We start from the raw sequence: 57,671 nt of genomic DNA on the forward strand, positions 1-57,671 counted from the left end.
ACGGCACAGAATCTGTTTTACCGGCGTTGGGAAGCAGGTATTCCGGTTAGCCCGGCTTGCAACGCCAATTGTCTGGGTTGCATTTCGCTCCAGCCAGCTGAGTGTTGCCCGGCCCCGCAAAGCCGGATAACCTTTGCACCTACGGCAGCAGAAGTTGCTGCTATTGGAGTATATCACCTAACTCAGGCACCGGAGCCCATCATCAGCTTTGGGCAAGGCTGTGAGGGTGAACCCTCGCTGGCTGCTGAGACCATTGCTGCCAGCATTAAAAAAATACGTGAGTCCACAGTCCGCGGACAAATCAATATTAACACTAACGCCGGGTTTACGCAGGGCATCAAAACCATTGTGGATGCCGGGTTGAATAGTATGAGGGTAAGCATTATCAGTGCTGTGCCAGCCACCTACCAAGCTTATTACCAAGCTAAGTACAGTCTGGAGGATGTTAAACATTCCATTGCTTATGCCAAACGGCATGGGGTGTATGTTTCATTAAATATGTTGCTATTTCCCGGGCTCAATGACCGGACCGAGGAACAGGCTGCCTGGCTTGAATTCTTAAGCGAAGCAGGAGTAGATATGATTCAGCTTAGGAACCTTAACTTTGATCCTGACGCTTTTTTGGCGGCTATGCCCCCAGGCGGCCAGTCCGGTGGCGTAAAGAAGTTTCTCAAAGCTATTACTGGCAAGTTCCCAGCGATTAAACTGGGTAGTTTTACCGAAAAGGTATAACTCAAATACTTGAGGACTGACAGTGGTTTTCCAAAGGCAGTATCACCCTTGTCTTCCAGTCTGGATTGACCGGAAAATTAGACGATAGGTCAAAATAATCCGCCTACATTCCGGTCATTGGAATATCGGCGGATTTTTTTGACCTAGGTCATTCTTACCACAAGATTTCTTTTTTAAGATTAGATAAGGCCAGTATCGGCTTGCGCTTTTGGCCAAAGGCTTGGTGCAAGCCGTATTTTCTTTCATAGTTACGAAATCATACGTTTGTAAATGAATTGGGTATCAATATCCCCGCTGCAGAAATAGGGATCTTTTAGTACATCCAGATGGAAATCAATGATAGTTTTGATACCATCAATGCGGAATTCGCTCAAAGCGCATTGCATAACCTTGATGGCTTCACCGCGGGTTCGGCCGCGCACAATTACTTTGGCAATCAAGGAATCATAGTAAGGCTGTACGATCGAACCAGCACACACACCGCTATCGATACGCACCTTGGGACCACCTGGCTGATAGTAGAAAGAAATTTGTCCTGGTGAGGGTAAAAAGTTTTGGGTTGGATCTTCGGCATTAATGCGGCATTCAATCGCATGCCCGGTGAAAGTTACATCTTCTTGTTTAACATTGAGAGGTTCGCCAGAGGCAATGCGCAATTGCTTTCTTACTAGATCAATACCTGTAATCATTTCGGTGATGGCATGTTCTACCTGAATGCGCGGATTGATTTCCATGAAATAAAAATCGCCAGTATTTTTGTCCATGAGAAATTCTACTGTTCCCACATTAGTATAGTGGACACTCTTGGCAGCACGGATGGCTAAGGCACCGACTTTTTGGCGCATTTCCGGAGAAAGAGCACTTGACGGTGCTTCTTCCAAAATTTTTTGATTGCGCCGCTGCAACGAACATTCGCGTTCTCCCAGATGGATGATATGGCCATAATTATCAGCAACAATCTGCACTTCAATATGGCGGGCATCGGCAATATATTTTTCTAAATAAAAAACGGTAGTTGTAAGATCTACTTTATTTACGGCATTTAGTAGTTCAGATGCATTATTGGCAATAAACATGCTTTTGCCACCACCGCCGGATACTGGTTTCAGAATAACCGGATAGCCAATTTCTTTGGCAACACGGCAGGCATCGGTTGCATCCTGTATGGGATCGCTGCCAAGCGCCATGGGTAAGCCAGCTTGTTTCATGGCTTCGCGGGCCGCATCCTTATTACCTACTTTCTGAATGGTTTCAGCACGGGGGCCAACGAATACAAGACCGGCATTAGTTACTTTTTCAGCGAAGTCGGCGTTTTCTGATAAAAAGCCATAGCCGGGGTGGATAGCATCGGCCTGCGATACTTTTGCCGCAGTGATTATAGCCTCTGTGTTCAGATAACTTTCGGTGGCATCAGCCGGGCCAATCAAATAAGCACGATCTGCTAATTGAACATGCAGCGCGTCAGCATCTACGTCAGAATACACAGCAATTGCTTCAATTCCCAGCTCATGGCAGGCCCGGATGATACGTACCGCGATTTCGCCGCGGTTGGCAATGAGAACACGTTTAAACATCGGTATAGACCTCCATTTGCAAGTAGTAGTGGATCAAGTACCTTCGCGTAAAACCCTTGAGGCTTTGTTGACTTGATACTCACTGAATTACATTATAGAAGAATGTTGGGCTTTACACAATGGGTAAAATAATGTATACAATATAGTTTTAGTGTCAAACACAAGTTAATGGAAATAAGTTATAGTAGTTGGTAATAAAACAACCTATGATATAGGCTGCACGGAAGGAGAACTTGGATCTATTATTTGTTTTCTCTTATATAAAAAATACCTTATAGGGTACATTTTATACCCTTCCTTGGTAGATACTTGTAAATGAGGATACATAGGTTAACCAAGGAGGGGTTAGGTTGAAAAAACATGGTGAAGGTTTATCCGTTTGGCAGTTAACCATGATAGCGCTGGGAACGGTAATTGGAGGTTCCTTTTTTTTAGGGTCGGCTGTTGCTATTCGAGCTGCGGGACCGGCAGTCATACTGTCCTTTGTAATGGGTGGCGCCCTCGTATATGCCATTCTGTATGCTTTATCGGAAATGACAGTAGCTGATCCGGCGCCAGGCTCTTTTCGCACATTTGCTGAAAAGGCCTATGGCCCTGCTGCCGGTTTTGTTGTAGGGTGGGTATACTGGACAGGAATGGTGCTGGCAATGTCGAGTGAGGCAATAGCCGTGTCGGCACTATTTCAGACATGGTTACAGGGAGTTTCTGTTCCTTTGCTTGGCGCAGCTGTTATTATCGCTGTTACTATTCTCAATCTGTTTGGTGCAGATCAGTTAAGTAAGCTGGAAGGGGGCCTTGCGGCTGTAAAACTGATTGCGATTATCGGGTTTGTGGTTGTGAGCATAGCCATTGTTAGCGGATTAATGCCAGGAGCAGCGCAAGCACAGGCAGGAGGAGCATTGGCAACAGAACCAGTCTTTCCGGCAGGACTCGGGGGCGTTGCGGGGAGTATGCTGATTGTCATGTTTTCCTATGCAGGCTTTGAGGTTATTGGTCTGGCTGCTTCGGAAACAGCTAAGCCTGATAAAACAGTACCACAAGCAATTACCTACACCGTTTTGGCCTTAGTTGGTCTATATGTGACTGCCATCACAACATTATTGCTGCTTGTGCCGACTACGGCACTAACAACAGACCAAAGTCCCTTAGTGACTGCACTAACAGCCTGGAACTTGCAATGGGCTGGCAATGCAATTAGCATTGTACTGGTGACGGCCATTCTATCAACCATGCTGGCTGCTATGTTTGGCTTAGGACGAATGCTGCGATCATTGGCAGATGAAGGTCATGCACCGTCCTGGGTGAGAGATAAAGGTGATATTCCCTATCGCGGTATTATTTTTTCGGGTGCGGCAATGCTTGGCGGGCTTGGCCTGGGACTTTTCCTGCCAGCGCAGGTATATCTTTTCTTAGTTAGTTCTGGTGGGTTTGCCTTGCTTTTTTCTTATATGGTTATTCTGGCAACACATTATAAATTGAGGCAGCGACAGGGGTGTCCGCCTCAGGGAAAATGCCAGCTTCCGGGGTTTCCTGTTACCTCCTGGGTGGCCTTGATAAGTATTGGAGCTGTCATTGCCAGCATGCCGTTAATTCCCGGGCAGGGGGCAGGATTGTTCGCCGGGCTGGGGTTTGTAGCGCTATATTCACTAATTTACTTTGTCAGTAAGAAAGTTGTAACAGGGGAAACCGCTAAAAACAGTTGGACCAACCGGGGGCTGCGCGCCGCAGATATGCAGTTTGAAACTGCAGAAGAGTTAATTACTGAGACTAAATTACCCCGCGAGCAAGAGCCGGCTAGCAAAAACGGAGTTAAGCACAAGTAGTCCCAGCGTAAGCCTGAGATGATAGCCGCAAAGCAGGAATGTTCTTTTATAAAGGACATTCTTTCTTTTTGCTGCTGCCATCGTTATGAACCGATTAATTAATATAGGACTTTAGACCTATAGATGACTGATTAGTCAAAATGATAAAATTGTTAAAAGGGGGATTATTTATGTTATTAAAACGCTATACTACTATGTTGGCAGTTTCCACGGCCCTGACATTTATCATTCCGACAGGTGCTGCTGCTGCCAGTGTTACGACGTCGACAACAGCCATCCGTGTTGGTGATGCCAGTTTTTACAAGTCCGAAACTTATTCTGATAGCATGAGATTGGCCCACGCACTGTCGTCCTATTACGATCGTCCAATTCTAACGTCTGAAGTAGTTCGACTAACAGCTAATTTTGATTTTGGTTTTGGTGATATATCAATGATGTATGCTGCTGCTGACTACGCTGGTTTACCTATTGATGATATTGTTGTTCTCCGTAAGAAGCATATGGGCTGGGGTGAAATCGCTAAACTGCACGGACTTAAAGTTCAGGAACTAAAACACAGATATAATTTATTTGTCGATGAGGCGCATTTCTATAAGGTAGCTATAAATTACATAGACGAATACGACAGCTATCCTGGTAACTATTATGAGCATGATCGTGGCAACAATAGAAATCATGATGAACGTTATGAAGGCCGGGAGCCAAATAGAAATCATGATGAATATTATGAACAAGGCCGGAAGCCGGATCGCAGCAATGATGAATATTATGAGCATAAGCATGAACAAAATAGTAACAAGGATAAACAGCAGCAAGATAAAGATGATAAGAAAGATAACAAAAAAGTTCTTGAGCATAATAAAGATAAAGGCAATGGACATAAGGAGTAGTGTGCTGATTTACTAGGGCGCAATGAAGGAGTTATGGATAAAAAGAAGGAATGTTCCTCTAAAAGGGGACATTCCTTCTTTGATATTTTGATGCTATACTCAAAATGTCAGTAATCAAAAGGCTTATTTGGAGGCGAGTGGGGGATATGGTACAGTCGTGGAAGAGTTTTGCAATAGGTGCTCTTGCTATGTTGGTAATCATAATAGTTGGCTATATGTTATTTACAGGAACGGAAAAGCGCACCGCTATTCCTGAAAAAAACGTAGTAGATACCGAGGACTTTTCTAATAAAGTTACGATTACACCGCTGCCATCGTTGCGGATTGTTCGGGGAACAGAGGTACCTTTTGAAGGGAAAATAGAATTGCAGCAAGCCATTGCCGGCCAAGCTGCCCAGGACGTAGCTATTGTCAACTTCCAAGCGACCGGCGAGCATGCTGATAAATCAGTAATTATGATTGTATGGGAGAATGGTGAGGTCGAAAAAGTATATCCTGGGACAAAAAATAAAAAGTTTTCGCCAGATAGAAGAGCTGTGAAAATTTTGGTAATTGGGTACAGTATGCACGAAAGGAACATTTTTAGGGATGCTAGCCGTAAAGGCATGCTGACGTGGGAGATTCATTATGAACCAGTTAACTAAAATAGGAACAGACAGAGTAATTCCTTGAATTTATTCCGGTATTAAGTGAACAAGATGGAGGTTGAATGGAAATGCTTGATCTGATCATTAAACTTGACGTTGAACTTCGCATCAAGACGGTGCAGCGGGTTGGCGAACAAGCTGCGTTGTATGAAGATAATAGTTATGCCGGATTGATAGATCAGGAAATTGACCATGTATTGGGCGGTGCTCTAATGGCGCACGGAACGGTAGAACTTAATAATAAATTTTACCGATATCAGTGTGTCGCTGAAGCGACGGGAAAAGTGTTATATTTGAGCAGTGATGGAATACTTCTTGATTTTTATAAGCAAATTTTTGATCATATGTCCGAAGGGGTTCAGATATATGATCGTAACGGGTATTTTTTATTTGCTAATCCCGCCAGTGAGCTCTTGGAGGGATATGACAGCCGGGCCTATCAGGGAAAGCATCTGCTTGATATTTACGATGTCAATGAAGAATATAGTACAGTTTTGACAATTCTAAGGACAAGAAAGCCGGTTGCCAACCGGTGTGACCGCTTTAAGACCAAGAAGGGCACAGCATTGACAACCATTAATTTTGGCTATCCATTGTTGGTTGACAACAATCTGTATGGAGCGATTGTATTTGAAAGCGACCTGTCGGTATTAAAACGGCTGGAAAAACGCACGTTCAATCTGGAAGCCTATATTGGAAGTACAGTGCCTGACGGCCAAGCCGCGATGTACACCTTTGATGATATTGTGCACCAAGCGGACAATATGAAAGATGTGATTCATTTTGCCAAAAAAGTCTCGCTTACTGATTCAGCAATCTTAATTGTGGGAGCGACTGGAACGGGAAAAGAGCTTGTGGCGCAAGGCATACATTCATTTAGCTCCAGAAGATATAGGCCCTTTATTGATATTAATTGTAGTGCTGTGCCCGGGAATCTGTTTGAAAGCATATTTTTTGGCACGGAAAAGGGGGCTTTTACAGGCAGTGTCAGCAAGCCGGGTCTTTTTGAAACTGCCAATGGCGGGACTATTTTTCTTGACGAGGTTAATTCCATTAGTCCGGAGATCCAGGTTAAGCTTTTGCGGGTATTGCAGGAAAAACGTTTTCAACGTATTGGCGGCAGCAAATACATACAATGTGATGTGCGAATTATTTCGGCAGCAAATGAAGATCTTAACGCGCTTATGCAGCAGCAAAAAATTCGTATGGATTTCTATTACCGGATATCGACCATTAAAATTGATCTTCCTGCGTTAAAGGATCGTAACCAGGATAGCCTTTTGCTGGCGCAAAATTTTTTGTGCGAATTGTGTAAACAGTATAGTAGGGAACAGCTAACGATTGCGGAAGAGGTGCTTGCTGTGTTTCAGCAATATGATTGGCCGGGAAACGTAAGAGAGCTTCATCATGTTATTGAATACGCCTTTAACCGCGCTGCTGATGATGCAAGTATAGTAACGCTTGAGTGCCTTCCTGACTATTTACGATCGCTGGAAAGGCTAGGGTGTATAACACAGCCGGAACTGGCTGCGAAAGTATATGCAACAGAAGGCACAGGGACTTTTGATGAACATATGGAACGGTTTGAATACGAATTAATCTTTCAGACGTTGGCAGCAAACAACGGAAACATTACTCATAGCGCTCAGCAACTGGGAATGAGTAGGCAAAGCCTACAGTACAGGATGAAGAAATTACAGCTATATGGCTCTTAGTGCAAAATTTTTCTTAAATAGACGCCGAATTATTTGGCGTCTATTTTGTTTGCGATACCAAGCATTTTGAGAAAACTAAAAAGAATAGTGCAGAAAAATTTGGCGGTACATAATTGCGAAATTTGAAGCGATAGCAAATTGTTTGCTATATTAATGAAAAGTTCATGATAAGCTTACCAAAAATGATAGTAGACTTTAGTAAAATGGCAAATATTCTTCGAGCAAGCTATAGAAATAGCGGAAAAAGTGTTTTAATTCAGTATATTTAAATAAAATGTCTGCTAAATAAAGACGGTCTTGGATTTGGCACAAATCTTGCTATATATAAAAGTATAATAGAATATTCCTTCGAAGGAGGTGGGGGGAAGCTAGACATAGCAAGGGACATAAAGAAAATATATTAATTTCAAAAGGCAGGTGCTTATGTTGTTGTTGTCGACATTTGACAATGTAGTTATTGGAGTATTTACTATTTTTATTGTAGGCATTGGGGTGTATTTCTCGAGAGCGGTTAAAGATATGGAAAGTTTTTATCTGGGCAGCCGTAATCTTCCTTGGTCTTTAATTGTAGGCGCTCTAGTTGCTACCTGGTATGGTGGGGTAGGCACTATCGGCACTGTGGAATATGGCGCTATATATGGACTTTCCGTTTGGGTAATCTGGTGTGTGACGGCTCATGCTGGACGGATGCCGCTAGCCTTATGGGTTGGACCGAAAATTCATATTAGAACTGATATTACAGTGCCTGATCTTTTAGAAAGTACTTATGGGAAAGGTGTGGCTGTTCTTGGTGCCCTTCTGATGTTTATATATTGCACACAGGTGGGAAATGTGACGGCCATGGGGTTTATTGGCGAAGCCGCTTGGGGGATTAGTAATGTGACAGCTGGTGCTCTTTGTGTTGGCCTGGTTGTAATCTTGGCGGTGTTAGGTGGACTTATGGGGGTTGCGGTAACAGATATGGTGTTTTTCTGGGCCATGTGTTTTGGTTTAACCATGGTTATGCCGGGACAATGGACAGATGTTGGTGGTTGGGCGGGGCTGCAGCAAGCTCTTGCCAGTACTCCCAAAATGCTAGAACCTCTGGGTGGACTTACGCCAATGAAAGCGTTTATGTTGGTCGTATTGTCTTTTGGGGTATACGCAGATCCAACCTTTTACCAGAGATTTTCGGCAGCCGACTCTCCTAAAGCAGGCCGGCGGGCGTTATTGTCCTGTTTTGTCATCTGGATTTGTTTTGATATTGTATTAACACTGGCAGGGTTGATTGTTAAGGTTAAATATCCTGATATGGCACCTGCCGAAGGTTATATTAAGCTTGTTTTGGGAAGCCTGCCGGAAGGTGTAAGAGCGTTGTTTATTATCGGGTTAGTGGGTGGAACAGTTTCGGCTCTAGATGGATATTTTCTTTCAGGTGGGGCGACACTTGCCAATGATCTTTATGCCAGATTAAAGAAAGACAGTCTTACCCAGAAGCAATTAGTCACCGCTAGCAGGGTGGGTATTGTTATTGTTGCGGCATTGGCATTGTCGGTAGCTTTCCAATTTCCAACGGCCCAAGACGCTTTCATTTTTGTTAGCAGTCTTTGGATGGCTGCGGGGTTTGTCCCAATTGTAGGCGCACTGGTATGGCCGGGGCAGAAAACGGCCTTAGGTGGTTATCTGGGACTTATCACAGGCGCGCTGGTATTTTCATATTTCAAGTTTTTCCCACTGAAAGCCTTTGAACTGGAGCCACTGGTTGCAGCCTTGCCAGTATCATTTGTATTATGGATTATTGGCAATCAGTTTGGTAAAACTGTTCAAGAAAAATCAGAGGAGGCGGTATAATGTCTACTGCGAAAAAAAGTCTGGAGATATCCTGGTTAGGACTTGACGGCTTTTTAGTTGTACTTTATTTCATCGCTGTTGGTGTTATTTATTATGCCATTACAGCCCAAAATGATTGGATTGTCGGCCAGGCCATACCATATGGAATTATGATTACAGTGACAATCATATTTATCAATTATTTACTTATTGTTCTTAAATTTAACAAGTCACAGGACAAGAATCTCTAGAGCGGAAATGATAAATCAGCGTAATTGGGAGAGTAAAGGCTATGGATATTAAAGCTTTTTCTATTAAAATTGACAAAGAAGAAGCGACTAAACTAGCGGAGTCTCGCGGAAAATGGTTGCGAAGATTGCTTTGCGGCGGTAAGACTATTTCTGAAGTCAGATTGCATTTTGTAGAGTGCAAACTCATTACTTATGAAATTACGCATCGTCCAAGCTTTCTGGATAAATTTATATTCCGCAAATCACAGGAAAAAAAGCAGAAGATAACTATGCTGGCTGACGGAACCAACGGTTCAGTAGCGTGGGTTGATAGTATGCCGGGAATGGTGATGATGGATAACGTAGCTGAAAGCCAGGTTCAGTATGTGGAGAAAGACGATGAATATATAATCAATAAAGGACGGGGGATAGCGTTAAAGGTAGTGCACAGGCATGCTGGCGGAATTCCTGAAATTAAGATGCTTAACATCGATAGTGTGTTTAGGCCTTATTGGATTGCTTTTTTTGACGAAGTCATTGAGGGAAAGAAAGTACATTATTGCCCAGTTGCCGCCGATGGCTGTGGAATTCATAGAACAATTTAAAAAAGCAGGGAATAGTTAAACAAAAGGCTGTAGATGGGCCTTATTGATGATTAAAAGCCCATTAAAGCCTTTTGTTTGTCGCAATGTTCTGTAAGTGTTTTCCACCATTAAAGTATTGATAAAATTGAGCAATAGAACTAGCATTATGGACGGGAAAGGCAAGCTGCCTTTTCCCTTTCACTAGGAGGCAGTTGTTATGGAAGAAAAAGGGAATATCGATAATGTACCACCTGTTGTATTGGGTGGACAAGTGACAATGGAGGACTTGGTGGCAGTGGCTCGGCAGGGAGCTCAAGTGCAGTTCTCTGAGGAATACTGCGAGCGGGTGAACAAATCCCGGAGACTTGTGGAGAAATGGGTTGGTGAGAGCCGGGTGATGTATGGCATTACTACTGGCTTTGGTTCGCTATGCACGCAGGTAATTTCACCAGAGGAAACGGCGCAGCTGCAACGTAATATCGTGTTATCACACGCTACTTCTGTAGGGGAGCCCTTATCAATTGAAGAGGTACGGGCGACGTTATTTATGGTACTGCAAAATGTAGGGCAGGGCTTTTGCGGCGCCCGACTGGAAACGGTAGAACTGTATCGGCAGTTTCTTAATCGTGGTCTTACACCGTTTGCTCCCAAGGAGGGTTCGGTAGGCTATCTTAGTCCGGAAGCGCATATGGCGTTAGTTTTGATTGGTGAGGGACAAGCCTATGTGAATGGTGCGTTGCTGCCTGCTAGAGAAGCATTGCGGCAAGTGGGACTTTTGCCGACAGAACTGGCAGCCAAGGAAGGATTAACCCTGGTTTCCGGAACTACCAGTGTGACTGCGCTAGGGGCGCTTGCGCTCTACGACATGTTAAATGCGGCAAAATGTGCTGACATTATTGGCGCTATGGCACTAGAGGTGCTAAAAGGGACTACGCGCGCCTTTGATGAGCGTCTGATGAGCGTCAGGCCGCATGAAGAGCAATGCAGTACAGCCGCCAATGTAAGAAGCATATTAAACGATTCAGAGATTGCGGCACACTTTTGCAATTATCGTTTGCAGGATGCGCTGTCACTGCGCTGTATACCCCAACTCCACGGTGCTGCCAAGAAAACACTGCAGGATGCAATGAAAACCATTGAGATAGAAATGAACTCTTGCTGTGACAACCCGATTTTGTGGCCAGAGGATGACGATGGCGAGGCTATCTCCGGCTGTAACGCCGATTCTTCTTATGTAGGGATTGAGATGGACTCTGCCTGTATTGCGGCTACCGCGCTCGCTAAAATGTCAGAGCGCCGGAATAATCGCTTGGTGGATGGACAACTTTCGGGATATTCCAGTTTTCTTATTAAAAACCCTGGGCTCAATTCGGGGTTAATGATACCGCAATATACACAGGCGGGTTTATTGAATGACATGAAAATATTATCGTATCCGGCAACTGTTGATGGGATACCTACCTGCGGCAATCAGGAAGACTACGTGGCGATGGGCTATAATGCTGCAAAAAAAGCTAGGCAGGTTGCCCAGAAGCTGGAGTTTATTCTGGCCATTGAGCTGCTGTCTGTCTATCAGGCACACCAATTTATCGAAGATGACAAAGCGCCGGCGACGGCTGTCCAGACTGTTTTGAAGGAAATTGCCCGTACGGTACCTGTCATGAACGAGGATATTTACCTATATCCCCATATTAATAACCTAAGACACCTGATTCATACGCAAAAGCTAGTGGCGTTGGTTGAAGAAAAGATTGGCAGAGTGCTGTAATTTGGTTAGATAAGATTGCTTTTCTGCTACCGCTCTTGGTGTCCAACAGGATTTATTACTGTGTTTGTCGAAAAAATCTGTGATAAATGCACTGTGGCTAACGTATAGGGGTAAGAGGATTGCTGAAATGAACGAGTTATATGCGGTTTTATTGGGGAGTCCTGAAGTTTACTGGAATGGCAAACGATTGTTTTTTCCTTTTTCTAAGGCCGAAGCCTTGTTGTATTATTTATTGGTGAGGAAGCATTCGTCGCGCGAAGAATTGGCAGCTTTGCTATGGCAGGATAAGGAGGAGGTGGCAGCCAGAAAAAATCTGCGCAATACCCTCTATTTGCTGAGAAAGCTGACAGCAGAGGAATTGGTTGTAACACCCTCACGGGCGAAGGTGCTGCTAAATACTGATGCTGTCAGTATTACTACCGATATTCAGGAATTTAATGAGGTCTCTCAGGAAGAATCGCTAGTGCTATACAGGGGCGATTTCCTGGCTGGTTTTGCTTGCAAGGACGCCGATTCTTTCGAAGACTGGGTAAACAGACAGCGCGACAGTTTTAAAGCGAATATAATTGACCGGCTTACCAAGGTTATTGTCAGCCGGTTAAATAATAAGGATTATAGTGCGGCGGAACGTTATCTCAAACAGTTACTCCTCTTGGATGAGTATAATGAGAGTGCGTGCCGAACCTTGATGAAACTGTATGAACGCTCTGGAGCTTTTGCCAAAGCGATAGAGTTCTATGATTGTTTAGCAGGTAAGCTTAGCAGTGAATTGGCAATTAGTCCCCAAGGTAAGACGCAGGAAGTCTATGAACGTGTAAGGTCGAAACTGGTCAGCCGAGTGGCAGTAGTACCGGCAGAACAGTCGGCTGAAAGCTTTTTTGGTCGCGAGCGGGAACTAACCTGGCTGCGAAATAGGGTGACTGATTTCTGTGCAGAACGATCTCCCTGTGCGTGCGTTATTTTGAGCGGTGAGCAGGGTGTTGGGAAAACCATGATTGTTCAGCGAATGCAGGAGATGATGGCTGCTGAGAATGTAACAGTGTTACGGACTCAGTGCTATCAAGCGGAGCTGGATTATCCCTATAAAGCCTGGAACTCCATTATATGCCAGGTTATGGAGCTGCTTACTCAGCGTGGTGAACTATTGCCTGCTATCTGGTATCAGGTGATTGCGTATGTTTTTCCGGCAGTTCTCAATAATCCTGCGATGGCTGGCCGGAATCAGGCCGTAAGTGGTTATGCTATTCATTCCGGCATAATTGAAGAGGTTATGTGCGGCATCATAGAAAAGATTGCCGCGCAAAGAAAAGTGTTGCTATTTATGGATGATATTCAATGGCTGGATCATCAGGGACGGTCAGTACTGCGGCAGCTATTGCGGACAGCACGGCGAACTATTTTGTGCATCGCAACCTGCCGGAGTGAATATCAGGACCAGGTAGACTTGTTAGCCGGGGATTTTAGCCAGAATGATTTGGTAGAGCAGCTTACTGTTGAAAATTTCAGTAGGGCGGAAGTAATTCGGTTTTCTGAGCTAATGCTGCCGGCAGATAAAATTACGACAGGACTGCAGCAAAAACTATATGAGTATACTGAAGGCAACGCCTTGTTCTTGGTGGAAAGCTGTAAGCTGATCAAAATGGGGCAAAATGTGAACTGTTTGTCGCCGCGGCTGCGAAGTGTTTTGCAGGAACGGGTTAATGTGCTTTCCGATAATGCCAGAAAAGTGCTTGATGTCACTTCTGCCTTTTTTAGTAATGTTGGCTATAATGAGCTGCTGGCTGTATGCGGGATGAATGAATTTGAAATTGTGGAAGCTATTGAGGAGTTGCAGCACAAGCGCTTGATTCAGGAAATCAATGATTCACGCCTGGGACTACGGGCGCCGGTATATAAATACAGCCATATTCGCATTAGAAGTTATGTGTATGAGCAACTGTCATCGTCAAGGAAAACACTGATTCATAAACGGGCAGGCAGTTATTTAGAAGAACTGATGGATAAGGATTCCTTTGGGCGGGATGTGTATTCTGAAATTCTTTATCACTACTCGCAGATTAACGAAAAGAGCAAGGTGCTTGAATATACCATTAAGCTTGCGGAAAAATACTGTTGTCCGCAGTATGAATTATTTCCTGATTTGAGCAGAACATATAGTGGGTTTGTTTTTGAAAACAAATTGCAGATCATGGGCTATCTGGATAAAATTAAGGATTTGCTGGCGGCTTTAGCAGCCGAGCAAATGCCCTGGGAGCGGTTGAACCAATTTCAGGCGGCTTACCTGGAGATGTTGGGACGCTATCATATTTGGCGTGGGGATCACCACAGCGGTTTAAAAGCGATTCACCAGCTGCTACGCCTTGCAGCGAAGAAAGGCTTTGCCGATTACTTTATTAAAGGTTGTCAGCAAGTTGTGTATTGTGCCATTCAGATTCGCAGACCCAGACTTATCGAGCTTTTTGCTAATAAGCTGCTAAACACGGCAAACGAAGCCAACCTGGAAGAAAAAAAAGCTGTGATGCAGCGGTTTATGGGCATTGCTTATGCCTTACGTCAGGAAAAAGAGCTGGCAGAACAGTATTACCGCCAATCAATTTCTCAGTACAAGCGTCTGAGTGAACGGCCAGATGAGTTTAGCCTGCATATTGCCGCCGGTTATAATTATATTGGCGATTTAAGGCGTATGGCAGCTAATTTGCCCGAAGCGCTCTATTACTATGAACAGGCAATAAGGGTGGCCGGACGGGGTATTGGCAGTGCCGGGGTTGCTATTTTTCTGGTTAATGCCGGGTATACAGCCTATGATTTGCGGGAATATAGCAAGGCGGCTGCTTATTTGGAAGCGGCGCGGGCTATTGAAGGACAGCTTGGCGAGTATCAGGGTTATTGGTGCCTCAGAAGCTATTGTACATTACATTGTATTCTGGCCTTATTAGCCATTAGAGACAACTGCCTGCAACAGGGACGCCGTTATTTGGAAAAAGCGGCTGATTTTTCGGAGAAATACCACGATGCTTATCAGGCCGGGATTATTTTCAGGACAAAATTGGAGGTTCGTATCCAGATGCAGCAAGATTCCCTGATACAGGCAGCTTTTGCAGATTATATAAACTTATCCTGTGAGGAATATTATCGGCAAGGGAGCGAGCTTTTTAGTAAAATTGGAAATACAGTTGAACAAAACATGTTGGACAGTATCTATGCAGCAGCGAATAAGCAATAAGGATATGTCAAATGACCAAAACCAGGGGAGACGGTTTTGGTTTTTTGACTAATTTGCAGTAAAGAGATCTACAAATCGTGCTATTGATGGTTTTGACGTTTCGTAGACGCAAGCATGCTATAGTAATTGCAAAAGGTAATTTGGAGGGGTAATGATGTCCTTGAATAACAGCAAAGTTGCAAATGCTATGACAATTAAACTGGATAATGTGTTACCGGAAATGACAGTATTTCAAGAAGGAATCCGGCGTGCGCCCAACAGGGGGTTTCGCTTGACGCAGGCTCAGACCAAGGTGGCTTTGAAAAATGCGTTGCGTTATGTACCGGCAGAACTTCATGCCGTATTGGCACCGGAGTTTATGGAAGAGCTGCGCACCCGCGGACGGATTTACGCCTACCGGTATATGCCGAAGGGAAAAATCCAGGGCAAGTCAATTGATGACTATCAAGGCAACTGTGTAGAGGGAAAAGCATTTCAGGTTATGATTGACAACAACTTAGACCCGGCGGTTGCCCTCTACCCGTATGAGCTGGTTACCTATGGGGAAACAGGCAGTGTCTGTCAAAACTGGCTACAGTATCAGCTCATTAAAAAATACCTTGAAGTTATGACTGACCACCAGACTCTTGTTGTGGAATCCGGCCATCCGCTGGGTTTATTCCCATCACGGCCGGAAGCGCCCCGGGTCATTATCACCAATGCACTGATGATCGGGATGTTTGACAACCAGGAAGACTGGGAAATTGCCGAACAAATGGGTGTAGCCAATTATGGCCAAATGACGGCTGGCGGCTGGATGTATATTGGACCGCAGGGAATTGTTCATGGTACCTTCAATACATTGCTGAATGCCGGCCGTCAGCGGCTCGGTATACCGGCTGATGGCGATTTGAGCGGTCATTTGTTTGTTTCTTCCGGTTTAGGCGGCATGAGCGGCGCACAGCCTAAGGCCATTGAGATTGCCGGCGGAGTGGGGATTGTGGCCGAGGTAGACTATTCCCGGATTAAAACCCGCTATGACCAAGGCTGGGTCAGCAAGGTTTCGGCGAATTTGGAGGAAGTATTTGCCTGGACCGAGGAGTATTGCCTGAAAAAAGAAGCAGTTTCCATCGCCTATCATGGCAATGTGGTGGATTTGCTGGAATATGCAGTTAAAAATAATAAGCACATTCCCCTGCTTTCTGACCAGACTTCCTGTCATGTTGCCTATGATGGCGGTTATTGCCCGCAGGGTCTGAGTTTTGACGAACGGACAAAACTTCTGGCAACAGATCGGCAACAGTTCCACGAATTGGTGAATAAGAGCTTACGGCGGCATTTTGAGCTGATTAAAATATTGGCAGAGCGGGGAACTTATTTCTTTGATTACGGCAATGCTTTCTTGAAAGCGGTGTATGACGCAGGTGTTAAAGAAGTTTCCCGGAACGGATATGACGAGCGTGACGGTTTTATTTTTCCGTCTTATGTCGAGGATATCATGGGACCGGAGTTGTTCGATTATGGTTATGGCCCGTTCCGTTGGGTCTGCCTGAGCGGCAAGCCAGAGGATTTGCACAAGACAGATAAGGCGGCTATGGAATGCATTGATCCCAACCGGCGCGGACAAGACCGGGATAACTATATCTGGATTCGTGATGCCGAGAAAAACAAACTGGTTGTAGGGACACAAGCGCGGATTTTGTATCAGGATGCCGAAGGCCGTCTCAAGATTGCGCTGAAATTTAATGAGATGGTTCGCAATAAGGAAATCGGGACAGTTATGCTGGGACGCGATCATCATGATGTCAGCGGTACCGATTCACCGTTTAGAGAGACGGCTAATATTAAGGATGGCAGTAACGTTATGGCCGATATGGCGGTACAGTGTTTTGCCGGCAATGCGGCAAGGGGCATGAGCCTTATTGCCCTGCACAACGGTGGTGGTGTTGGTATTGGTAAATCGATCAATGGCGGTTTTGGCATGGTGCTTGACGGCAGTGAACGGGTTGATAGCATTTTGCGTCAGGCGATGCTGTGGGATGTTATTGGCGGTGTGGCCCGCCGGGCCTGGGCCAGAAATGAGCATTCAATGGAAACCATTGTGGAATTTAACCAACAGTACGCCGGTAAGGGGCACGCGACCCTGCCTTATATTCCGTCAGAAAGCCTGATTGACAGCATTGTTGATAAAGTATTTACCGCTAAGCAGCGATAATAGCGCAGAGGAAGGAGCAAAACGATGGCAGGGGAAAAATTACTTATTAAACATGCGGCTGAATTGGTTACCTGCGCCGGAGCTGCTCCCAAAATGGGGGCGGCGATGGCTGATATTGGCATTATTCCGGATGGTGCATTACTTGCGGAAAACGGCAAAATTAGCTGGGTAGGACCTACCGCAGAACTGCCGGTACGCAGTGAGGCAGAGTGGGAGGTCATTGACGCTGCCGGGCAATGTGTTATGCCTGGATTTGTTGATTCTCACACCCATATGGTATTTGGCGGCTACCGGGCTGAGGAGTTTTTCTGGCGACTGGCAGGGACTCCCTATCTGGAGATCTTAGAGCGCGGCGGCGGTATCTTGAATACGGTTCAGGCAACCCGCTCAGCTAGTCTGGCAGAACTAAAGGCAATGACTCTTGGGCGGCTGGACAATATGCTGGCAATGGGCGTTACGACTGTTGAGGGTAAAAGTGGCTATGGCTTAGATAAAGAAACAGAATTGCGGCAACTGGCCGTAATGGCTGAACTCAACCGGGAACAGCCGGTTGAAATCGTGCCGACCTTTATGGGGGCGCATGCGGTGCCGCCTGAATATAAAGGCCGTACTGATGACTATGTTGATTATATGATAAAAGAAGTATTGCCTGCCGTAGTTAAGCAGGGGATTGCTGAATTCTGTGATGTATTCTGCGAGCAGGGAGTATTTTCGCTGGCGCAGTCCCGGCGTCTCCTAAAAGCCGCTCAAGCTATGGGTCTGAAAGCAAAGCTGCATGCCGATGAGATTGTCGCTTTGGGCGGAGCTGAGCTGGCTGCCGAACTAAACGCTTGCTCGGCTGACCACCTGCTGCAGGCCTCAGACGCAGGCATTGCGGCACTTGGGAAAGCGCAGGCGGTCGCTACGGTATTGCCTATGACGGCCTTTTGCCTGCGCGAATCGTATGCACGTGCCAGAACCATGATTGACAGCGGGGCAGCAGTGGCCTTGGCGACAGACTACAATCCCGGCAGTTGTTTTAGTCATTCTATTCCGCTGGTAGCGGCGCTTGCGGCTATTCAATTAAAACTGGAACCCGCAGAGATTGTAACAGCGCTGACCATTAACGGGGCGGCTGCGGTAAACCGGGCAGATCGGGTAGGCAGTCTGGAAATCGGCAAACAAGCGGATATTGCCATTTTGGGATATCCGTCACATTTGTTTTTGGTGTATCACGCCGGGATGAATATTGTAGATAAAGTAATTAAACAGGGACGGCTTGCTTGGCGTAAGTCTGACCAAAAATAGAGTTGAGAGGGGTTATTCGTTGTGGGAAAACTTGTAGAATGTGTACCGAATTTTAGTGAGGGACGGCGGCCGGAGGTAATTGCGGCAATTGTGAATGAAGTTAAAAATGTGCAAGGTGTTACGCTGCTGAATGTTAATTCCGATGCCAGTCATAACCGTACAGTGGTTACCTTTGTCGGTGATCCCCAGGCTGCCAAGCTGGCGGCCTTTAATACCTGTGCGAAAGCAGCTGAGCTTATCGATATGGAACAGCATCAGGGAGCACATCCCCGCGTTGGTGCCACTGACGTCATTCCGTTCATTCCTGTAAGTGACATTACGATGGAAGAATGCGTCCAGCTTGCCAATGAACTGGGCCAGGAAATTGGTGAAAAACTGAATATCCCGGTATATTTATATGAAGCTGCTGCCAAAACCCCTGCCCGTGTCAAACTGCCTGATGTCCGTAAAGGCGAGTATGAAGGGCTAAAAACAGCAATCACCACCCCTGAACGTCAGCCTGACTACGGCCCTGCCCGTATGCATCCGGCAGCAGGTGCTACAGTCGTTGGTGCCAGACAGTTTTTAATCGCCTATAACATCAACTTAAGCACCAGTGATGTCGCGATCGCTAAAAAAATTGCCGCCAGTATCCGCGAGGCCAAAGGCGGTTATAAATTCTGCCGGGCTATGGGGGTCATGATCGAAGAACGGAATATGGCTCAGGTTACCATCAATATGGTGGATTATACCGGTACGCCGCTGCACCGGGTGTTTGAAACTGTTAAATCCGAAGCGGCGCGTTATGGCGTGAACATCATTGGCAGTGAAATTGTTGGTATGGTGCCGTTGCAGGCGCTTATTGATACAGCCGATTTCTACCTGCGGCTGGAGGGCTTTGAGCGTAAACAGGTGTTGGAAGAAAACCTTGGGTAAAGGAGGCCAATAATATGTTAATGCAAATGAAACTGACCGAGTTTCTGGAAGAATTGGGTTCGAATTCCCCGGCACCGGGCGGCGGCAGCATTGCGGCGCTGGCTGGTGCGCTTGGCGGCGCTTTGGCGGCAATGGTCTGCCGGCTGACAGTCGGCAATAGCAAATATGCGGAGGTACAAAGTGAAATAACCGGGATTCTGTCTCAAGCCGATCAATTAGCCAGTGAGCTTGCTGGCTGTGTTGATGCCGATACGGAAGCCTTTAACAAGGTAATGGCGGCCTATAAGCTTCCGAAAGCAACAGAAAGTGAAAAAAACGCGCGCAGTGAAGCCATTCAACAGGCCATGGTAGCTGCCGCCAGGTTGCCGCTGGGCGTTGCTGGCAACTGCTTAAAGGTATTATCCCTGGCAGTGCGGGTATTAGCCATTGGCAACAGCAATGCCGCCAGCGATGCCTCTGTTGCCGGACTAATGGCTCATGCCGGGTTGCATGGTGCACTGTATAATGTCAAAATTAATCTAAGCAGTATAAAAGACCAAACCACTCAACAGGAAATGCAGGCAAAAGTAGCCGGTATTATTGCAGAAGACGAGCGTCTCCACAGAGAATTGCTAGCAGTAGCTAGTAAGGTTATTGGGTAATATTTTTCATTACAAAGGACTGAACTCAAAATAACGAGTGTCAGTCCTTTGACATATCAATATTCTTAATAAAGTTTGGCTGAAAGATGTTGAATAGCTATGGTGATGGACTGCTTGCTGTTCAAATGAGGAGGAATAGGGATGACCCAACTAGAGGCCGCAATTCAATCGGCCACTCTTTACCAAAAGCTGAATACCTCTGATTGTAGCATTCTGATTGCCGATGCAGCGGGAACTATTGTACATTTCCTTAATGCAGAAGGTTTTACCTTACAAACTAAAACTGGTGAAAAGATAGCCAGTGGCGGTGCTGTAGATGAATGCCTGAAAACAAAACGCAGTGTACAAAAATTGCTCCCTCAAGAATTATATGGCTTTCATGCTAAAGCATCCTGTGTGCCGATTTTTGAAGAAGGTCAACTGGTAGGGGCTATTTCGAGTGCTGTTAGCATTGAAACTCAACATGCTCTCCACGAAGCCTCACAGGCGATAGCAGCTACAACTGAACAATTATCTGCGACTTCAGAAGAAGTTGCAGATACAGCAACGCGGTTAGCTGGTGATTTGGCAAATATCCGTAGTAATGGGGAACATGTTCTTTCCGATATAAAAAAAACGGATGATATTTTGCGTTTTGTAAGCGAAGTAGCTGCCAATTCGAATTTACTTGGTCTCAATGCCGCCATTGAAGCCGCCCGGGCAGGTGAACATGGTAGAGGGTTTGCGGTTGTAGCCGAGGAAATTCGCAAAATGGCGGTAAATAGTGCAGAAGCGGTAACAAATATTAAAGAAATCCTCCAAAATATACAGAAGGAAACAAACTTGCTGGTCAGTACAGTTACTCATACTACCGAAGTTGGCGAGCGGCAGGCGGCAGCTACTGAGGAAATATCGGCATCACTGCAACAGTTAGCTTCCTCAGCCAGTGAGGTTGAGCGAGTTGCCAACCTGCAGCGATAGCTGCACCCGGATTGAAGAACTAGATATTACGAAAAACCATGGGTATTGCTTAACAATTATAGTAAAAGGACCTGATCTCACAAATGAAATCAGGTCCTTTTACTATAATAGAAGTATAACCTTTTTAAGAACAGGATAAGGGCACAGCGATTTGCGCGTTCTTTACTATACAGTAGAAAAATGTATGTTTTTGGTAATATGCAGTTTTTTTAGGCGAACCTGCAGGTTTTGACGGTGTATGCCAAGTGACAGAGCGGCTTTGGTAATGTTACCGTCGGTTGCGGTGAGGGCATTGATAATCAACTGGCGCTCTAATTCGTCAAGTGTCTGAGGTAAGGACTGGCTTTTCGTGTTATCCAGCGTTGCGGGCCGCATAGGGACTGAAGACTGTTTGTGAAAATAATCGGGAAGGTAGGCCGAAGTTAGGGTTGTTTCATTGTCGGAAAAACTAACGGCATTTTCTAGCACATGGCATAACTCACGAACATTTCCCGGCCATGTATGCTGACATATGGTTTCTTGCAGATCAGGTGAAAGCTGGGTTATCTGTTTACCGTAAGCTTTGTTAAATTTGCTAATAAAGTATTGGGAAAGCAACAAAATATCTTCTTGCCGTTCGCGGAGGGGCGGGATATTTAAATTAACAACGGCTACGCGGTAATAGAAATCTTCCCGCATCTTATTTTCGGCTAGCAACTTGTGGCAATCGACGTTGGTAGAACTTATTATCCGGCAGTTAACAGGGTTTTCTTGGTTACCTCCAAGCCGGCGAAACTTTTTCTCTTCGAGGATTCGCAGCATTTTTGCTTGCAGCACCAGACTCATACTATTTATTTCATCTAAAAACAAAGTGCCCCTTCCGGCCTGGGCCAGCAAGCCGGGAGTGTTTTCTGCGCCGGTAAAGGCTCCTTTGGCTGTGCCAAAAATCATGCTTTCCAGCAAGGTCTCGGGGATAGCCGCACAATTTAAGGCAACAAACGGATGGGAACTAGAAGGACCATAATTGTGAATGCTTTGGGCAAAAATTTCTTTTCCGGTACCAGTTTCGCCGGTTAATAATATGGGGGCAAAGCTGAATGCCGCTTTTTTTGCTTTGTCAATAACTGTAGACATTTGCGGGCTGCTACTAATTAAGCATTCAAAGTTATAGTTGGTGCCGTTTTGTAAGTTATTTCTGTCATGACAGTAGTTTTGCAATTGCTCCTGCAGCTTGTATACTTTATTAAGCAAGTTAGTCATTTCGGTAATGTTTTTGTTAATTGAGCAGACTGCCACAATTTCCCCTTGTTTTACAATGGGAATTATTGTGGATAACATATGTACTTCACGATGGTCTACAGTAAGGTATTTATTATATTTATCAAATGACGGTTTGCCTGTAAGAAATACGCCGCGCAGTTCTTCAAGCATATGTTTTCGTTGAGAAGGTTCAAAGCGTTCTATTTTATTATTATAAAATAATTCGTTGCCTTGCTTGTCAATTACATATACTGCGTCTTGCATGTAATTGGCCATTGCCTGTAAATATAATGATTTTTCGATAACATCCATGTTTCCCATTCACCGCCTAATGATAATAACAATAGTGTAGCTAATAGTTGCGTTAATGTAAAGAAAAACGCAATAAAATGATGCGCAAAGTTTTGATGCAGTTGGCTCTTATAATGTATTATAACAACACCTAACTTTTGAGATTTAAACGTAAAAGGCAGATAAGGAAGGAAAAAAATTACTTAGCAAGAATAAACGCTTTTGGCACGAATTTTGCGAATATTAAGGTAGGCGCTAAGTTAACAGAATTACGATAATGGTGGTATATATATACTCGGCAGAAATAATTTTGTAAAAATATTTAGTACGTTGGAGATAGTCGCAAGAATAATTTGACACCTTATGACAACAAACGCCGATAAAATTAAGAAATGGTAGGTAAGAGATAATTATAATAATGCACAAAGACAGAGAGGGGCAGATATTTTGAATAATGACACAGTAGTATTAACAGGCAATAATCTTACTGTTGATGACGTGGCGCAAGTTGCCATCAACGGTGCGCGGGTAGTGATTGCTCCAGCGGCGCAACAGAAAATGGAAGACTCAAGAGAATTTGTTTATAAACTCGCTAACAGTAATGTTCCGGTTTATGGGTTTAATACTGGGGTTGGTGCCAATAAGGATAGAAAGATTGAGGCTGATTACTATAATCAGTTCAATGTCAATATGGTTAGGTCTCACTGCGTAGCTTTGGGTCCTGAAGCGTCACAGGCAGAAGTACGCGCCATGATCGTAATAAGGCTTAATACGCTGCTGCTGGGCTATACCGGTATGAGTCCGGCGATTGCCTATATGTATCGTGATCTTCTCAATAACAATATTACACCTGTTGTACCGGAACGTGGCTCAATCGGGGAAGCTGACATCGCTTGCTTGTCACATATTGCCTTGACCATGATTGGTGAAGGTGACGCCTATTATCATGGTGAAAAGATGCTTGCTAGAAACGCGTTGACTAAAGCTGGTCTTGAACCAATTACTTTAGGACCGAAAGATGGGTTGGCGCTTGTCAGTTCCAACGCTTTGGCGGCAGGTCAGGGTGCCTTGGTTTTATATGAACTGAAAAAATTGATTACGCTTGCAGACGTAATTTATAGTTTTAGCCTGGAAGCTTTTAAAGGCAATGTCAGCCCGCTTAATGAGGAAATCAACCGGATACGCCGCTTCCGCGGCCAAAATGAAAGTGCGGCCAATGTGAGAAATATTCTCAAAAACAGCTATATTTGGACGCCGAACATTGCCAATGCACTGCAGGATCCGCTTTGTTTTCGCTGTGCCTGCCATATTCATGGCGCTGTTCGCGACTCGCTCTATTATCTCGAAGAACTTATGGACATCCAGATGAATTCGTCTGATGACAACCCTTGTGTACTAATGAATCAAAATGCAATCATGTCGTGTGGCAATTTTGAAGTTGTTAACTGGGCAGTAGGCTTTGAAATGCTGGGGATAGTACTCAGTCATCTTTCCCGGGCAGCCTGCTTTCGAACAATCAAGTTAAGCACTGGGAACTTTACTGGTCTGCCACGGTTTTTGACGCCTGATCAGGAACATGTTATTGCTTTTGGTACAATTCAAAAACCATTTACCGCGCTAGATGCCGAGATCAGGCATCTGGCAAATCCGGTAAGTATGGATTTTTATGCTGTTGCCGGCGATATTGAAGATCATTGCAGCAATACTCCGTATGTGGTGCAAAAGACCCGGAAAATTGTTGATAATCTCTATTATATTCTTGGCATCGAAGCCATCCATGCTGCGCAAGCCTGTGATTTGCGGCAAGAAGCGGAATTCAGACTGGGTGATGCTGGTCAGGTTGTGCTTCAGAAGATCCGCGAGGTCATTCCTTTTTTAGCACAAGACCGCAATCTTACTATCGATATTGCCAATGCCTATAAATTACTGAAATCCGGCGTCCTCTTAGACGTAATTAATAGTTAATAAAGCCCGGATTGAACAATACTGTAGGCTCTCGGAAAGATAATGCTAGAGATGGATAAAGGTCAATTGATAATCCGGGAGCGTACATAACGGGAGGGGGGAGTGTGTGCTGATTAGCAAATAAGGAGGTGAATATTGAACAGGAAAATAAAAAAAGCGCCGCTTCTTACTCTGCGGCAACAGAGCAAAGCGGCAAATAAGAAATGAATAAATTCAATTACATTATATTAACAAATAATTATGCAGAATTCAAGGAGGTAAATAGATGAAGAAGAATATAGCAGCTACGTTAGCCCTGGTGTTTGGACTGAGCATTGCCGGGACAGCGTTTGCCGCTAATCCTTTCGCGGATGTTCCGGTAAAACATTGGTCGTATGACGCTGTTCAGCAGTTGGCTAACGATGGCATCATTACCGGTGGCGGCGATGGCAGTTATCAAGGTGAACGTGCAGTTAGCCGCTATGAAATGGCTGCCGTTGTTGCTAGCGCGATAGCTCATGCTGACAAAGCCAATGCGGCGGATAAAGCCCTCATTGAAAAATTGGCTGTGGAGTACGAAGCTGAACTGGAAGGCCTAAATGTTCGACTGACTAAGGTAGAAAAGAAGCAGGGCAATATTAAGTTCTCGGGAGAGTTCCGGGAGCGCTATGAGTGGACAAAGGTTGATCCTAGTACAGGTACAGATTCCACTGCGATGAAAACGCGTGTACGTTTAAATATGTCTACTCAGATGTCAGATGATATAGCGTTTAATGCCCGGTTCCACAGTGAGTCAAAGAAAACTAACGAAGCTGGCGATGCATATATAGATCTTGCCTATTTATCAGGCAAACTTTTTGAGGGCGTGAATTTTACCGCAGGTCGTATGGTTTTGCCTGTTGGCAAAGGTCTTACTTGTGATACCTGGCATGACTGGGATGGAGCGAAGATTAGCTTTGGCAATAAAGTAAAAGTTAGCGCAGGTGCCGCCAAGTATCATAGTACAACAGGCTGGGATTCGCCTAACTATGCATATGCTGATCTGAACTATGCATTTACTCCTAACTTCGACATGAGCTTAGCTTACTTTACAGATAGTCAAGACTATAATGAGTATAAGACGAAGGCCATTGGTTTCAGTTATGCCTTCAACAAATTTGTCTTAAAAGCTGAATATGGTAAAAACGGGGCTGAAAACGCAAAACAGGTAAATAATGGCTCTGAGGCCAAAGCTTGGTATAGCAATCTGAAATACATGGGAGCCAACGCGGCTAAAGAGCATTCCTATGGTGTCTGGGTAGGCTATAGAAAGGCCGATAAAGCCTTTGACCCAGAATGGTGGAGTACTCCGGAATCCAGCGATGTAGCGGGAGGTCTTGCTGCTCTTAACGACACCAAAGGTTTTGAATATGGTGTTGAGTATACTGTATTTAAAAACGGTATTCTGACTGTACAGTACAATGATATGAAAGACAAAAATGGTAATAGCCCAGATGGTAGACGCAATTTAATTACTAGCTTATCCTACTCCTTCTAGGTGAAAAAATAAGAAAATTACTATGATGAAGAGCAAATGAGGAGGTAAAAAATTCGTGATTTCTGGAAAGAAGAAAATTCGTTGGGAAATCTTTGGTCCGATGACGGCAATTATTATTGCTTGTGTTATTGCCGCAATTACCATTCCACAGCAATTTTATAACGCTGAAAACGCTTTAGTTGAAAGCGCGATTCAAAACCTTGGCTGGCTGTTTGACCTGTTTGGCATGTGCGCCGTGCTGTTCTGCTTTTATTTAATGTTTACCCGCTATGGCGATGTAAGGCTAGGCGGGCCGGATGCTAAACCGGAGTATTCCACCTGGAGCTGGTTTGTACTTACGTTAAAGTGCGGTATTGCAATTGGTATTTTATTTTGGGGTATTGCCGAGCCGCTTTATCACTTTTGTACACCGCCTAAAGTTCTCGGTATTGATCCTTACAGTGAAAAAGCAGCGATATTCTCGCTGTCAACGGCTACGCTGCATTGGACGCTGACACCATACGCTATGTATACATTGGCTGGCCTTGCCGTAGGGTTGGTTCATTATAACCTCAAGCTCCCTTATACCCAGGGTTCAACACTGTATCCTATTTTCAAAAATCGTTCCTTTGGTTTTATCGGCACTTTGCTTGATAATCTGTGTTTGTTCGCCATCGTGGGTGGTGTGGCCGCCGTTATGGGGGTTCTTGCCATGCAAATCGGCAGTGGTCTTCATATTCTGACAGGCGTTAACACCGGACCGCATATTTGGTCGATTGTCATTATAATAGCGACAATTGCCGCCGTCACCCTGAGTATTAGCGGCATCAAACGCGGTATTAGTATCATGGCAAAAATTAATACGAGTATTTTTATTTTTCTGCTGTTGTTTGTACTCTTCTTTGGGCCAACAGCCTTCATTCTAAAGTTGGGAACAGCATCGCTGGGAGATTTTCTACAGAACTTTTTCACAAAATCGTTATTTCTTAGTCCGATTGACCAGTCTGACTGGCCGCGTTGGTGGACTGTTTATTACTGGGCAATTTGGCTTGCTTATGCACCGATGAGCGGCATGTTCTTTGCTCGGGTGGCCTATGGACGGACTATCCGTGAATTTATTCTGTGTAACCTTGTTGCTACTTCGCTTTTCAGCATGGTGTGGTTCTGGATTTTTGGAGGTTCAGCTGTATTCTTTGAATGGCAGACCAAGGGTCTCTGGACAATCATTTCTCAGCCGCAGGGCGGTCTTGAAGCTTCACTTTTTGCCTATTTACAAAATTTGCCGCTTTCGACTGTACTTAGCTGGGTCATGTTAGGTACCATCATTACTTCATTCAGCACTATGGCCGACTCTATGACGACCACGGTAGCCGCCATGAACACCACCGGGAACACTAAGGATGATCCGGAACCGCCTTCTTACATGAAAATCGTTTGGGGCGTGCTTATGGGCGGCATGGCACTTATTACCTTAACCGTCGGTTCAGGTGGTAAAATTTCTGGTATTGACGCGACAAAAATGATTGCTACCGTAGCCGGTATACCTATCCTGTTTTATGCTATCGCCCAATGCTATTCTGTTTTCGTCATACTCTTCAACCATAAAAAGTATGACGTAACCTATTATCCCGATACTGCAGAGAAAATTGATATTCCGGCTCATCTTTGCGAGGCGGAAGAAAGTGAAGACAAACCGCTAACAAACAACGTCGGATCTTAATCCCACCATTATTGAAATGGCCCGACAATCAGATAGGACATTTGATTGCCGGGCTGTTTTTTCAACAAAAATTTTAAGAATATCAGTGATAGCTGAAGAAGGTGAAATAATGATAATAGACTTTACTGTAAATGGGAAAAAACACACATTGGAGCTAGAACCGCAAGAAAGGCTGCTGGATACACTACGTCTTAGGCTAAAACTTACAGGTGCCAAGGAGGGGTGCGGTGAAGGTGAATGCGGCGCCTGTACGGTTATCATGAACGGGGAGGCTGTTAATTCCTGCATGGTATTGGCGTATCAGGCTAGGAATGCCGAGATATTGACAATTGAGGGATTGGCACAAAACGGTGGGCTGGATGAGGTTCAGCAGGCTTTTGTCGATAGTGGTGCTGTCCAGTGTGGCTATTGTACTCCTGGTATGGTAATGAGTACCAAGGCATTGCTTTTGAAAAAAAATAACCCAACAGAAGCCGAAATTAAAGAAGCTCTTGCTGGTAACCTCTGCCGCTGTACCGGCTATGTAAACATTGTAAAAGCAGTTAGAGCTGCTGCTGACGCATTGAATGGGGGCCAAGCTAAATGACCGGCTTTAAAATTGCAGGTTTCTTGAAGTTGGATGATGTATTACAGGCGCTGACACATACAAGTGCCAAAACGGCATTTATTAGCGGTGGTACTGATTTTATCAACAACGGTGAGGGTGAAAACGCCGAACTGGTAATAGACCTCTCGCAAGTTGCCGATTTAAAATATATCAGAGACAGTGGCGACGAGGTTAGGATTGGTAGTGGAACGACCTTTGCCGCCCTTGCCGCCAGCCCGATTATCGTGAGCAAAGTGCAAGCGTTGGCACAGGCTGCAGGCCAAATCGGCTCAGTACAAATAAGAAACAGGGCAACGCTTGGCGGCAATATTGCCAGTGCTTCCCCGGCCGGCGACAGTCTGCCTGTATTGGCGGCCTTCAATGCAAGTATCCACACTGCGGGTCCGCAAGGCAGCAGAGTATTGACAGTAGTAGAAGCTTTAACAGGGCTACAGGATAAAGAGTTAATAACAGAAATTGTGATTCCGGCTCCAGCCGGAAACCGCAGCGCTTTTGTGAAAATTGGCAGTCGGTCACAGGTGACTATCGCCAAGATTAGCCTGGCGGCCACGGTTGAATATGACAATAGTAAGAGGAAAATAATTGCTGGTAAAGCTGCGATGGGTGCATTGGGCAAAGCGCCAGTATGTCCGCTTACAGTGCAGCAATTCTTCAGTCAACGAGTGGTTGATGAACCTTTTGCTGCCGATTTATCACAGCTGCTTGCCGAAACGGTAGACGAGATGATAACAGGCCGGGCTTCACATCCGTACAAAAGGGCAGCCGTAAAGGGCCTGGCTTATGATTTGGCCGGACTATTATTTAACGCTTGCGAAAATACTTAATTACGATAGGGTCAGGAGGTAGCAAGATGGACGATAAACCTGCGTGCAATTTCAAATATGTTGGCAGGTCCATACCCATTGAGGATGGAGCGGCTAAAGCAAGCGGTTGCATAAAATATACTGGGGACATGGTTGTAGATGGAATATTGTATGCCCAACTGGTATTTAGCCAGGTTCCCCACGGTCGAATCAAAAATATTGACATTTCTGAGGCCATGGCTGTGCCTGGCGTTGTAAAAATATATCAGCATGACAACTCATCCCAGATAAAATTTAATTCGCAAATGTGGTTTGCCGGACAGAATGCAGTTGAAGACCAGGAGCTTTTTCCAGAAGTAGTACGGTATGTTGGAGATACGGTAGCAGCGGTAGTCGCAGAAACTAGAGAGGCTGCTCTGGCGGCGGCAGATCTTATCAAGGTTGAATACGATATTTTGCCATTTGTTATTGATCCAGAGGCCGCACTTAGTGGACAGGTTGTCCTTCATGATAGCGGCAATCCGTTTTTTACAATGGAAGTTAGCTGCGGTGATGTCGAAGCTGTTCTAAAAACAAATGCAGGAGCAGTGGTTGAAGACCGGGTGGAAACACCAAAAATTCATCATGCGGCCATGGAAAACCATGTATGTATTGCTGTACCAGACCATCGGGGGAGAATGACAGTATACAGCCCCTGTCAGATTGTATATTCGGTGCGCCTCATTGTGGCTAAGGTATTGGGGGTGCCGTATCACAAGGTTCGAATTATCAAAACTCCCATTGGTGGGTCCTTTGGCGGCAAACAAGAGGTAACGCTTGAAACGTATTGCGCCTACTTTGCTAAAGATTTGAACAGGCCGGTAAAAATTGAGTTTGACCGGTGGGCAAGTATTATAGCCACCCGCACCAGAACGAAGACGATCGGTTATGTAAAAACAGCGGTAAGACCTGACGGTAAAATCCTGGCGCGCGATATGCAACTCATTGTTGACACGGGAGCTTATACCTCTAATGGACGGGCTATTTGTTATGCTATGACTAAAAAGCTGTTTAGGCTATACCGCATTCCTAACCAGCAGTATCAGGCCCGGGCTGTTCACACCAATACAACTATCGCGGGTGCTGCGCGGGGCTATGGTTCGCCGCAAGTTCAAACAATTGCTGAAATCAATCTGGATAATGTGGCAAGAAGGCTGAAAATGGACCCAGTCGAATTTCGCCTGAAAAACTTAGTGCATCCCTATGATGCCGACCCGGCCGGCGGGCCCAATCTAGGAAACGCCAGGATTATTGATTGCGTGCGCAAAGGGGCGGAGGCATTTGGCTGGAACGAAAAATGGAGCCAGCCAAAGCGCGGCGGACGGTGGCAAACAGGGGTCGGAATGGCCTGTGCTACCCATGGGAACGGTTATTACGGTGCATACCAGGAATTTGGTACAATGACGATTCGAATGCTGGAAGATGGTAGTATTATGCTTAATGCCGGGTTGCATGATTTGGGCAATGGTACGGTAACCGCCATGAAGCAGATCGTCGCCGAAGTCATGGACATCTCAATGGATATGATCGAAGCACCGGAAGCCGATACCGATGTCAGTCCGTACGATATCGGTTGCCAGGCCAGCCGGGTAATTCATGTTTGCGGTGCTAACGCTATGCGGGCAGCCGAAGAATTGCGCAGTCTGTTTATAAAAGAGGCTGCTAAGATTCTTACGTGCAGTGAGGCGGAGGTAGTGCTGGAGGACGGCAGGATCTGGCATAGCGGCGATTCAGGGAAAAGCATGAGCTATGGTCAAATGACGGCAATGATTCAACAAAGAAATCAGGTCGAGCTTATCTGTACTGTCACCTATCAAGCACCAGCAAATCCCGGTTCCTATGCAGTGAATTTCGTGGAAGTGGCCGTAGATACTTACACTGGTTTTGTTAAGGTTGTGGACGTTATAGCAGTACATGATATTGGTCAGGCGATTAACACTGGCTTTGTCGAAGGACAGATTCACGGCGGTATTCAAATGGGATTAGGTATGGCAATTGCCGAAGACATTGATTACGATGAAAAGTCAGGCATCGCCCGTGGCAGCCGTTTTAGCAAATATCATCTAGTTAATGCGCCAGATATGCCGCCTGTCCGGGTCATCTTAATTGAAAAAGGGGAAGAATACGGTCCATATGGAGCTAAAAGTGTAGGTGAAATTGCGACTATTCCAATTACCGCCGCTACAGTAAATGCTATAAACCATGCGTTGAATGCGAATCTCACTATACTGCCGGTTACACCAGACAAAATTATGGCAAGGCTTGCTGGTCGGCAGAATAAGTAACCAAAGAAAGATGCACTAGCCAGTGATTTATTGACAAGCTAGTGCATCTTTCTTTGGTAAAGTGTCTGATTATGTGGGATATATTTTTATTTACGATATAGGAATAGGGGTTAAAATACGTGTTTTCCCGACCAGCCAAGGCCTAAAAATCCCCGGGGTTTTTTCCTTAATTTTTTGATCACGGCATCCCCGGACTGGATAGAGCTCCGTACTTCCTTACCATCATCTTTAGTTTTTAGCCTGGTCACACACATAGTATCTAAAACCTCAATAACTTCCAGTTCACCGATATTCCTTTTCATTACCATCAGTTCACCGGTAACAGGATGTCTGATCGCATTGCTTGCGCCGTTGACTTCCAAGACGTCGCCGGTAGACACATTGTCATTTGTACCCAAGTCAATGATATATTGGCCGCCTTCAACTTTAATCACGTAGCCCTGCAAGGGAATAAATTTATAGATTTTCCTAACAGAGTCATAGGCAGCTTCCGAAAGTGCAGTGTTAATATCTTCGTTATAGTTAGTAATAGCGGTTTGATCAGACCAGGCAATTTGCCCGTTCTTTACATTGACTAATTTAAGAGTTAAGGTAACATTGCAGGTTGTGGTACCTTCAATCCATTCGTTGCGTTGGTGCTTTTTATTATAATAATAGTGCCCTGGTTCTTTGGTAATATTGCTGTTTGCTGATCCAAGCAGTAAGTAATCCAAGCCCAGAATACCACCTAGTTCGGTAGCAGTTGCTTCGTCAATGAAGCCTTGGGCGCTGCGCTTTTGTTCGGCAAATACGCGTGATAATTCAGTTCGCTCGACCACAGTGCAAGATTTTAAGTTTACCAAATCAGCAGTAATCATTTCGGCAGCCATTACCCCGAATTGATTATAAGGACTGTCATTTTTTAAAGGCAGAACACCAATTTTTTTAGAAGTATTCGCGCCAGCTGACGCTATGTTCGCAGACAGTGTAATAAAAACCAAAATCAATATGATTCCCAAAATACCTTTCCGTACCATAAAAGCCTCCTCATCCAACGCTCCAAAATATGTAATATGTTGTTTTATATTGTGTTATATTTCATTTTTTTCAAACAAAATCCTTCATGCGACAGTCAATTTATTCTTGTAATCTGAATAAAATGCAAATATTTATTGCTTTTGTTGTTTTCTCGCGATACACTGACATTGGATTAGCAATACTTATTGGTATAGCTATTGCAGGAGGATATTGGATGAATTTTCTTAGATTTTTTGTAGTGGCCGCGTTGTTTTGGGCAGTTCAATGTTCGGCTGTATTCGCACAGGAAGTTGTAGTTGATGGTCGTGGTATTTCCCGTGAGGCGGCAATCCATGACGCGCTGCGCCAAGCTGTGGAACAAGCGGTCGGAACCCTTGTTAATTCACAAACACTAGTACAAAACTATATGGTACTCAGAGATGAAGTCTATACCAAGTCCCAGGGGTTTGTCAGTGATTATTCTGTTTTAACAGAAAAATGGCTAAATGGTGAGGTTGTTGTCCAAGCCAGGGTAACTGTTGATGCCCAGCCCAACTCTAATCTGATGACAAAATTGCAGCGCCTAAAGCTGATTGATGTAGGTCTGCGTGACCCTCGCATTGGTGTTGTCATTACTGAGCATTACGTACGGCCGATCCCAGATCCGGCAGCCGAAACCGCGATTATAAACCAATTGGCTGAGGCCGGTTTCCGACGAATGGTAGAGCCCGGACAACTGGCTCGTATCCGCCACTCGGATGCGATTAAAGCGGTTATTAACCAGGGAGATGCTCTGGCTGCTGTTCGTCTGCTGTCCAATGAGCCAGTCGACTATTTAATTGTTGGGGAAGCGTTTGCCGAATATGCTGGGGCCGATTCCGGGTATAATGTGATGTCATGCCGGGCACGGGTTGAGGCCAGACTGATTAAGGTTGATACTGGTGAAATTATTGCCGCGCAAGGGTTTCATAGTGGTGGGATTGATATAACTGAATTTACAGCAGCCAAAAAATCCCTGAATAACGCCGGAAAAGCGGCAGGCAAGTTTTTTGTCGATAAGCTAATGGCATATGCTGCCAACCCAGAGAAAGGACTCCAGATTAAGGTGGTATCAGCTAATGATTATGCGGTAGTAAATTTATTAGGCCGCTTGCTCAGACAACAAACTGGTATTACCAATGCCTTTTTACGGGACTATCAACAAGGAACAGCTATGTTTGATGTTAATTATTCCGGATCGCCGGATGTTCTGGCAGAGCAACTGGCGGGAATGACTGAGTTGCCGGTAAAAGTGATCGAAATTAGCAATAGTGTGATTGTGGTTAGTGTGAAGTAAAATTAGCGAGGGGAATGGTCAAACTGAAACTATTTTTCAACAAGGAAAATGAAGTAGATATTAGTGGCTTAAGCAATAGAGCCACAGTGCAGGAATTTTTCGATGCTGTCGATGAATTTTTCCTTGAAAATCCACTGCCATGCGGTACCTGCAAGCAACATTGCTGTAAAGGCCGATTCAAAATCAATATGGACAGTATTAGTGCTAAAAAACTGTCTAAAGGAAAGCTTGAACGCATAATTCCCAAACTGTTTGTTGACGTGGGCCAAAATAAACTAGAGATATTTCTTCTTGCCGGGAAAAAGAAATGCCGCCACCTGGATGGATTGTCGAGATGTCTTGTTTACAATGAGCGACCGGCAAGCTGCCGAACTTATATATGCATTCCGCAAAGTCCGTGCTATAAAATCCTTGATGCGTCGATTGTTGCCGAGATGCATCATGCAATGCGCGCCGTATATCTTGATGCGGTAATAAAAGACCCGGCAACGCCGCTGGCAGCTATTGAGCCGGCAAAAACATTGCGCGAAGAAATAGTAAGCGCCAGCATAGCCTACGGTTGCAACAATTATAGCGAAATTCTGATTAAGGATTGTGTAAGAGCTGATTTGGGGCATTCCAATGTGTCGCCAGAGGAAGTCCGTTTGTTTCATGAAATCATCAATCAGTAATTCTGAAAGACTGATTATATTGACAAATAATGGTCGAAGAGTATAATAACAGATATGAGACTTATTCTCAGGGCGGGGTGCAAGTCCCCACCGGCGGTATCCCGGTTTTTTACCGGGGAGCCCGCGAGCGCTCTTCCTGCTTGGGAAGAGGTCAGCAGAACTGGTGAAATGCCAGTGCCGACGGTATAGTCCGGACGTAAGAGGATAAGGCGGTCAGCATCAATACAAGGAACCGGAGGTTCTATTGCCTTATCGTTCAGTCGCTGTCTGTCTATTGCCCTGATTTAGTAAGTCCTACTATTAGTTTAGGAGGCGCATTACTTTGAATCAGAATTTGTTAAGTCAATTTGGCAATGCAGAGGAGCGGGTGGCAAGGGCGCTTACTGCTCTCAGCAATGGTCAGGGTGTGTTAGTAACCGATAACGAACAGCGGGAAAATGAAGGTGATATTTTCTTTGCTGCCGAGTCGCTGACAACAAAGCAGATGGCGATGTTAATTCGTGAATGCAGCGGTATAGTTTGTTTGTGTCTGCCGGAGGAAAAAACCCAGGCATTAGCATTGCCGTTAATGGTGGATAACAATACAAGTAGTTTTCAGACCGCGTTTACCGTTTCTATTGAAGCGGCTGCAGGCGTTACCACGGGTGTGTCAGCTGCTGACCGGGTTGCGACTATAAAAGCGGCAATTGCTGATAATGCTTGTTCCCAGGATCTGCGCCATCCGGGGCATGTTTTCCCTTTAAAAGCCAAGCCAGGCGGGGTATTAGAACGACCGGGACATACAGAAGCCAATGTTGACTTAATGCGGCTTGCCGGTCTCAAACCATATGGCGTACTGTGCGAACTGACAAATCCGGATGGAACCATGGCGCGCTTACCGGAAATTGTGGCTTTTGCGCACAAGAACCATATGCCAGTGGTCACAGTAGATGATTTGATAGATTACCGCAAATTGCGAGAATGAGGCATATTTTAAGAGACTAATCAGCCCTCCAGGTTTTTTACCTGGAGGGCTTTCTAATGCAATTCGTAAGAGTCTAGGTTAATGTATGAATTCATCTTGCTATTTACAGAAAATTGAGGTAGCTTTTACACTGAAAAAAGGAATATGGATAATCTGTGGCGAATTACTTTGTGGCGAATCACTTTAAGGTGTAAACTAATAATACGGAGGGTATTGCTGTGAAGAAAGATATTCTTGTTCCTTTTGATGGCTCAAAAAATGCCATTGAAGCATTACATTGGGCTGTTACTATCGCAAAAGCGCTGCAGGAAAAAATTATTGTTTTGAATGTTCAATCCAGCTTTCATACTGTTCATACTAAAATATTCTTCAATGAAAATACCATTCGTGACTATCAGCAACAACTTTTCCAAGAGATAATTGTGTCGGCCAAAAAGATATTGGAAGACTCAGGTGTAGCATATGAACTAAAACTAAGAATCGGTGATGCTAAGGATCAGATTTGCCAAGAAGCAGGGATTGACGATACGGTCGAAGCAGGCAGTTGTTCACCAAATGGTGTGCGGATGATCATAATGGGATCCCGCGGAATGAATCCGATGCTGGGTGGGGTACTTGGCAGCGTCAGTTACGGTGTAGTTAATGTTGCTCAGTGTCCTGTGACCATTGTTCCGTATTCTTGTCTGTGAATAACCGGAAAAGTATAGCAAAATAGTACGAGTAGAAAGAAGCATTTCTTTGTTGCCAAACAAGATCTGCTTTTTTTGATAGGGTCAATCAATTGCTTCTGTGATTCTAATCACTGATAAATAGCTGGATTTGGTATATCCTCTATTTAGAGATAAAAAATATAGTTCAAATAAATTATGGAGGAGAAAAATTATGCTACGGAAAATTGTTACAATCAATGAAGAGAAGTGCGATGGCTGTGGTCTTTGTATTGGCGCTTGTCATGAAGCGGCCCTGCAGTTGGTTGATGGAAAAGCTAAATTGGTATCAGACAACTTGTGTGATGGCCTGGGAGCCTGTTTGCCTGATTGTCCCCGCGGGGCCATCAATATCATTGAGCGAGAAGCACCTGCCTTTGATGAAGGAGCTGTTCAGCAGCATATTGCCGGCAAACTTCCGGCCAGTTCACCGCAAATGCCCTGCGGCTGCCCGGGAAGTATGGCCAAAGAGCTCAAAAAACCAGCCGTAACTAGCCGGAATGAGCCTGTTGCCGCTGGTTCCCAGTTGCGGCAATGGCCATGCCAATTGCAGTTAGTACCAGCAAATGCTTCTTATTTTAATGATGCCCACCTGCTAGTGGCGGCTGATTGTGCAGCTTATGCCTATGCAAATTTACATGCTGAGTTTATGCATAACAAGATTACTGTTATTGGTTGTCCAAAACTGGATAAGGTCAATTACGCCGCCAAGCTAACCGAGATATTGCAATTGCATAACATCAAAAGCCTTACTATAGTGAGAATGGAGGTTCCTTGTTGCGGCGGCTTAGAAAATGCCGTTAAAGAGGCATTAGTGCAGAGCGGCAAGATGATTCCTTGGCGTGTTGTGATAATTGGTACAGATGGTACTATTCAGGAAGATTGATTAGGTGGCTATAAGTAGTGGGAATTTCGGCGATGGCTGGAATTCCCACTACGTTTTTTCCCTAACAGAAAGGTTAGCTTTCTTAAAATCAGGATAAGGCCACCATCGACTTCCGCGCTCGCCAAGGGCTCGACAAAAGTCGTGTTTTCTTTAGCAGGATTTATTGGTGCAAGTAAAGAAATACTAGAATGAATGCTTGGTAGTTTAATAACGTAGCAGCTGTGGTTGCAGAATTTAGGGGTATGTTTTCCAGGAGGTAAATGTTGTGGCCAAAATTCAAAAAAATCTTAGTGACAGCGATATGTTTAAAGGCTGGCATGAACAACCAACCTTTGAGACCGAGATTGATGATAAACCTGTTCGGCTGTCGGTCAAGCCGGCGAAGCAAGATTCAGCAGCAGACATTAACAGCGCCTACTTTACACCAGAGCTCCAAGAGTCGGTAGGCAAAGCGCTGCTTGAGCTCAAACTCAATCTTTACAAGCAGGGAATTGTGGATTATCAAATAAAGGTTTCTTGCCAGGGCAACCAGGTAATGTTAACAGCAGTACCGGCTAAAGCTAAAACTAAGCCGGAACCAAGTGGAAATCGGCCGGTACAACGCGGCGGTAAGTAAAAAAGGATAGGCAAAAACCTATCCTCTTTTACTTACTAGTCGTGTTCCAGTGGCGGTGGTTCATGGGTGAGATCAAATAATGCTGCAGTAAATACGGCAATATGTTCTTTTTCCTCGTTCATTAGGTGACAGAATAATCGTTGAACGGCAGGCGTTTCGGCAGCTTCCATGTATCGTTGATATTTATTAGTAGCCTGGAATTCATCATTGAGGGCTTTGGTCAAAAGAATTACGGTCGGCATCTTCTTGCGATCTGGTGGGTCAATATGGATATCGTCGGCTTCACTTTCTTTGAGGATGGCTGCCTTGGTTTTCGGTTTAAATAATGGCCGGGTCATTAACAGCATATCAAGACCCGCGTCGCTGAGCATTTGAGCCTGTACGGGGTCTAAACAGGAAATTTCCCGCATAATTTCCACAAAGTGCTTCATTTCATCCTCAGCCACGTCCAGAAACAAACAGGGCAAACAGGAAGCCCGTGCGGCTTCCAGGTAAAAGGCAATAGCATTACGCTCGTCGGCGGCAGCATCCCGTAGCAGCAATAAATCCGGATGATTGGGGCAAACTTCTGTAGGACATTCCTGGTCGGCTGTTGTAAGAATTTTAGGTTTAGACGATTTTTTATAAGCACGGAACAAAGCCATACTACATGCACCTCCCAATATTCTTATATATTCTATGTCGGGAGGAATTAGAAGTAATCTTGGCAGGATATTAGGTAGTGGTATCAAAAATGATAAAGCAATAATGACTGAACAAATTCAAATACGGGAGCTATTTGCTATGCAGACAGCCATATGTATCAGGACAAGTATCCCCATGGTCAAGCCAGATGTGAACACATTATCAAGACGATAGCACATATCCGGGGAGTAAGAGTAAGCTAGCGGAGGCACCATCCAAGGGGGAGTAATATGCTAAAAATAGGTACAACAGGTAAGTACATAAAGTATCTGGTAGTTGCAGCTATACTGCTACCGTTAATTTTTATTGCTGAAATTGCTTATGTGGAAAGGCAACAGACACAAGACAGTAGTCAGGTACAGATTAAAAATCTTATCAACCGTAGAGCTGAGGCTGAAAATGCCTGGCTGTCAAGTCAAGCAGCTTATGTGAGAGGTATTGCAAAACTGAGTGCACGTACTGTTGATGAGCCGGAGATTGTGAATAACGAATTTCGCAGTTTTCTTACTGCTGAGTTTAGGGCCCTTGGTTATGCGGGGAATGATGGGAGAATTAAGGTTGATACCAGTGGCAGTAGTGGTCGCGATATCTCTAGTCGAAGCTTTTTTGCGGAAGCGATTGCCGGGCGGGAATTTACAGGCCGGGTATCAGGTGCTGACTGGCAACTGGACGAAGAAGTTATCGTGGTAGCTGTGCCTGTTACTGCTAGTGGAGCGGTAATCGGTGTCATTTATGGCGTTATTCCCCAGGAGACAATTACGGCAGTGATCGAGAAGCTGGTACCTGCTGGTGGCGGTGAGCAGCAGGAGATTGGCCGCTGGCTGGCATGGCTGGGAGGAGTATATTTCTTAGGAGTCATACCACTATTACTGTTGGTCTACTTGCTGCGCCACCACCAGCCGGTTGCCAGCAATAAACGGTCAATAGGTAAAGCGCCTGTTAATAGGCCAAGACCGTCGCGTGCCGGGGACCAAGAACCGGCGGCAATAAGAAAAAAGTTTGCAGATGCAACAGCCGTGGAGACTCCGGAAACCATTGCCGTCCGAAAAATAACGGAGATAATTGCTGCTGACAGGGCTGAGCCGATACCTGCCACGAAAGAAAAGCCTGTAGAGGCTACAACAGTAGAAACTGCTGCTGTCAAAAAAATAGCCGAGATAAATGCTGCGGAAATAGTTGAGGCGGCACCGGCTGCGATGATTGACAGAGTGCGGGCGGTCGCAGCCTACAAAGGAACAGGAAGAGAGTCCGCAACTAAAAAAGTTCCTGTTATTTCCCAGGAGCCTGAGAAAATAGCAGTACCTGTATCAGAGCTGGAGCCAAAACCGGAAGTAGAGCGAAGGTCGATGCCGGCTGTATCCTTGAAGGCGATTCCCAGTGAAGGACAAGAACCAGTACCAGAGCTTACGCCAAATTTGCCGGCTATTGATGATCTGACAGGCTTATACACCCAAGCTGCATTTGAGAAAAAAATAGCTGCCCAACAAGAGCAGCCTGATAGTGCGATTATTGTACTTAGTATTGACGGGATGAAGGTAATTAATGATTTTTTAGGCAACCTGGCGGGTGATACTCTTATTAATGTGGCTGCTGACATTCTCAAAACAGTTGCCGGTCCTGCCTGTACAGCCGCCCGTATCGACGGTGACCGCTTTGCTGCGTTGCTTACCAATGTTTCGACAGAGGTGTTTGAGGATTTCAAAAAAGATATCAAATACTATATTGATCTTCATAATTTACGTCAACCGGAGCTGCCACTGAGTATAACCACCGGAGTTGCTGCGGCCAAGCAGGGGGAAAGCCTTACGTCAGTCTGGGAGAGGGCTGACCGTGATATGGAAACTCGCAAAGCCATTAACCGGGTCGAGGCCCGCAAATTTATTATGATGTCAATTAAACGACAGCGCCAAAAACCATGAGTAGTATTATTAAATACCCCGCCGCAGCGGGCTGGTTGTGCTGTGAACTTATCATAAAACGCTTGTTTTTCGATATTTAATTAGATCATAAAATGCAACAATTTCCTTGCTTGCAGTTTCCTAAAAACAGGCCAAGTTGTAGATACTATTAGGTAAGCAGGCAATAACCAATCTATGATTTTTGTCACAGACTCACCGGATTGTTGTAAAGTATAATTAATGTAGGCCGTGGTAAGACGGCCGCAAATAAAAGGAGGGAAAAATATGGCCTATAAAATTAGTTCCGAATGTGTCAAATGCGGTGCCTGCGCGCCGGTTTGCCCGGTAGACGCTATTTCAGAAGGCGATGATCAGTATGAAATTGATCCGGATATTTGCGTTGACTGCGGTTCTTGTGCAGAAGTTTGTCCGGTAGGCGCCATTAGTTCAGGTGAGTAATAGTTTTGCCTGATGTGATAAAAGTCCAGCTTGCGAGCTGGACTTTTTCATATATAATAACTATAAGTGAGTCTTTAAGCAACTTGGTCACCGGATAAATGTGAGTGGAATGCTTTGGAGATGCGAGAGGAGAGATTTACGTGCCGGAGTTGGAATATTTGAGAAATATATCGATTTTTGAGGAATTGCCGCCAAATGATTTGGCGGCCATAGCGGAAGTTACTATTGAGCGGCGCTACAAGAAAAATATGATTATTTTTATGGAAGGCGAGCAAGGTGAGGGATTTCACTATATTAAAAGCGGGAAGGTCAAGATTGTCCAGATATCGCAGGATGGCAGAGAACATATTATTAATATTCTGGGACCAGGGGAGGTTTTTGCTGAAGTACTGCTATTTAACCACGGCTCCTATCCCGCTACTTCAGTTGCTATCGAGGACTCTGTTATCGGCATGATAAAAAATAATGACCTGGAAAACGTAGTGACCCAAAATAGCCGTATTGCACTGCATATTATCCGGGTGATGAGCAGAAAGCTAATTGATGCGCAAAGAAAGATAAAAACCTTAGCGCTGTCAGATACCCTTTCCCGTACCGCCCAAATTCTTGTTCGCTTATCTCAGCAGTATGGTCAGCCAGTTGCTGGTGGTGTTCAGATTGCTGTTGATATGACGCGTCAGGATTTAGCTAATTTGGTGGGAACAACCCGCGAGACTGTGAGCCGGGTACTGAGTTCTATGAAAAAAGATAAAGTTATTGACTTTGCTGAGCAGCAGATTATTATTTTGGATGAAAAAAGGCTTGATCGTTATCAGGAAAGATAATGCTTGTAAAAGACAAGGGAGACAAGGATAGTCTTACGGAAGAATGCCCTTGTGAAAAATACACTTGACTTACAGTTTCACACACGGTATAATCATTTCAACGTAATATTCAACATGATGAACAGGAAGCCAAATGTAAGGTGCTCAGAGAGACGGCGGTTGGTGCGAGCCGGTCCACCGAACAGGAAGGTTCCGCCTGGGAGTGACTGGTGAAGAATCAGAATGGGATCCGCCCAATATAGCGGCTAAAGTTGGCCGAAAGGCAACATGGGTGGCAACGCGGGAATAGTTCTCGTCCCTGGAGGGATGGAGAACTTTTTTATTTTCGCTTATGGTACACCTATATTGTTTCCACGGTCTAAGCTGGGTGGCAACGCGGGTTAAAAAGCTCGCCCCAATGTTCATGGGGTGAGTTTTTTATCTAACTAATGCAACAACAGGTCCCAAGGGCAGAGTATAAAAATGGAGGTAAGATTATGAAAGTATTAGTTTCTGAACAGATTGCACAAAAGGGTATTGAAAAACTTACGCAAGAAGGTGTGAGCGTTGATGTAAAGGCAAACCTCTCGCGGCAGGAACTTTTGCAAATTATTGGTGAATATGACGGCCTTATTGTTAGAAGCAACACCAAAGTCAATGAAGAATTATATCAACACGCTCCCAGGTTAAAAGTGGTGGGACGTGCGGGTAATGGTGTCGATAATATTGAAATGGAGGGAGCTACCAAACGCGGCATTGTCGTTGTTAATACCCCTGAATCAAATGTTGTGTCGGCGGCCGAACTTACTATTGGTCTGATATTTGCAACTTGCCGCAACATTCCGCAGCTCCATAGCCGCCTTAAAGAGCGGGTGTGGGATCGTGCCGGTCTGAAAGGTATGGAACTTCAGGGTAAAACAGTAGGTATTGTGGGCTTGGGACGGATTGGCTCTCTGGTCGCAACGCGAATGAAGTCGTTTGGAATGAATATTATTGCCTATGACCCGTATATCAGTGATGCCCGCTTTAAAAAATATGGTGTAGAGAAGAAAGAAAAACTGGAAGAACTGATGGCGCAGTGCGATATCCTTACTGTGCATACTCCTAAAACGGAAGAGACATATGGTATAATTGGCAAAGAACAATTTAAAGCCGCCAAAAAAGGGCTGACTGTTATCAATTGTGCCCGGGCCGGAATTGTGAACGAGGAAGCACTCATCGAAGCCATGAAAGAAAAGATCGTCAAACGGGCCGGAATTGATGTGCTAGAGGGAGAACCTCATGCCACTTCCCCGCTGCTTGATCTTGACAATGTCATTGTAACGCCTCACGCTGGCGCTGACACGGTGGAGGCGCAAGATAATGTTGGCATTACTGTGGCGCAAGAGGTAATCTCCGCACTGCGGGGAGAAATAGTACCCAATGCTGTCAATCTTCCTACCTTGCCGATGCAGGAATTTGATACTGTAAAAGCGTATTTAAAATTAGGTGAGACACTGGGCAAGATGTACTATCAGCTGGAAAGAGAAGCCATTGAAAAAGTAGAGATTTTGTATCGGGGAGAAGTAGCGGCACTGGAAACCTCGGTTATCACACTTGCCATATTGAAAGGTCTGTTTGAGCCTGTACTTAAAGAACGGATAAATTATGTAAATGCCAATGTCATTGCAGACAGCCGGGGCGTTATTGTAACCGAAAGCAAAGAATCTACCGTCAAGAATTACCTGACATTGATTACGCTTAAGGTTATATCCAAGGATAAAGAGTTTACTATTAGCGGCACCACCTTTGGCAAAGGGGAACTGCGAATTCTTGAAATCAATGGCTACGAATTTGATGTTAATCCCACCCCTTATATGGTGGTGGCCGAAAACCATGATAAACCAGGTGTTGTCGGACAAATGGGAACCTTATTGGGGGTTGCCAAAGTCAATATTGCCACAATGCAGCTTGGCCGCAAGCTTACTGAACAACAAGCCATGATGGTGCTGGCTGTTGATTCCGTGGTTTCCCAAGAGACTTTGGATTTCCTCGGTGGTGTGGAAGGTATTTTACGGGTGCGTTTTGTAAAAATATAGCAGCATTATCAGACGGAATTTCGGCAATGGAACTTATAGTCTAATAACAAAGCAGCCGTACCGAAAGGTACGGCTGTCTTGTGAAAATAACTCACCTGGAGTACTTACAGCGTATAGAAATAGCTCTTAAAGGAGGTATTCACGTGAGTCAATCAGTATATCCTCAGTCTGTTGAGGAACTGCAGCTCGTGTTACGGACGGCATCTGATACGGGAAGCCTGCTATATGTTTACAGGCAAGGTAAGCCGGAAGGAATAACCATCGACTTGTCAAAGCTAGATGAAATTTTAGAAATTGATGCAGCTAACCTTGTCGCAACTGTCAGACCAGGTGTCAAATTAGGCATACTGGCCGGCAGGTTAGCCGAGCAAGGTCTGCGTTTTTTGCCTGCTGACACCCCATTTTACCAGGATAAAACAGTGGGACAATTATTTTATGAAGGCTGTTCTAACCTATCCAGCCTAAAGTACGGGAGTGCCAAGCATTTCCTGATGGGCTCAGAGGTTGTGCTGCCGACAGGTGAATTATTGAAAACAGGTGGAAAAACCGTCAAGAATGTTACTGGTTATGATTCCACCCGTTTTTTTAATGCCCCATATACCGATTATGGCATAACGGTTGCGTTTCTGCTGAAACTGCTGCCCTTACCTGAGACGCGTAAAGGTATGTCGATTACCTTTGCCGGCGTGGAGGAAATGCTGGGTTTTGTCAAAGAACTGAAGGAAAGCCAAATGGTTCCTGCCTACTTACTGTGGGTTGACCGCAAGGTGCAAGCTATATTTCAAAATGATCTGCAAGGGCAGCTTGTGATGCTGGAGTTTGATGGCGTGCAGGAAGACGCAGAAGAACAACAGCATAGGGCAATAAACCTTAGCAAGAAGTATCGCGGGACAATCCGGGAGTCCTATGAGGGGGGCGGGCAAATGCCGGCCAAGTGGGGCGAGCTCTATCGCTCTTCAGACAAGTATGTGTTAACAGATGAATATAAACTCGCTTTTACCCGGCAGGCAGAATTTATTAAAGCATTTTACGATATAACTGACAGCAGTGGAGTTCAAGCCGGTATGTTTGGTCAGGTGTCAGAAGGCAAGCTCAATATTGCTTTTGCAGCGGCTCGGCCAGACAATGCTTTTATTGAGGCAGTTGTTACAGCGGTTAAACACTCTGGCGGTATCTCTACCGGCAAATATGACCGTCTTACCGGCAAGGGCCCAAGCGGTATCCTAGCAGAACTTGAACAGCGGGCAAAAATTGCATTTGACCCAAAACAGATATTAAACCGCCTGATGTTACAGGAGGTCCAATAATGGAGCACAAGTACGAAGAATGGCAACAACAACTGGTGAAGTGTATTCGTTGCGGCACGTGCCGCTCTGTCTGTCCGGTATTTCAAGCCGCAGATAATGAAAATACTACAGCCAGAGGCAAGGTTAAACTATTAGAAGCTGTTAGTGAAGGGAAACTGACGCTAACTCCGGAACTACAAGCCCGAATGTCCAAATGCTTACTGTGTAAGGCGTGTGCCGCAGGATGTCCGTCAGGCGTAAAAACAGACGAACTATTCTTAAGCGCCAGGAGAGCGTTGGCTGCCCAAAATGGTCTGCCACTGGCGAAAAAACTGGCATTTACCGGTCTGACCTACCGCAAGCTATTTGATCTGGGACTCAAAATGGGTTCGTTATTCCAGGGTATTATTTTTAAAGACGCTCCTGATGGCCGGGGCAAGTTGGCACGGATTCCTTTGCCTGGTGCCGGACTTGGACAGCGGCGAATCATCCCCCCTTTAGCTACCACGCCCTTACGAAGCCGGTTACCGGAAATCAATAAGGTAGCTTCACCTAAGGCCAGAGTGGCGTTTTATACAGGCTGTATGCTTAATTATGTCTATCCCGACGCAGGTGAAGCCATTGTCAAAATTCTTAAGGCCCATGATGTCGAGGTGATTATTCCTGCTAAACAAAGCTGCTGCGGTACACCGGCCTTTACCTCTGGCGACTATCGGGTAGGACGGTATTTGGCCGAAGAAAATGTTAAGTTGCTAGCTGCCGGAAAATATGAAAATATCATCACCGGATGTGCGTCCTGCGGTGCGGCTTTAAAGCACGAGTATGGTGCGATAATTGAAGATCCGGAAGTAAAACAATTATGGGAAGAACTGTCGAAGAAAATAAAAGATATAACAGAGTTTGTTGTTTCTAGAGGAATCAAGCAGGATTTACGGGAGGTAAGAGCTAAAATTACTTACCATGACCCTTGTCATCTTGTTAGAGGTATGGGGGTGTCAAAGGAACCACGGCAGCTACTGCAGGCCATTCCAGGTGTAAACTATGTGGAAATGAAGGATGCTGCCAAATGCTGTGGTGCAGGTGGTACTTTCAGCATGGCTCACTATGATGTTTCCCGTACTATCAATGATTGGAAACTAGACAACGCTGAAGGGACCGGGGCCACAATTCTGGCAACAGGCTGTTCGGCATGTCGAATGCATATTACTGACGGCTTAGGTCAGCGGGGCAGCCACATGAAAGTAGTGCATACTGCCGAAATTATTGCTAAGGCTTATGGCCTGGATTAGGAGGCGAGAGGATGCAGCAACAAGTGATTATTGAGCTAAGACGTTTGGTCGGCGCTCAATATGTTATGGACCAGCTGGAAGATCGAATCTGTTACTCATTTGACGCCACCTTCCGGGACTTTCTCCCTGATGTAGTCGTTAAACCAGGTAACGTGGCCGAAATTGCAGCTATTGTCAAGTTAGCCGGGAGATATAATGTGCCGATAACGGCCAGAGGAGCAGCCACCGGCTTATCTGGTGGGGCAGTTCCGGTGAAAGGTGGAATTAGTCTTGTCCTAACCCGGCTTAACAAGATTATTGATATTGATACGGCAAACCGGGTGGCTGTAGTTGAGACCGGGGTGATTACCCAGGATTTTGTAAATGCCGTAACCCAGGCCGGTCTCTTTTATCCGCCTGATCCGGCCAGTGCTAAGACCTCAACCATCGGTGGCAATATTGCTGAATGTGCTGGCGGACCCCGCGGGGTTAAGTATGGCATTACCCGGGACTATGTGTTGGGGATGGAAGTAGTCTTGCCTGACGGCAGTGTAGTCGAATTAGGCAATAAATTTGACAGCGAGATGGCCGGTCCGGATTGGGGAATGCTGCTTGTTGGCTCGGAAGGAACTTTGGGTATTATAACTAAAATTTATCTGAAGCTTGTTGACAAACCAAGTGCCAAACAAACCCTGCTGGCTGTTTTCACCAGCCTGGATGATGCTGCCCGCACAGTAAGTGAGATGATTGCCTCAGGGACTATACCAACTACGTTGGAGATTATGGATAATCTGACAATTCGCGCGGTAGAGGATTATCTTAAGGTTGGGCTGCCGGTGAGCGCGGAAGCCATTCTTTTAATTGAAGTTGATGGTAGTGCGAAGGCCATCATCAAACAGGCTGAACATGTCATTAAGGTGTGCCAGCAATGCGGCGCGACCGAGATTCAGACCGCTTCCACGCCGGAAGACATTGACAAGTTGTGGCAGGCCCGGCGGGCTATTTCTCCAGCCTGTGGCAAGTTAAATCCGACGAAAATTTCCGAAGATGCCACTGTGCCGCGAAGCCAGATTCCGACCATGGTTCGTTGTCTGCGGGAGATAGCCCGGAAATACAACTTGAAGATGGTTATTTTTGGTCATGCCGGTGACGGTAATCTTCATCCCAATATTTTAAGCAATAAGCATGACCACGAAGAAATGGAGCGGGTAGAACAAGCGGTAGCGGAGTTGTTCAAGGTTGCTTTAGAACTTGGTGGCACGCTGTCAGGCGAACATGGCATTGGTTATATGAAAGCCCCATTCTTACAATGGGAGACAGGGGAAACAGGGTTCGCTGTTGGCAAAACCATCAAAAAAGTTATTGACCCGCAAGGGTTATTAAATCCTGGCAAGCTATTTAATGCCTAATTGCTGTTTGTCAGAAATTATTATATTGGAGGAACCAAAATGCTAAAAACTGTGCCCAAATATTGTAAAGGTTGTGGAATATGTGTTGAGCTATGCCCCAAAAAGGTATTAAAGCTTGATGAACTTGGCAAGATTGTCGTTAGCACACCTGACGATTGTGTTGCTTGTGGGCAATGTCAACTCAGATGCCCTGATTATGCTATCTATCTAACTACAGATAAATAATTGATAACGAACGGAGGAATGTACTTATGGCAAAAGCATTACTTATGCAGGGAAATAGTGCTTGTGCAGAAGGCGCGCTTGCCGCTGGAGCCAGGTTTTTTGCCGGCTATCCGATAACACCATCTACTGAGGTGGCCGAGTTGTTGGCCAAACGGTTACCGCAGGTTGGCGGTACCTTTATCCAGATGGAAGACGAAATTGCCGGTATGGCAGCTACTATTGGCGCAGCATTAACCGGAGTTAAGTCACTAACGGCTACTAGTGGTCCAGGATTTTCTTTAAAACAAGAATTAATCGGCTATGCATCAATGGCTGAGGTTCCTTGTGTCATTGTCAATGTGCAGCGGGTTGGTCCCAGTACAGGTCAGCCGACTTCACCGGCCCAGGCCGACATCATGCAGGCTCGCTGGGGGTCCCACGGCGACCGGGGTGTTATTGCGCTCAGTCCGTCCAGTGTGCCGGAATGCTACACGCTGACAGTAGAAGCATTTAATCTTGCCGAGCAATACCGTACACCAGTGGTACTGCTGCTTGATGAAATTGTAGGCCATATGCGGGAAAAAATCGAGATTCCCGACCAAGCTAGTCTGAAAATTGTCAACCGCAAAAAACCTACCTTGCCGCCAGGCGAGTTTCTTCCCTACAAGCCAGAGGCTGACGGTGTACCACCGATGCCGGCCTATGGTGATGGTTACCGCTTCCATGTTACCGGACTGGCTCATGATTATACCGGTTTTCCTAGTGGCGCTAACAGCACCTCTCACGAATTGATTGCCAGACTGCATACCAAAATCAATGATCATGTTGATGATATTGTTACTTTTGAAGAACAGAATCTTGACGATGCCAACATTGTCGTGGTGGCTTTTGGCGGCACTGCCCGTACAGCCTATGCTGCCATTGAAATGGCGCGTCAGCAGGGGATTAAGGCAGGCTTGTTCCGGCCGATTACCATTTGGCCGTCGCCCGAAAAACAACTTAAAGCTTTGGCAAAAAAGGCTAAAACTATCATTGTGGCCGAACTTAACTATGGACAATATGTTGGTGAGGTAGAGCGGATTGTTGCCGGTCAGGCCAAGGTTGTATCGTTAGCCAAATGGAATAACGAGCCAATCTCACCTGCTGAAATGTTAGCCGTTATTAAAGAGGAAAATGCCAACTAAGGAGGGAACAACCATGGAAGAATTATTAAAAAAATATTATCGTCCCAAACTGCCGCATATGTGGTGTCCTGGCTGTGGCAATGGTATTGTAACAGCCGCCATTGTCAAGGCAATTGATAAGCTTGGGCTTGATCAGGATAAAACAACGATCGTTTCAGGTATCGGCTGTTCATCGCGGGCACCCGGTTACCTGCACTTTGATACGCTGCACACCGCTCATGGCCGGGCGCTGCCATTTGCTACCGGGATTAAGCTGGCTAAACCTGATCACAAAGTTATCGTTATCAGCGGCGATGGCGATGCAACTGCTATTGGGGGCAACCATTTCATCCATGCGGCCAGACGGAATATCGATATTACGCTTATTGTATATAATAACAATATTTATGGCATGACTGGCGGACAATATTCACCATTAACGCCCCATATGGCTAAAGCTACCACGGCACCGTATGGTAATGTTGACCGGGCCTTTGATTTAGCTCAACTGGCTAAAGGCGCAGGCGCTACTTTTGTTGCCAGGTCAACCACCTATCACGCCAAACAGCTGTCCGAGCTTGTTGCCAAGGCCATCTTACATGAAGGGTTTTCGGTTGTAGAAGCAATGACAGGCTGCCCAATTTCTTTTGGCAGACAAAACAAGCTGGCAAAACCTGCCGCTCTCCTAGCCTGGCAGCGTGACAATACGATTTCCGTAGAAGCTGCCGCTAAGCTTCCACCTGAACAAGTGGCCGGTAAAATCCTCATTGGCCTGTTGCATGAGGAAGCTGCCCCTGAATATGTTACTGAATATGCCAAGGTCATCAAACAGGCGATGGGAGGGGGGCGTTAATATGATGGAAATCAGATTAAGCGGCTCAGGCGGACAAGGCTTAATTCTTGCCGGCATCATCCTTGCCGAGGCAGCCATTGACGAAGGTAAAGAAGCGATACAGTCCCAGTCTTATGGACCGGAAGCCCGTGGTGGTTCTAGTAAATCCGAGGTTATCATCAGCGATAAACGCATTTATTATCCCAAAGTAACCAAACCCAATCTGCTGCTGGCTATGACCCAGGAAGCACTGAATAAATATGGTGCAGATTTACAGGATGAAGGATTGCTCATTGTGGATAGCACACTTGTCCGGGAAATACCGCAGCGGTTTAAAAATGTCCATACAGTTCCCATTACCTTATTAGCGAAAGAGACATGTGGCCGGGAACTGTTCGCCAATATTGTTGCATTAGGAACAATCGCCAAACTTACGGGCGTTGTTAGTCTCGAGGCTATGGAAAAAGCCGTGCTTGCCCGCGTTCCTAAAGGTACTGAGGAAATGAACAAATTAGCTTTGCAAACAGGGTATCAAAAAGTATAAAATAAAAGACAATCTCCGGCAGGCTACCTGCCGGAGATTGTTTTTTTCTAAGTTTAGTTTTGGCCTGATAACGACAAACTAGGTATAAGCTATCATAGTAAGAGGTGTGACAAGAATCACGGCAGGCTGTGATATTTGGCAACGCAGGGGAGTCATTTTTATAATACAATGAACTCAAGTAATAAATGCACCTTATAGTGGGTTAAAGAATCAGTCCTACATAATTAGGTAAAAATAATTGAGGAGGTGGCAGTATGCTACCCAAAGGAGCAAACCTGCAAAAAATTCGGGAGGGAAATCGTACCTATGCTATAACCCCCCATCTTCCGGGCGGCTTTATCAAACCTGAGGTTATGCAAAAATACGTTGATGTTTCCAAAAAATATGGTGGGACAATGAAACTGACTTCTGGCCAGCGGATTATGATAACCGGGCTTAAAGCCGAGAATATTGAAAGTATCTGGGAGGAGCTGGGGATGCAGCCGGCCTTAGGCTTTGCCAATTGTGTACGCAGTGTCAAAATTTGCCCAGGCAATGCTTTTTGCAAACGTGGCAAGCAAGACAGCATTAAGCTGGGCTTAGAACTTGACAAACGGTATATCAAAAAAGAAATGCCCAGCCGGATTAAATTGGGAGTATCAGGCTGTCCTAACTCTTGCTCCGAGTCGTTCGTCAAAGATGTCGGTGTCATTGGCACCGATGCAGGCTGGGATGTCTACGTCGGCGGCAGCGCTGGTTCACATCCCCGTTTGGCCGATAAGCTCATTGAAAGCCTGGATTATGAGGATACTTTACGGATTATTGACATAGTGATGCGCTACTATCAGAAACATGCGGACATTGAACGCATTGGCCAGTTTATTGAACGTATCGGCCTGGACAAATTCAAAACCGATGTGCTGGCAGAATTTTATGGTGAAAAAAGTGCTGCTATTGAGCCTAAGGTGTCACAGTCTGCAACGGGAGAAAAAATTGTACCACTACCGGGTGGGCTGACAGAAGGAAATTTGGTATTTGGCGATGCTATTACCGGCGACAGTGTTATTAGTGACATTATCCGGGTATATCCACAGACAATTCCCGTATTCCGGTCCTTCGGCATGGGTTGTCTTGGTTGCCCATCCTCAGCTGGTGAGCCTGTTACGCAAGCAGCGGAAATCCATGGTATCAACATGCCTGAACTGTTGGCCGCTCTCAATAAAGTAGTTCCAGCCAATGACTAGTCAGAATATAAGGAGGAGAATAGTATGAGCGCCTTTTTAGCGCCGATCCATTACTGGTTATATAATAAAATCCGCGGTGTTATTGAACGTGAGCAATTTATCTTCAAGGCGGCAGAGAACCTCTGCGGCGGTACGGCAGAAGAAGCCCGCTCTCAGGCTTGGCAAAGCTATGGTGAGCCCTTGCCGGAAGCTGATTTACAAGAGCAGATTGACCACAGCAATATCCATGGCTGGCTGCAGCGGCAGATTAATGTGGCCGAAAGCCGGGAAGCCGCCTTTATCCAAGCACTAGTAGACAATTGTGGTGATGCCGCCATTGATGTAGCCCAAACAGCCTTCCGTGAGCATGGGGTCCATGCGGCTCGGCATGCTGATGCTCAGGGTAAATACGAAACATCTACCGCGCCCGGCATTTATAAGGCGATTAACGATTACTATCTGAATGGTATGCCTTGCGATCAGGCAGATGCTGTGCTGGAAAACACTCCTGACAAGATGGTGTGGGAGAATGCGGGTTGTCTGCAGGAACCTAACTGGAAACGGGTTGGAGCTGACAGTAAAATCATGCAAAAGCTTTATAATGAATGGTTGGCTGCCTTTGTCAATATTCTTAATCCTGGATTTGCCTTTAACCAAACTGCGGATACCCATGCTGGGGCTAAAAGTAACAGGTACGAAATTGTCCGGGTATAGGGAGAGACTCAGAGCTTCCTATCGCGTCATTTCTATCTGAGAATAGACGCGGCAGATTTTTGGACACATTGATAAAGCCCCTTGCTGGGGCTTTTTTGGCGTCCGGAAATTGGGGACAGGCTTCCATTTTGGTAAGGCTTTTTTAGAGGTTCATCAGGCAACTATCTGTATTGGCTTACATGAGTTTCCAGCAGTTTAGCGCCGGCAGTGAGACGTTCCAATACCGCCGATATTTCTTGGGTGGTGGCTGCCTGTTCCTGGCTGATTGCTCCGGATGCTTCTATCGAAGTATTAAGCTCAGCAACAGCTTGAGTCATTTCCTGTAAATTGCGCTGGATATTCTTTGTGGCTTCCTGAGATTGGTCGGCAAGCTTTCTGACTTCTTCGGCAACAACGGCAAAGCCCCGGCCGTGTTCACCGGCCCGGGCCGCTTCAATGGCTGCATTTAAGCCTAGCAAGTTAGTTTGCGCTGCAATATTTTTAATGAATTCCAAAATCTCTGTAGAATGTTTATTTTTTTCTGCTAAATCGCTGGATAATTGGAATAGACGTTGCCCCGAGGAGGCGAGTTCACTGGCACTGCCTGCGATTTGATGAACACTGTCAGCTGCCTGGGCGGTTGCGCTAACCATTTCCTCTACATTTTTAATCAAATCAAGGCTATGATTAAAATCAATGCCTGAACTTAATGTTCCAATAATCTCCTTATTTACTCCATAAATCGGCGTAAAAATTGTTTTTATTGGGCGCCCGTAGACTTCAGGGGGGATATCGTCATAGGTATTGGTACTGGTACGGATACATTCTTCCACGGTATGTATTCCTTGAATAGGTTTGCCTGCAGGAAGATCTAGTTCGAATTTTTTGGCACGATAATAACCGAGATATTCTTTTAAATCAGTAAGTCCAACAGCCATGTCTTCTCTAACTATTTGATTTAGGTATGGGAGAACCAGTTTAAAGGCAGCTAAAATGGCCTCATTGGTTACGGGTTGATCCTCATGTTGCATAATTAACTCTCCTCGCCAATTTAATAGTTATTGTTTCGATAGTTCGTCATTTTTTTAGGATATCCTTTTTAAAAAAAGTAGCTTTTTTGACAAGCAAGGCAAAGACTAGTTAATTATAGTCAAGCCTTTAAACGCAAAAGTTTAAATTGAATAAAATAGAAATAAGATAAACTTACTGTACAATAGTAAGTTTATCTTATTTGTTGATTTTTGCTCTGTATTGTTTATCGGTTTGATAAGACTATTTATAAATAAAATAAATAGTTACCCGCGTTGATTGACCTGGAAAGAAATTATAGATATATGAAAAGAAAGCTTAATACTGCTAAGATGATCGGCTGATGCACAAGATAAATAAGCAGCGACTGGCGGCCCAGCCAGCTTAGGGTGCGGATTGGGACGCAGGTGACGGCTGATGGCCACAGGGGTTGTCTGGCAGGATACAGCAGCTTGCCTGCCGCCATACCATAGAGTACTACGCCCAACCAGGGCAGTAGTGGATAGTAGTCTAGTGAGGCAAAGCCAGTGGGGGTGATGCCAAGCGGCAGCAGCCAGGTTGTTGTTGCCGTTAGACTGGCAATCCAGTGGCTTGTGATAAGTAAGGTAGTGCCTGCCAGTGTCAGCAGTAGAGCCGATTGTTTGGCTAACCAGGGGGCGGTAAACATACTGAATCCCAACAGGTGTAATATCCCAAACCGGATATACATCGTTGGATTATAGAAATATGTTACCAGTGTAATAAGCATACCTGTGCCGAACACAGTAAGGCCACGGCGTATTGGCTGGCGACTGAGGGTATTGCTTATTCCGGATACCAGCATAAATAGAATAGCCGCAGTCTTGCCCTGGTAGTACCAAAAACCGTTTAGATAGTCGAGTGACCAGTTGTAAAAGTAGGCTAAGTCAAAAACGATATGAAAGAGTATCATTAACAGGATAGCAATTCCCCGTAAACAATCTAGTTCAGTGATGCGGGCAGCTTGCGACAATAGTGGCAGCCTCCTTCAAGCGGTAGCTTATCATACTCTAACAATAGATGACAATTGAATTGTCGTCAAGCGGTGGCTGTTGGGTGAGTTAATTTGCTGAAGAATGAAAATTTACGATAGATACGCGACATATTATATAATGGATATTGATCATGGGAAAAGGGATTTCATAAGTTGGCAGGAATACCTGCTTGTGAAGGGAATATACTAATTTAGAATACTTTAAATTTTGGCCAGCGGATTTGCAGGTAGGATGGTGTCAACATGAAAGAACTATATGTAATATTACTTTCTGTCTTTATTGGTGCTGTGGGACAGGTTGGCTTAAAATACGGTGCTATGCGAATTCCTGACACCGGTTCCTTATGGGAAAAGGCGATAGCTGCCTGGCCGCTTATCGCGGGCTTGGCACTTTATGGTGTGAGTACATTGCTCTGGATTTATGCCCTCCGAACAGTGGAACTGAGTTACGCGTACCCACTGATTAGCCTTGGTTATATATTGGTATTTATTGCTTCGTATTTTATTTTTCATGAATCAATCAGTGTGCTTAGGCTGGGGGGACTTGTGCTTATAGTAAGCGGCATAATATTGGTAGCTAAGTCGTAATAGCAAATTAACTGAATATTAACATTTTTTTACAATTAGTTAACAAATGTCGGGGTTTTATGCTATAATCAGATCATATCCGACGAATTGAGGAGGCTAAGTATGGGATTTGGCTTAAAACCGCGTGAAGAAAAATTTTACGGGTATCTCTTGGAAAACACGCAACTGATTCGCGATGCGGCTGATGTACTACAGGTGGCTTTAAATCAAGAAGGTGATTTACCTGAATTAATGATTCAGATAGATGAGCTTGAGAAACGAGCGGATGTCAATACTGCAAAAATTATCGGCTTGTTACATAAGACTTTTATTACACCACTTGATCGGGAGGACATTTATGCTATTGCCCACAAACTAGATGATGTGATTGACTGTATCCAGGGAGTTATTGAACGTATGGAGTTATATAATGCGGGCACTGCATCAGAAGGCGCCAGAGAACTGGGGGCACTTATTGTCAAAGCGTCTAAACAAATTGACAAGTCGTTTTCCTATTTGCCTGAAATCAAAAAGCAGCGGGAAAAAGTTGAAGAACGCTGTGCCAAGATTATTGAGTATGAAATCCTGGGCGACAAGCTGTATCGCCAGGAAATGGCTAAGTTGTTTCGGGAAGTCACTGACCCTATTGAGATCATCAAGTGGAAAGAAATTTTGCTTCAATTAGAAGAAACACTGGATATTTCCGAGGATATCGCGAATTTGCTAAAGGGAGTCATTGTAAAATATGCCTGATTTGACGTTACTCTACGTCGTAGTTTTTTTTGCCTTAGCATTTGATTATATCAATGGTTTTCATGATACGGCCAACGCTATTGCCACCTCAGTATCGACCCGGGCTTTGGAACCGCAATATGCTGTCATGTTGGCAGCTGTTCTCAACTTTGCCGGGGCGCTCTATAGTACTGGTGTAGCTAAAACTATCGGTGGCGATCTGGTGAAATCGGCCTCATTGGTTAACCAGCAGGTTATAATTTCGGCCCTGTTTGGGGCTATTGTCTGGAACTTGATTACTTGGTGGTTTGGTATTCCCAGCAGCTCCTCTCATGCGCTTGTAGGTGGCGTTCTGGGGGCGGTAACCGTAGGGGCAGGATTTGAAGCCATTAACGTCTTTGGTGTTGAAAAAATTGTACTGTCGCTAGTAGTGTCACCACTGCTTGCTATGGCCGGCGGTTATGTTATCATGATTGCCATGATGTGGATTTTCCGTAGGCACGAGCCGGGAAAACTAAATACCGGATTTAAAAAGATGCAGCTTTTATCTGCCAGTATGATGTCATTTTCGCATGGTTCGAATGATGCGCAAAAGGCTATGGGCATTATTACGTTGGCGCTTTTAAGTTCTGGACAGATACCGACATTGGAGGTTCCGTTGTGGGTGAAATTTTCCTGTGCGACAGCAATGGCTTGTGGTACGGCTGTTGGCGGCTGGAAAATCATTAAAACAATGGGGGGCAGGATATTTAAGCTTGAGCCGATTACCGGTTTTGCTGCTGACTTGAACTCATCACTTGTTATTTTTGCTGCTACTAATCTTCACCTGCCAGTAAGTACTACCCATGTGGTGTCTGGCTCAATTATGGGAGTAGGCTCATCTAAACGCTTGACGGCTGTACGGTGGGGTGTGGCGCAGCAAATGCTGTTTGCCTGGGTTTTAACCATTCCGTTCAGCGCGCTAACCAGTGGACTAATGTATAAATTTTTATCGCTATTCATGCATAGCTAAACTTCAAATCATAAATTCCAAAGCAGCTCGGCGTAAGCGGGGCTGCTTTTTTCCCTACCAGCAAGGTTTTCTTTCTTAAAAGTAGGATAAGCCTTCATAGAAGGCATAACTTTCTTACAACTTGCCATTCAATTACCAACTCATTATAATGATAATAATATCCTGTCCAGATGGAAAGGATAACTTTCCCTGGGTAGAACGACTAATGTAATATTCCAGGCTAAGAGTGGGTTTTCCTATATTCTTTGCCTGTATTTTTAAGGAGGTATTGCCTTGGACACTGTTCGTCGTATATTTGTCGAGAAAAAACCAGGTTTTGCCGTTGAGGCTGAAGGAATATATTCTGATTTAAAACACCATCTGGGGATATCTGGTTTGACGGAAGTGCGTGTTTTGCACCGGTATGATATTAGTGGGATAAGTGAAGCTGAATTCAACGCTTCCCTGCGGACTATTTTTTCTGAACCACCTGTGGACGGTGTTTATCTTGAGCAATTTGCTGTGCCTGCCGGGGCAAAAGTGTTTGCGATGGAATATTTGCCAGGCCAATATGACCAACGGGCGGATTGGGCGGCTCAGTCTGTCCAGATACTTTCTCAGAAAGAACGTCCGGAGATTCGTACAGCCAAGGTGCTGGTGTTAGGGGGGCAGCTTTCAGAAACAGACCTTACTAAAATCAAGGAATACTGTATTAACCCAGTTGAGGCCAGAGAAGCTTTATTGCAAAAACCGGCATCATTGGTGGTACCGGCTACTATGCCGGAGGATGTGGCTGTGCTAGATGGTTTTAACAACCTGCCTCAGGCGGCATTGACCCAGTTTTTACAGGAGCGGGGTCTGGCAATGAGTCTGGAGGATTTGGTTTTCTGTCAGGCTTATTTTCGTGATGTGGAAAAGCGTGATCCGACAATTACCGAAATAAAAGTCATTGATACCTATTGGTCAGATCATTGCCGTCATACCACCTTTCACACCAGGATTGGACAAGTTGAAATTGAGGCAGGCCATTATAGTCAGCCTATTACCAAGGCCTGGGAGGAATACCGCAAAGCCCGGAATTATGTTTATGGGGAAAAAGCGGCTGAACGTGATATCAATCTGATGGATATTGCCACAACTGCCATGAAAGAACTAAAAAAACAGGGGCACTTAACAGATCTGGATGAATCAGAAGAAATTAATGC

General features: G+C 45.2%; 50 protein-coding genes and 1 riboswitch (2 of these 51 cut by a window edge). Of the genes, 44 read left to right on the plus strand and 6 right to left on the minus strand.

Going from position 1 to position 57,671, the window contains the following annotated elements:
* Window positions 1-732, plus strand: the 3' portion of a protein-coding gene (locus tag SALPA_RS13855; protein ID WP_145095029.1) for a radical SAM protein. Its footprint begins 492 nt before the window's first position; 732 of the gene's 1,224 nt are visible here — the last part of the coding sequence; its start codon lies off the left edge, out of view; it ends in the stop codon at window positions 730-732.
* A gap of 248 nt (window positions 733-980) precedes the next feature.
* Here SALPA_RS13855 and accC read toward each other — a convergent pair whose 3' ends face one another.
* The gene (accC, locus tag SALPA_RS13860; protein WP_145095032.1) at window positions 981-2,306 is read right to left on the minus strand and encodes an acetyl-CoA carboxylase biotin carboxylase subunit; all 1,326 of its coding nucleotides are present in this window, start codon (window positions 2,304-2,306) and stop codon (window positions 981-983) included.
* Between the two features lie 350 nt (window positions 2,307-2,656).
* Between accC and SALPA_RS13865 the strand changes: the two genes are divergently transcribed.
* From SALPA_RS13865 to SALPA_RS13930, 14 genes are all read left to right on the plus strand, one after another.
* Window positions 2,657-4,129, plus strand: a complete 1,473-nt coding sequence (locus SALPA_RS13865; RefSeq protein WP_145095035.1) for an amino acid permease — start codon at window positions 2,657-2,659, stop codon at window positions 4,127-4,129.
* A 170-nt stretch (window positions 4,130-4,299) separates the two neighbouring features.
* Window positions 4,300-5,019 carry a hypothetical protein gene (locus tag SALPA_RS13870; protein WP_145095038.1) on the plus strand — a complete coding sequence of 240 codons (720 nt, stop codon included), beginning with the start codon at window positions 4,300-4,302 and terminating at the stop codon, window positions 5,017-5,019.
* A gap of 146 nt (window positions 5,020-5,165) precedes the next feature.
* Window positions 5,166-5,663, plus strand: coding sequence for a hypothetical protein (locus SALPA_RS13875; RefSeq protein WP_145095041.1), 498 nt, complete (start codon window positions 5,166-5,168; stop codon window positions 5,661-5,663).
* Between the two features lie 65 nt (window positions 5,664-5,728).
* Window positions 5,729-7,381 (plus strand): sigma-54-dependent Fis family transcriptional regulator, encoded by a 1,653-nt coding sequence (locus SALPA_RS13880; protein WP_145095044.1) that lies wholly within the window; start codon window positions 5,729-5,731, stop codon window positions 7,379-7,381.
* Between the two features lie 423 nt (window positions 7,382-7,804).
* Window positions 7,805-9,211 carry a sodium:solute symporter family protein gene (locus SALPA_RS13885; RefSeq protein ID WP_145095046.1) on the plus strand — a complete coding sequence of 469 codons (1,407 nt, stop codon included), beginning with the start codon at window positions 7,805-7,807 and terminating at the stop codon, window positions 9,209-9,211.
* Window positions 9,211-9,441: a hypothetical protein gene (locus SALPA_RS13890; protein WP_145095049.1), complete on the plus strand. Its 231-nt coding sequence runs from the start codon at window positions 9,211-9,213 to the stop codon at window positions 9,439-9,441. Before SALPA_RS13885 ends, SALPA_RS13890 begins: the two co-directional genes overlap by 1 nt.
* A 41-nt stretch (window positions 9,442-9,482) precedes the next feature.
* Window positions 9,483-10,025, plus strand: a complete 543-nt coding sequence (locus SALPA_RS13895) for a hypothetical protein (RefSeq protein ID WP_145095052.1) — start codon at window positions 9,483-9,485, stop codon at window positions 10,023-10,025.
* A gap of 196 nt (window positions 10,026-10,221) precedes the next feature.
* Window positions 10,222-11,772 carry a histidine ammonia-lyase gene (hutH, locus tag SALPA_RS13900; RefSeq protein ID WP_145095055.1) on the plus strand — a complete coding sequence of 517 codons (1,551 nt, stop codon included), beginning with the start codon at window positions 10,222-10,224 and terminating at the stop codon, window positions 11,770-11,772.
* A gap of 127 nt (window positions 11,773-11,899) precedes the next feature.
* The gene (locus tag SALPA_RS13905; protein WP_145095058.1) at window positions 11,900-14,995 is read left to right on the plus strand and encodes an AAA family ATPase; all 3,096 of its coding nucleotides are present in this window, start codon (window positions 11,900-11,902) and stop codon (window positions 14,993-14,995) included.
* A gap of 151 nt (window positions 14,996-15,146) precedes the next feature.
* Window positions 15,147-17,189, plus strand: coding sequence for a urocanate hydratase (locus SALPA_RS13910; protein WP_255451202.1), 2,043 nt, complete (start codon window positions 15,147-15,149; stop codon window positions 17,187-17,189).
* Window positions 17,190-17,213: 24 nt separating this feature from the next.
* Entirely contained in the window at window positions 17,214-18,476 is a 1,263-nt protein-coding gene (gene hutI / locus SALPA_RS13915) for an imidazolonepropionase (RefSeq protein ID WP_145095061.1), read from the plus strand.
* 21 nt (window positions 18,477-18,497) lie between these two features.
* Window positions 18,498-19,391, plus strand: a complete 894-nt coding sequence (gene ftcD, locus SALPA_RS13920) for a glutamate formimidoyltransferase (protein ID WP_145095064.1) — start codon at window positions 18,498-18,500, stop codon at window positions 19,389-19,391.
* Window positions 19,392-19,405: 14 nt separating this feature from the next.
* Window positions 19,406-20,032 carry a cyclodeaminase/cyclohydrolase family protein gene (locus tag SALPA_RS13925; protein ID WP_145095066.1) on the plus strand — a complete coding sequence of 209 codons (627 nt, stop codon included), beginning with the start codon at window positions 19,406-19,408 and terminating at the stop codon, window positions 20,030-20,032.
* Window positions 20,033-20,173: 141 nt separating this feature from the next.
* Window positions 20,174-20,992, plus strand: coding sequence for a methyl-accepting chemotaxis protein (locus SALPA_RS13930; RefSeq protein WP_145095069.1), 819 nt, complete (start codon window positions 20,174-20,176; stop codon window positions 20,990-20,992).
* A gap of 165 nt (window positions 20,993-21,157) precedes the next feature.
* Here the strand turns inward: SALPA_RS13930 and SALPA_RS13935 are convergent, their stop codons facing one another.
* The gene (locus tag SALPA_RS13935; RefSeq protein ID WP_186451070.1) at window positions 21,158-22,543 is read right to left on the minus strand and encodes a sigma-54-dependent Fis family transcriptional regulator; all 1,386 of its coding nucleotides are present in this window, start codon (window positions 22,541-22,543) and stop codon (window positions 21,158-21,160) included.
* 426 nt (window positions 22,544-22,969) lie between these two features.
* On the opposite strand from SALPA_RS13935, the gene hutH (SALPA_RS13940) reads away from it, so the two are divergent.
* From hutH (SALPA_RS13940) to SALPA_RS13965, 6 genes are all read left to right on the plus strand, one after another.
* Window positions 22,970-24,487 (plus strand): histidine ammonia-lyase, encoded by a 1,518-nt coding sequence (hutH, locus tag SALPA_RS13940; protein WP_145095075.1) that lies wholly within the window; start codon window positions 22,970-22,972, stop codon window positions 24,485-24,487.
* A gap of 265 nt (window positions 24,488-24,752) precedes the next feature.
* Window positions 24,753-26,003, plus strand: a complete 1,251-nt coding sequence (locus SALPA_RS13945) for an S-layer homology domain-containing protein (RefSeq protein WP_145095079.1) — start codon at window positions 24,753-24,755, stop codon at window positions 26,001-26,003.
* 55 nt (window positions 26,004-26,058) lie between these two features.
* Window positions 26,059-27,702: a BCCT family transporter gene (locus tag SALPA_RS13950; protein WP_145095082.1), complete on the plus strand. Its 1,644-nt coding sequence runs from the start codon at window positions 26,059-26,061 to the stop codon at window positions 27,700-27,702.
* Between the two features lie 109 nt (window positions 27,703-27,811).
* A complete protein-coding gene (locus SALPA_RS13955) occupies window positions 27,812-28,288 on the plus strand; it encodes a (2Fe-2S)-binding protein (RefSeq protein ID WP_145095085.1) in 477 nt (158 codons plus the stop codon).
* Window positions 28,285-29,133: a xanthine dehydrogenase family protein subunit M gene (locus SALPA_RS13960; RefSeq protein ID WP_145095088.1), complete on the plus strand. Its 849-nt coding sequence runs from the start codon at window positions 28,285-28,287 to the stop codon at window positions 29,131-29,133. Before SALPA_RS13955 ends, SALPA_RS13960 begins: the two co-directional genes overlap by 4 nt.
* Window positions 29,134-29,159: 26 nt before the next feature.
* Complete coding sequence (locus tag SALPA_RS13965; RefSeq protein ID WP_145095090.1) at window positions 29,160-31,436, plus strand: xanthine dehydrogenase family protein molybdopterin-binding subunit; 2,277 nt, start codon at window positions 29,160-29,162, stop codon at window positions 31,434-31,436.
* A 110-nt stretch (window positions 31,437-31,546) separates the two neighbouring features.
* On the opposite strand, the gene SALPA_RS13970 is transcribed toward SALPA_RS13965, so the two are convergent.
* Window positions 31,547-32,452 (minus strand): CsgG/HfaB family protein, encoded by a 906-nt coding sequence (locus tag SALPA_RS13970; protein ID WP_145095093.1) that lies wholly within the window; start codon window positions 32,450-32,452, stop codon window positions 31,547-31,549.
* 215 nt (window positions 32,453-32,667) lie between these two features.
* Here SALPA_RS13970 and SALPA_RS13975 point away from each other — a divergent pair, with 215 nt between their 5' ends.
* The 6 genes from SALPA_RS13975 to SALPA_RS14000 all read left to right on the plus strand — a co-directional run bounded on the left by SALPA_RS13975 (window position 32,668) and on the right by SALPA_RS14000 (window position 37,612).
* Window positions 32,668-33,768 (plus strand): hypothetical protein, encoded by a 1,101-nt coding sequence (locus SALPA_RS13975; RefSeq protein ID WP_145095096.1) that lies wholly within the window; start codon window positions 32,668-32,670, stop codon window positions 33,766-33,768.
* 14 nt (window positions 33,769-33,782) lie between these two features.
* The gene (locus SALPA_RS13980; protein WP_145095099.1) at window positions 33,783-34,439 is read left to right on the plus strand and encodes a YkgJ family cysteine cluster protein; all 657 of its coding nucleotides are present in this window, start codon (window positions 33,783-33,785) and stop codon (window positions 34,437-34,439) included.
* 59 nt (window positions 34,440-34,498) lie between these two features.
* Window positions 34,499-34,649: riboswitch (FMN riboswitch) on the plus strand.
* A gap of 112 nt (window positions 34,650-34,761) precedes the next feature.
* Complete coding sequence (gene ribB / locus SALPA_RS13985) at window positions 34,762-35,403, plus strand: 3,4-dihydroxy-2-butanone-4-phosphate synthase (protein WP_145095102.1); 642 nt, start codon at window positions 34,762-34,764, stop codon at window positions 35,401-35,403.
* A gap of 218 nt (window positions 35,404-35,621) precedes the next feature.
* Entirely contained in the window at window positions 35,622-36,092 is a 471-nt protein-coding gene (locus SALPA_RS13990; protein WP_145095105.1) for a universal stress protein, read from the plus strand.
* A 193-nt stretch (window positions 36,093-36,285) separates the two neighbouring features.
* The gene (locus SALPA_RS13995) at window positions 36,286-36,996 is read left to right on the plus strand and encodes an ATP-binding protein (protein WP_145095108.1); all 711 of its coding nucleotides are present in this window, start codon (window positions 36,286-36,288) and stop codon (window positions 36,994-36,996) included.
* A gap of 265 nt (window positions 36,997-37,261) precedes the next feature.
* A complete protein-coding gene (locus tag SALPA_RS14000) occupies window positions 37,262-37,612 on the plus strand; it encodes a hypothetical protein (RefSeq protein ID WP_145095111.1) in 351 nt (116 codons plus the stop codon).
* 35 nt (window positions 37,613-37,647) lie between these two features.
* On the opposite strand, the gene SALPA_RS14005 is transcribed toward SALPA_RS14000, so the two are convergent.
* A complete protein-coding gene (locus tag SALPA_RS14005) occupies window positions 37,648-38,256 on the minus strand; it encodes a ferritin family protein (RefSeq protein ID WP_145095114.1) in 609 nt (202 codons plus the stop codon).
* A gap of 270 nt (window positions 38,257-38,526) precedes the next feature.
* Here SALPA_RS14005 and SALPA_RS14010 point away from each other — a divergent pair, with 270 nt between their 5' ends.
* From SALPA_RS14010 to SALPA_RS14070, 13 genes are all read left to right on the plus strand, one after another.
* Window positions 38,527-40,215, plus strand: a complete 1,689-nt coding sequence (locus tag SALPA_RS14010) for a sensor domain-containing diguanylate cyclase (RefSeq protein WP_145095118.1) — start codon at window positions 38,527-38,529, stop codon at window positions 40,213-40,215.
* Between the two features lie 264 nt (window positions 40,216-40,479).
* Window positions 40,480-40,653, plus strand: coding sequence for a DUF362 domain-containing protein (locus SALPA_RS14015; RefSeq protein ID WP_145095121.1), 174 nt, complete (start codon window positions 40,480-40,482; stop codon window positions 40,651-40,653).
* 140 nt (window positions 40,654-40,793) lie between these two features.
* Window positions 40,794-41,477, plus strand: coding sequence for a Crp/Fnr family transcriptional regulator (locus SALPA_RS14020; protein ID WP_145095124.1), 684 nt, complete (start codon window positions 40,794-40,796; stop codon window positions 41,475-41,477).
* Between the two features lie 476 nt (window positions 41,478-41,953).
* Entirely contained in the window at window positions 41,954-43,534 is a 1,581-nt protein-coding gene (gene serA / locus SALPA_RS14025; RefSeq protein ID WP_145095127.1) for a phosphoglycerate dehydrogenase, read from the plus strand.
* A gap of 143 nt (window positions 43,535-43,677) precedes the next feature.
* Complete coding sequence (locus tag SALPA_RS14030) at window positions 43,678-44,841, plus strand: FAD-binding oxidoreductase (RefSeq protein WP_186451071.1); 1,164 nt, start codon at window positions 43,678-43,680, stop codon at window positions 44,839-44,841.
* A complete protein-coding gene (locus SALPA_RS14035) occupies window positions 44,841-46,109 on the plus strand; it encodes a (Fe-S)-binding protein (protein WP_145095133.1) in 1,269 nt (422 codons plus the stop codon). Before SALPA_RS14030 ends, SALPA_RS14035 begins: the two co-directional genes overlap by 1 nt.
* A gap of 11 nt (window positions 46,110-46,120) precedes the next feature.
* On the plus strand, window positions 46,121-47,497 hold the full coding sequence (locus SALPA_RS14040; RefSeq protein WP_145095136.1) for an FAD-binding oxidoreductase: 1,377 nt from the start codon (window positions 46,121-46,123) through the stop codon (window positions 47,495-47,497).
* A gap of 39 nt (window positions 47,498-47,536) precedes the next feature.
* A complete protein-coding gene (locus SALPA_RS14045; protein WP_145095139.1) occupies window positions 47,537-47,722 on the plus strand; it encodes a ferredoxin family protein in 186 nt (61 codons plus the stop codon).
* A 26-nt stretch (window positions 47,723-47,748) separates the two neighbouring features.
* Complete coding sequence (locus tag SALPA_RS14050; RefSeq protein ID WP_145095142.1) at window positions 47,749-48,885, plus strand: 2-oxoacid:acceptor oxidoreductase subunit alpha; 1,137 nt, start codon at window positions 47,749-47,751, stop codon at window positions 48,883-48,885.
* Between the two features lie 13 nt (window positions 48,886-48,898).
* Window positions 48,899-49,717, plus strand: a complete 819-nt coding sequence (locus SALPA_RS14055) for a 2-oxoacid:ferredoxin oxidoreductase subunit beta (protein ID WP_145095145.1) — start codon at window positions 48,899-48,901, stop codon at window positions 49,715-49,717.
* Between the two features lies 1 nt (window position 49,718).
* On the plus strand, window positions 49,719-50,240 hold the full coding sequence (locus SALPA_RS14060; protein ID WP_145095148.1) for a 2-oxoacid:acceptor oxidoreductase family protein: 522 nt from the start codon (window positions 49,719-49,721) through the stop codon (window positions 50,238-50,240).
* 254 nt (window positions 50,241-50,494) lie between these two features.
* Window positions 50,495-51,463, plus strand: coding sequence for a DUF1858 domain-containing protein (locus tag SALPA_RS14065; RefSeq protein ID WP_145095151.1), 969 nt, complete (start codon window positions 50,495-50,497; stop codon window positions 51,461-51,463).
* Window positions 51,464-51,487: 24 nt separating this feature from the next.
* Complete coding sequence (locus SALPA_RS14070) at window positions 51,488-52,156, plus strand: hypothetical protein (RefSeq protein ID WP_145095154.1); 669 nt, start codon at window positions 51,488-51,490, stop codon at window positions 52,154-52,156.
* 161 nt (window positions 52,157-52,317) lie between these two features.
* Here the strand turns inward: SALPA_RS14070 and SALPA_RS32440 are convergent, their stop codons facing one another.
* The gene (locus SALPA_RS32440) at window positions 52,318-53,166 is read right to left on the minus strand and encodes a methyl-accepting chemotaxis protein (RefSeq protein ID WP_145095157.1); all 849 of its coding nucleotides are present in this window, start codon (window positions 53,164-53,166) and stop codon (window positions 52,318-52,320) included.
* A 293-nt stretch (window positions 53,167-53,459) separates the two neighbouring features.
* Complete coding sequence (locus tag SALPA_RS14080) at window positions 53,460-54,155, minus strand: heparan-alpha-glucosaminide N-acetyltransferase (RefSeq protein ID WP_255451203.1); 696 nt, start codon at window positions 54,153-54,155, stop codon at window positions 53,460-53,462.
* A gap of 264 nt (window positions 54,156-54,419) precedes the next feature.
* On the opposite strand from SALPA_RS14080, the gene SALPA_RS14085 reads away from it, so the two are divergent.
* The 4 genes from SALPA_RS14085 to SALPA_RS14100 all read left to right on the plus strand — a co-directional run.
* Window positions 54,420-54,764: an EamA family transporter gene (locus SALPA_RS14085; RefSeq protein WP_145095160.1), complete on the plus strand. Its 345-nt coding sequence runs from the start codon at window positions 54,420-54,422 to the stop codon at window positions 54,762-54,764.
* Between the two features lie 102 nt (window positions 54,765-54,866).
* Complete coding sequence (locus SALPA_RS14090) at window positions 54,867-55,496, plus strand: DUF47 domain-containing protein (RefSeq protein ID WP_145095163.1); 630 nt, start codon at window positions 54,867-54,869, stop codon at window positions 55,494-55,496.
* The gene (locus tag SALPA_RS14095; protein ID WP_145095166.1) at window positions 55,489-56,487 is read left to right on the plus strand and encodes an inorganic phosphate transporter; all 999 of its coding nucleotides are present in this window, start codon (window positions 55,489-55,491) and stop codon (window positions 56,485-56,487) included. The genes SALPA_RS14090 and SALPA_RS14095 overlap by 8 nt, the downstream gene beginning before the upstream one ends.
* Before the next feature lie 273 nt (window positions 56,488-56,760).
* Window positions 56,761-57,671, plus strand: partial view of a phosphoribosylformylglycinamidine synthase gene (locus tag SALPA_RS14100; protein WP_255451204.1) — the 5' portion only. 2,872 nt of this gene lie beyond the right edge of the window; 911 of the gene's 3,783 nt are visible here — the first part of the coding sequence; the start codon lies at window positions 56,761-56,763; the stop codon falls past the right edge of the window.

Source organism: Sporomusa sp. KB1 (assembly GCF_007830295.1).
Taxonomy (GTDB): Bacteria; Bacillota; Negativicutes; order Sporomusales; family Sporomusaceae; genus Sporomusa.

What these genes read in the sequence shown, in the direction of transcription:
- SALPA_RS13870 (WP_145095038.1), top strand. Translation starts at nt 4,300, where the DNA reads ATGTTATTAAAACGCTATACTACTATGTTGGCAGTTTCCACGGCCCTG.
- SALPA_RS13930 (WP_145095069.1), top strand. Translation starts at nt 20,174, where the DNA reads ATGACCCAACTAGAGGCCGCAATTCAATCGGCCACTCTTTACCAAAAG.
- SALPA_RS13995 (WP_145095108.1), top strand. Translation starts at nt 36,286, where the DNA reads ATGCTACGGAAAATTGTTACAATCAATGAAGAGAAGTGCGATGGCTGT.
- SALPA_RS14015 (WP_145095121.1), top strand. Translation starts at nt 40,480, where the DNA reads ATGGCCTATAAAATTAGTTCCGAATGTGTCAAATGCGGTGCCTGCGCG.
- SALPA_RS13970 (WP_145095093.1), bottom strand. Translation starts at nt 32,452, where the DNA reads ATGGTACGGAAAGGTATTTTGGGAATCATATTGATTTTGGTTTTTATT.
- SALPA_RS14045 (WP_145095139.1), top strand. Translation starts at nt 47,537, where the DNA reads ATGCTAAAAACTGTGCCCAAATATTGTAAAGGTTGTGGAATATGTGTT.
- accC (WP_145095032.1), bottom strand. Translation starts at nt 2,306, where the DNA reads ATGTTTAAACGTGTTCTCATTGCCAACCGCGGCGAAATCGCGGTACGT.
- SALPA_RS14010 (WP_145095118.1), top strand. Translation starts at nt 38,527, where the DNA reads ATGCTAAAAATAGGTACAACAGGTAAGTACATAAAGTATCTGGTAGTT.
- SALPA_RS13905 (WP_145095058.1), top strand. Translation starts at nt 11,900, where the DNA reads ATGAACGAGTTATATGCGGTTTTATTGGGGAGTCCTGAAGTTTACTGG.
- serA (WP_145095127.1), top strand. Translation starts at nt 41,954, where the DNA reads ATGAAAGTATTAGTTTCTGAACAGATTGCACAAAAGGGTATTGAAAAA.
- SALPA_RS14090 (WP_145095163.1), top strand. Translation starts at nt 54,867, where the DNA reads ATGGGATTTGGCTTAAAACCGCGTGAAGAAAAATTTTACGGGTATCTC.
- hutI (WP_145095061.1), top strand. Translation starts at nt 17,214, where the DNA reads ATGGCAGGGGAAAAATTACTTATTAAACATGCGGCTGAATTGGTTACC.
- SALPA_RS13955 (WP_145095085.1), top strand. Translation starts at nt 27,812, where the DNA reads ATGATAATAGACTTTACTGTAAATGGGAAAAAACACACATTGGAGCTA.
- SALPA_RS14060 (WP_145095148.1), top strand. Translation starts at nt 49,719, where the DNA reads ATGATGGAAATCAGATTAAGCGGCTCAGGCGGACAAGGCTTAATTCTT.
- SALPA_RS13895 (WP_145095052.1), top strand. Translation starts at nt 9,483, where the DNA reads ATGGATATTAAAGCTTTTTCTATTAAAATTGACAAAGAAGAAGCGACT.
- SALPA_RS14095 (WP_145095166.1), top strand. Translation starts at nt 55,489, where the DNA reads ATGCCTGATTTGACGTTACTCTACGTCGTAGTTTTTTTTGCCTTAGCA.
- SALPA_RS13925 (WP_145095066.1), top strand. Translation starts at nt 19,406, where the DNA reads ATGTTAATGCAAATGAAACTGACCGAGTTTCTGGAAGAATTGGGTTCG.
- SALPA_RS13890 (WP_145095049.1), top strand. Translation starts at nt 9,211, where the DNA reads ATGTCTACTGCGAAAAAAAGTCTGGAGATATCCTGGTTAGGACTTGAC.
- SALPA_RS13945 (WP_145095079.1), top strand. Translation starts at nt 24,753, where the DNA reads ATGAAGAAGAATATAGCAGCTACGTTAGCCCTGGTGTTTGGACTGAGC.
- SALPA_RS13875 (WP_145095041.1), top strand. Translation starts at nt 5,166, where the DNA reads ATGGTACAGTCGTGGAAGAGTTTTGCAATAGGTGCTCTTGCTATGTTG.
- SALPA_RS14035 (WP_145095133.1), top strand. Translation starts at nt 44,841, where the DNA reads ATGGAGCACAAGTACGAAGAATGGCAACAACAACTGGTGAAGTGTATT.
- SALPA_RS13880 (WP_145095044.1), top strand. Translation starts at nt 5,729, where the DNA reads ATGGAAATGCTTGATCTGATCATTAAACTTGACGTTGAACTTCGCATC.
- SALPA_RS32440 (WP_145095157.1), bottom strand. Translation starts at nt 53,166, where the DNA reads ATGCAACATGAGGATCAACCCGTAACCAATGAGGCCATTTTAGCTGCC.
- SALPA_RS13980 (WP_145095099.1), top strand. Translation starts at nt 33,783, where the DNA reads ATGGTCAAACTGAAACTATTTTTCAACAAGGAAAATGAAGTAGATATT.
- SALPA_RS14050 (WP_145095142.1), top strand. Translation starts at nt 47,749, where the DNA reads ATGGCAAAAGCATTACTTATGCAGGGAAATAGTGCTTGTGCAGAAGGC.
- SALPA_RS13965 (WP_145095090.1), top strand. Translation starts at nt 29,160, where the DNA reads ATGGACGATAAACCTGCGTGCAATTTCAAATATGTTGGCAGGTCCATA.
- SALPA_RS13935 (WP_186451070.1), bottom strand. Translation starts at nt 22,543, where the DNA reads ATGGATGTTATCGAAAAATCATTATATTTACAGGCAATGGCCAATTAC.
- SALPA_RS14055 (WP_145095145.1), top strand. Translation starts at nt 48,899, where the DNA reads ATGGAAGAATTATTAAAAAAATATTATCGTCCCAAACTGCCGCATATG.
- SALPA_RS14040 (WP_145095136.1), top strand. Translation starts at nt 46,121, where the DNA reads ATGCAGCAACAAGTGATTATTGAGCTAAGACGTTTGGTCGGCGCTCAA.
- SALPA_RS13910 (WP_255451202.1), top strand. Translation starts at nt 15,147, where the DNA reads ATGATGTCCTTGAATAACAGCAAAGTTGCAAATGCTATGACAATTAAA.
- SALPA_RS14065 (WP_145095151.1), top strand. Translation starts at nt 50,495, where the DNA reads ATGCTACCCAAAGGAGCAAACCTGCAAAAAATTCGGGAGGGAAATCGT.
- SALPA_RS14070 (WP_145095154.1), top strand. Translation starts at nt 51,488, where the DNA reads ATGAGCGCCTTTTTAGCGCCGATCCATTACTGGTTATATAATAAAATC.
- SALPA_RS13960 (WP_145095088.1), top strand. Translation starts at nt 28,285, where the DNA reads ATGACCGGCTTTAAAATTGCAGGTTTCTTGAAGTTGGATGATGTATTA.
- SALPA_RS14085 (WP_145095160.1), top strand. Translation starts at nt 54,420, where the DNA reads ATGAAAGAACTATATGTAATATTACTTTCTGTCTTTATTGGTGCTGTG.
- SALPA_RS14005 (WP_145095114.1), bottom strand. Translation starts at nt 38,256, where the DNA reads ATGGCTTTGTTCCGTGCTTATAAAAAATCGTCTAAACCTAAAATTCTT.
- SALPA_RS13885 (WP_145095046.1), top strand. Translation starts at nt 7,805, where the DNA reads ATGTTGTTGTTGTCGACATTTGACAATGTAGTTATTGGAGTATTTACT.
- SALPA_RS13975 (WP_145095096.1), top strand. Translation starts at nt 32,668, where the DNA reads ATGAATTTTCTTAGATTTTTTGTAGTGGCCGCGTTGTTTTGGGCAGTT.
- hutH (WP_145095055.1), top strand. Translation starts at nt 10,222, where the DNA reads ATGGAAGAAAAAGGGAATATCGATAATGTACCACCTGTTGTATTGGGT.